The organism is Okeania sp. SIO2C9 (assembly GCF_010672455.1).
Classification (GTDB): domain Bacteria; phylum Cyanobacteriota; class Cyanobacteriia; order Cyanobacteriales; family Microcoleaceae; genus Okeania.
On the sequence record NZ_JAAHGO010000012.1, the window covers coordinates 694,421 to 752,091 of the forward strand.

Below are 57,671 nucleotides of genomic sequence, written 5' to 3' on the forward strand. Positions count from 1 at the left end.
AGTGGGTTTTTCAGATTTTACCGAACTGCCAATTTTTTCAGGAGATAAATTCAGAGTAAGTATAGGTGAGTCTGGAAATTTTTTGATGGTAGAAGGGTAAATTTCAGAAGTAGTAGATTTTTCATCAATGGGTTTCTCTGATTTTGCCAAACTGTCAATTTTTTCTGAAGCTAAATTCAGGGTAAGTATAGATGAGTCTAGAATTTTTTTGATGGTAGAAGGGTAAATTTCAGAAGTAGTAGATTTTCCATCAATGGATTTCTTAAATTTTGGTCGATTGACATTTTTTCAGGAGCTAAAGTCAGAGTAAGTCTGATTTTCTCTGAAGATTTCTTGATGCTCAAAGGAGAAATTTCAGGAGTAGTAAATTTTCCATCAGTGGATTTCTTAAATTTTGGTCGATTGACATTTTTTCAGGAGCTAAAGTCAGAGTAAGTCTAATTTTCTCTGAAGATTTCTTGATGATTAGAGGGGAAAATCTGAAAGTCGTAAATTTTCCATCATTGGATTTTTTAAATTTTGGTCGATTGACATTTTTTCAGGAGCTAAAGTCAGAGTAAGTCTGATTTTCTCTGAAGATTTCTTGATGGTTAGAGGGGAAAATCTGAAAGTCGTAAATTTTCCATCATTGGATTTTTTAAATTTTGGTCGATTGACATTTTTTCAGGAGCTAAAGTCAGAGTAAGTCTGATTTTCTCTGAAGATTTCTTGATGGTTAGAGGGGAAAATCTGAAAGTCGTAAATTTTCCATCAGTGTATTTTTTAAATTTTGGTCGATTGACATTTTTTCAGGAGCTAAAGTCAGAGTAAGTCTGATTTTCTCTGAAGATTTCTTGATGCTTAAAAAGGAAATTTCAGGAGTAGTAAATTTTCCATCAGTGTATTTTTTAAATTTTGGTCGATTGACATTTTTTCAGGAGCTAAAGTCAGAGTAAGTCTGATTTTCTCTGAAGATTTCTTGATGCTTAAAAAGGAAATTTCAGGAGTAGTAAATTTTCCATCAGTGTATTTTTTAAATTTTGGTCGATTGACATTTTTTCAGGAGCTAAAGTCAGGGTAAGTATGGTTTCTCTGAAAATTTATTGATGGTTAAAAAGGAAAATCTGGAAGTAGTAAATTTTCCATCAGTGTATTTTTTAAATTTTGGTCGATTGACATTTTTTCAGGAGCTAAAGTCAGGGTAAGTATGGTTTCTCTGAAAATTTATTGATGGTTAAAAAGGAAAATCTGGAAGTAGTAAATTTTCCATCAGTGTATTTTTTAAATTTTGGTCGATTGACATTTTTTCAGGAGCTAAAGTCAGGGTAAGTATGGTTTCTCTGAAAATTTATTGATGGTTAAAAAGGAAAATCTGGAAGTAGTAAATTTTCCATCAGTGGGTTTCTCAGATTTTGCCTTATGCAAATTTGTAGAGAAGAGAAAGCAAGAGTAATTATGAGTTCCTCTGAAAATTTTTTAATGCTCAGAGGCGAAAATCCGGAAATAGTAAATTCTCTATTGAAGTTTTTTTAAGAGGTAAAGCAAAAGTAAGTATGAGTTTGTACTTATAGTTTGCTTGATTGTAATATCTGTAAATTATTACTATCTAATCATCAATCAATCTCTAATATTTTTGTTCAAAGTTTTACAGGAGGATTTGTTATGAATCAATCTTCAGAAATTCAACAAGTCAAAAAATATAAACCACTACTTTACATTACCCCTAATGATAAATCTAGTTTACAACAATCTCTATCTTCAGCAATTACTACTGTAACTACTGAACAAGATGATGATCGGTCAAATAGTTTCAAATCAAGTTTATTGAATGCATTAGAAAATGAAGCTTATATAGATATAATTTTTTCAGTTTTTACTCCTTATTATTCTCTTTACAAGTCAATACTAAAAAAACTGATTGATAATCAAAAAAATACTGAAGGTAGCGAACAAGCAAAACTCGACGAAAATACAAAATTAGCTTTAAATGAATTTAATTTAGAAGGTTGGTCAGAATTTATTACAGAAACTCCCTACTCAGATATACCAGAAGATTTTGATTTTCCTCCTGGTCATCCATTACCAGGAAAATTATATAGAGCGCATCCCTTAAAATCTAAAATTAATAAATATATTCCTATAGAAGTATTTGACTCTTTGCTTTATGCAGAAAGAGAAGCGGAACTAATTCGCTTATTGGTCGATTTAGGAGCAACTCAAATTACAATTAAAGAAAAAAAAGTCGGTAAAACAGCAACAGAAATAGAAGCAAATGCTAAACTTACCGGAGCAGGTGGAGTAGAAGGAAAAATAGAAGGAGATATTAATAAATCAGATGAATCAATCAGAAATTTATCACTTGGAGGAAAACCCTGGAGTTCGGAAATAGTAGAAAAATTTGATGAAAAAAATTATAGTTGGCTTCCTTATGAACCAGCATGGACAGCAGTTGCTCATAGTCGTTTATACGGAAAATGTTTAACAGCTTCCATTGAATTAACTAATGATGATTCTTATTCTATTTCGGGAAAAATAGGACTAGCAGAAGGATTACTACAAAACTTAACTGACTTAAATTTAGGAGCATCATTTATCCGCAATCAAAACAAAATAAGTCTAATTTATGTTGAATTTGCTCCTCCAGAAAAAAATGGAAAATCTTAACGAAGTCAGAAGTTATTTTTGTAACGTGGATTTGAGCTTCGCTCCAAAAATATTTCGCCTTAAAAAGCGGGGTTGCGCGACCCAATTATTTTGATAATTTTTATCTAAGCTTCCTTGACGTAAATAGTAAATATAGATATGAAAAATAATGTATAAATTTTCTATGAAACATTCCTACAAAAATTCATCTAAAATCAAAATATTGTCTGAATAACTAATAATTTTTGTCTAATATAAATTCCTGTGATTTATGCTGTTTTTATTTGAAATTTAGCCGTTGCTGATTCTGGGTATGATTTGATAATTTTATATTTTGAATTTTGTATTTTGGATGGTTTGAACTACTTGTTAATATTAACTGTTCCCTATTCCCTATTCCCTACAAACCTACTTTCATACCTTAATTCAGCAATGCCGAAATTTATAGAGATATCAATTTTATCTATGGTCTTGATTTATGGTCTAATAGAATATATAGCAGTCGAAGGAAAAGGACTGGAAATATCAAAAGCTTAAAACTCAGACAACGTAAGATTTTTCCTTCCTCCTTCTTCCTTTTTCCTTCTTCCTTCTGCTATAAAATTATGAATTAAAATTTCTAGAACATAGGATAAATAAAATAATGACTGAATCTAAAACTGGACGAATGTTGCTTTCCCACAATTTTGAACTCTCAGAAAATACCCTGCCTGAATTAAATAGGGAAGAATTTGCTCAAGTTTTTATTGATGGTTTAAGCAAATATCCACAACTGAAATGTCGGCAATTAAATCATCCTCATTGGATGGTAGAAATTTTATTTGAACATCAAGTTTTTTCCCCACCTCAAGTTGGTGAAAAATGTGCTGAAGCTTTAATAGAAAAACGAATAATTCAAAAAAATGACAAAGATTTAATTGTTGATGTCTTGATTCTGGGAGGTTTGAAAAAAACACCTCCATTAAGTGATTCTCCTGATACTCTCCAAACAGGAGAATGGGGTATTGATGTTGTAGAAACTCACTCAGCAGAAACTTTTCTCAATATCCTTAACTGGGAGGAAAAAACTGCCGGAAAAACCATTGACAATATTTTTAAAATAGAAATGAAAAATATTCTGAGTTAATTTATTTACTGAATCCATTTCTGGTTGAAAAGTTGTGCGAGTTATGTTTCACTCTTTATTCAAAGTGGTAGATTCAAGATTGATAAAACTTACGCAAAAGACAAAAATATACGCCATTTGTAGGGGTTAACGGCTGTTAACCCCCCTACTATATTTGGTGGTTATGCATAAATCATGATTAAATAAAATAAATGATTTAACAATTTGTTGAGGAGAAAACAGAAAATATATTTGAGACTCAATTCAAAGAACGCAAATTATTTCCAAAAATATTTTTTAAGGCTGATATTTTTCCTTATTCAAATTGAAAATATATTGGGATTCTTGATAATTCTAAAACTACCAGAATAGAAACTAATATGAAACTGATTTTAGTTGCTCCAAATAAATTACTATATGATGCTTTTCAAGAACATTTCCATTATTTACCCAATCTAGAAATTATCAATAATTATTTCGAGACCGTACCAGAATATGACTGTTTAGTAAGTCCAGGAAATTCTTTTGGACTTATGGATGGTGGTATGGATGCAGCGATCGTCAAATATTTTGGTGATTTTTTAATGACTTCGGTTCAACAAAAAATATTAGATGAATATCTAGGTGCTGAATATAACAAAATCGTCTGAGATGTTTGTGAAGCTTATACTAGCAAAACCGTTAGCTGGACTGGTGAAATGCTGAATAATTTAGGTGGTAAAAAAGTTGTTACTGGTAACGATGGTTTTCGCCTCGATCGCGACTTAAAGGTCCCGCGTGGAATTTTGATCAAAAGCGTGGTAGAAAAATTTTCTACCGCATTGGGAGATACCCCCTCAGCAGGTTGATCTTGCTGTGCATTGTTAACAATTGTTAGCAAAATAGTATCGGAACAATCAGTTGGCACATCTACTATTGTCGAAACTGGTCATCCTCAACATCCTTTTCTTGCTCATACCCCCACTATGCGTGTACCTATGTCCATTGCTGGCACCGATATTCCTTATATCGCAATGTGGGCAATGTTACTAGCAGTGCGACACCACAACCGTCAGCAAAAGCAACAAATTAAAAATGTTGTCTGTCCAGGTTTAGGTACAGGAATAGGAAAAGTTTCTTACCAAGAAGCTGCTAGACAAATGGCTCTCGCTTATGACCATTTTGTGTACCCGCCGAAATCAATTAATAATTTTATTGCTGCTGAAAGGCAACTCCAAATTTGAGAAGAGGGAGACTTCAACAATTAATAATTAATAATGAATAATTAATAATTAAGAGTTGATAGTTAATAATTATTCATTCAACAATTCACGCCTTGAAGCCGACCCTTTTAAGGGGATAAAAGCGGTCGTTTTGCTACGCAACATATAAAGCGCAGCTTCCCGAAGGGTGGGATGGCGACGAAACCTCGCCATATCCAATCGACCAAGAGATCAAAAAAAGTCCTTTTAGTCAATCAATTCCGTTTTAAGAAGAGGTAATTATTAATTGTTAATTGTTAATTGCTAAATATTGGTAGATACAGCAGTCGAAGGAAAGGGCGCGGAAATATCAAAAGCTGAAAACTCAGACAATTCAATATTTTTCCTTCTTCTTTCTTCTTCCTTCTTACTTTTTCCTTCTGCGTTGATAAATACTATTGCTTTTAAAATTTTAATTAGAGATATTTTATACTCTTTGACTCTAGAGTAAATTACTACATTTATAGGACTACCTTAATATGACTAAAAAATTAAATCGACGTTAATTTCTTTCCTATGGTACAGCAACTTTAGTAACGAGCTTATTATTAAAAGCTTGTGCTGATTCTCCCTCTATAACTATTCTGACAGAAAATCCTAGTAATGATTCTATAGATAATTCTACAACTTTTAAAATAGCCATTGCTTTACCTGGAGTTATTACCGATGGAGGATGGAATCAATCTGGTTATGAAGGGGTAAAAAAAACAGCATAAATTCTCAATGGTGAGATGATTTATGTGGAAAATATTGCTCAACCAGACCAGGTAGAAACCCTTTCTGATTTTGCTAGGAAAGATTATGATTTAGTGGTAGGTCATGGCGGACAATTTGATGCTGCTATTCAACAAGTAGCTAGTCAATTTCCCAATACATTTTTTTTGGGAGTTAATGGTAATATTGCTGGTGAAAATTACGCTTCGGTGACAACAAATTATTTCCAAATGGGTGATCTTGCTGGTTTAATTGCTGGTTTGATGACTAAGACTAATAAAGTTGCTTATCTTACAGGTTTATCTTTTAAAGGAACTAACTTACAAGGTAAGGCATTTGAGTTAGGTGCTAAGTCAGTAAATGACAGTGTTGAAGTTGTAATTAGTTACACTGGAGATTTTAATGATATTGCTAAAGGAAAAGAAGCAGCTTTGGCTTTAATTTCTACTGGGGTTGATGTAATTTATCACTTATTAGATAATGCTGCTCCAGCAGTTTTGAAAACGGCACAAGAAAAAGGAATTTATGCGGTGGGTAATACAACTGACCAGCTTGATGTTGCGCCAAAAGCGGTGCTGACCAGTGCAGTGCAGGATGTTGGAGGAGCGATCGCTTATATTGCTAATCTTGTTAAAAATAATCAACTTAAGGGAGAAAAGTATATTTTAGGAATTGAAAATCCAGATATTACTAAGTTGGGTCGTTTTAATGATGTTTTGCCAGAGGAAGTTCAGCAAAAAGTTGAAGAAGTTCAGCAACAAATATTGGCTGGAAAACTGAAGTTTGAAGATTGTACAGAAGGTGGTCGAGATAAGGTTTGTGTTAAAAAATGAAGGATGAAGAAATAAGAAAGAAGTAGATAAGGAAGAAGATGTTTAGCGATCTAGGAGAGAGGGAAAAATCTGGTGTTGTCTGAGTTTTAAGCTGTTAATATGTTTGCGCCCTTTCTTTCGACTACTATAATTAAAGCTAGAAGGTAAAAGGGAAGAGATTTTTGAATAATAAATAATACGGATAATGTGGAGGGAAAAATATCTACTTCCTCTCTATTTATTGCGGATGCCACAATAGTCAAATCATTTTGTGAAGCGCATAACTTCAGAGTCTGTAGTAGGGAAATATCTACTTCCTCTATTTATTGCGGATGCCACAATAGTCAAATCATTTTGTGCTCCCCAGCTCCCCATCTCCCCATCTACCCATCTCCCCATCTCCCCATCTCCCCCTCTCCCCCTCTCCCCCACTCCCCATCTCCCCACCTCCCCCTCTCCCCATCTCCCCATCTCCCCATCTCCCCATCTCCCCATCTCCCCATCCCCCCATCCCCCCATCTCTCCATCCCCCTATCTCTCCATCCCCCTATCTTTAATATTGACGCGATTTAGCAATTTTCAAACTTAGCAAAATTACTGGTATAATCCCTACCAAAACAATTGCTAGAGCTGGACCTGCTGCCTCCGTTAACCGCTCATCAGAAGCCAAATTATAAACCCTCACTGCTAAGGTATCAAAATTAAACGGACGAATTACCATTGTTGCAGGCAACTCTTTCATCACATCCACAAAAGTTAACATTGCTCCAGTTAATAACCCTCCCCACATCATCGGTGCATGAACTTTCACCAGAGTTTTCGTAGGTCCATAACCTAAACTTCGGGAAGCATCATCTAAACTAGGTTTAATTTTGAGCAAACTTGACTCCACAGCACCAAATGCTACCGCCATAAACCTCACCAAATAAGCAAACACTAATGCTGTAATAGTTCCACTAAATAATAAACCAGTTGATATGCCAAATATTGAACGCATGAAACTATCAATAATATTGTCAACCGCACCTATAGGAATCAAAATTCCCACTGCAATAACTGAACCAGGTACAGCATAACCCATTGCAGCAATGCGAGTTGATAAACGCATTCCCAAATTCCGATTTAACCGCACTCCATAAGCCATAATTAAAGCGATCGCCACAGCAAAAATAGCAGTAACTCCTGCCAAAATCAAACTATGGGAAGCATAATTCCAAAACTGTCCCCGAAAACTTTCCCCACTTTCAGCAATAGTCATTTCCAATAATAATCCTGCTGGCAACAGAAAACCTAATAAAACTGGCAGCAAACAACTAAATAAACTGACAATTGCACGTATTCTACCTAAGCGAAACTGCTGCAACTTTTGATACTGACTGCTAGTTTGATAATATTTTGCTTGCCGACGCGACCATAATTCCAGCAAAATTAACCATAAAATAAATAACATCAATACTGCTGCTAACTGTGCTGCAGCAACTCTCTCTCCCATACCAAACCAAGTCCGATATATCCCAGTAGTAAATGTTTCTACTCCAAAATATTGCACTGTACCAAAATCATTGAGAGTCTCCATCAGTGCTAGTGCTAAACCTGCCATTATTGCTGGTCGAGCTAGGGGGAAAGCTATTTTATAAAAGCTATGCCAAGGGTTGCATCCCAGGGAACGACTGGCTTCCAAAGTACAGGTTGATTGTTCTAAAAAAGCGACTCGTGTTAGTAAGTAAACATAAGGATATAGGGTCAGGGTTAATAAGGCGATCGCTCCTCCAATGGAACGGATCTCCGGGAACCAATAATCATTGACACTTCCCCAACCAAATACCTCTCGCAACCACATTTGTACAGGTCCATAAAATTCTAATAATTCTGTATAAGTGTAGGCAAGAATATAAGCAGGAGTTGCCAACGGTAACAACATTGCCCATTCAAAGATGCGACTACCAGGAAAGCGACACATTGTGACTAACCATGCTGCCCCTACTCCGATGACCACAACTCCGCAACCTACCCCTACCATTAAGATAAAAGAGTTTAGGAGATAACGAGGTAAAACTGTAGAAGCTAAATGACTCCAAATTTCTCCTGTATCCGAGAAAATACTGCTGAGAATAAATACTACAGGAGCTGAGATTAAGGCTGCGATCGCTATGACAAATATTGTCCAAGCATTCCAGTTGAGGCAGTTAAATTTTTTCATATTAAACATTTTTATATTATAAATTACAAAAACTTATATTACTTTAAATGAGAACATTTCCTAAAAAGTAGGTTAAGATAATTCAAGCAATAATTAATGTTATGGACAACTTTAAGAACTATAGCGGTAAATGTACTAAAGACATTCTGAAATTCTTAAAGAAGGAGTCAGGATAAAGCAATTCTGGAGGCAGAATCAATAGGATAAAGATTTGACCCCAATTTTAGGCACAGCAAATAACAGTGGGGATTGAAACCCCATCAGGTTTCGGACTAGGAGCTAGTGCCACTACACGGAAGTCAAAAGTCATGCATCGAGTAGTGTAATTCTGAGGTTTCCTCAGAATGTAAGACACACATCTGACAGTCAAAAGTATTGATTATTCAACAATTAATAATTAATAATTACCTCTTCTTAAAAGAAGAGGATTGACTAAAAGGATTTTTTTTGATTATCTTGGTCGATTGGATATAGCGCAGGTTTCCTCGCCATCCCACCCTCCGGGAAGCTCCGCTAACGATCGCTTTTATCCCCTTAAAAGGCGAGGCTTCAAGGCGTGAATTGTTAAATTAATAACTATTAACTATCAACTCTTAATTATTAATTATTAATTATTAATTATTAATTATTAATTATTTTGATAACTTTTTACTTACTACTAGGGAGGTTAAGTAATAAATGGCCCAATCTGTAATTCTCCATCTGGAGAGTGTCAGCAAGCAATTTTCTGGCACTGTTACCCCTGCAGTGCAAAATGTAAATTTAACACTATATCAAGGGGATATACTGGGGTTATTAGGACCTTCAGGCTGTGGTAAAACAACTTTATTGAGAATGATTGCTGGATTTGAACAACCACAGTCAGGTATTATTACTATCAATGAGCGAGTAGTTGCTGGCCTACATAATTGGGTACCACCAGAAAAGCGAGATGTTGGCATGGTCTTTCAAGATTACGCTTTATTTCCCCATCTGACAGTAGCAAAAAATATTGCATTCGGACTACATAATTCTGGCAAAAAGTCAAGCACGCAAATTAATCATCAGGTGACTGATGCTCTAGAATTAGTTGGTTTATCTGGTCTGGAAAGTCGCTATCCCCACGAACTTTCTGGGGGTCAACAGCAACGAGTAGCTTTAGCGCGCGCTTTAGCACCCAGTCCTGCTTTAGTATTATTGGATGAACCTTTGAGTAATTTGGATGTACAAGTCCGCATCAGATTAAGACAAGAGTTACGAGATATTCTCAAGAGTGCTGGTGCCTCTGGAATTTTTGTCACCCACGATCAAGAGGAGGCAATGGCGATTTCTGACCAGGTGGCAGTGATGCGCTCCGGACGTGTGGAACAGTTTGGTACTCCAGAAGATATTTATACTGAACCTGCTTCTCATTTTGTGGCGGAATTTGTGACTCAGGCTAATTTTTTGCCTGCGCGTCGTCGCGGTCAGGTTTGGGAAACGGAGCTTGGTGGTTTTGAGTTAACGGATAATCATTTGTTTTGTGGAAAAGTTGATAGTTTAGATGAGTTCGACCGGATCGATCTGATGATCCGTCAGGAAGATTTGATGTTGAAACATGATGATGCGGGGTCTGTAGTGATTCGCGATCGTCAGTTTTTAGGACGTGAGTTTCGTTATTGTTTACAAACTGAGTCTGGAAAAGAATTAATTGCTCGCACTACTCCACAAGTGGCATTGCCAATTGGAATTAAGGTCAAAGTATCTGTTGCTAAAGATAATTTACGAGTTTTTCCAGCAATATCTGGAGAAAATCAGACAAAATCTTCTCAGTTAGTTACTATTAGATAAATTCATAATATCAACTCAAATCAAAAAAATATTGTAACCTATCGGTTGGTTTTTAAGTCTTATATCATGTCCGGTTGAATACTTAGGGTTTGCTGAATAAAGTATGAGTGGTAGAGGTAGGAGTCAGTCCTAACCCCTCCCAGGAGGGGGAGTCAGGAGAAATGGGAATTATAGAGGAGGTAGTCGGAAAAATTGTAAGAGTGATTTTTCTGCCATAATCGTCCCAAAATACTAGCTTTATGCAGCTCGTATCCACCGAAAAGCTGACACTTTTTTAGACAAAAAAATGCTACAACCAATATCAGTCAATGCTTTGATATTTAATCAGCAAGTCCTACTTATAAATAACGAGGGAGTCCTCAGGACTCAGGAGGACCGAGTCATATCATGTCCGGTTGAACAGTTATAAATAAACGACGAAGGAGTCAGGAGACAGGAGACAGGAGACAGGAGGGTAGAATGAAGTTGGAGAAAGTTTTTTTATCACTAATTATCCGGACATAATATCAGGAGTCAGGAGGGAAGAAGAAGGAAGAAGAGAAGAAAGCTTTTGTTTAGCTGACGCACAACTTTCCTTACGGAATGAAGAGCGCAAACGTTAACGCTTTCCTAGGTCATGCTGCGCAAACATGTCCCGCAGCGTTAACGCAGTTGTGCGCCAGCAAAACACAAACGCGACATGTAACGCGGAGTGCGGAACGGAGTTCTATCGCTAATTAAACGGACATGATATTACCGAAAAATTGTGGTTTAAAGCCTCCCCTTTTAAGGGGATAATAAATAAAAATTTTCATAATTAGTCAATCCTCTTCTTTTCAAGGAGAGGTAATTATTAATTATTCATTATTAATTATTCATTATTGAACTATCTTGATAGTTAGCTAAATAGGATGAGTTAATATTATATGTCGAACTAAAGGTTAGGACAGATCAAAAGCTTAAAATTCAGACAACATAAAATTTTTCCTTCTCTCCTAGATAACTAAAGCTTTCTTCCTTCTGCTATAAAACTCAAATATTTTACTTATTAATTGCAACAAACTCGATCATTTTAGCCACACTTATAATTGTTGATAATTCTATGCAAAGTTAATTTTGAAAATAAAAGTTATGAGAAAATGCTAACTAATTTTAGTAAAAATAGTCAGGATAATTTTATGTAAATAGGTGGGTATAAATGAAGGTTAAAACGAAAAATATGAAGATGAAGCCAGTGTTCAAAAATTTTTCACCGTTTTTAACCTCCATCACTATTTTACGGATAACTAAATCCACCTATTTAGTAATAAATAATTAAGTAGGAATAGTCGGATTATTAATGATGTATCAATCTCTCAATAGCTCTAGTATATAATCACTCAATTTTTGGGAAAATCATACTTTCAAAAAATGACCAATATTTTCCTATTAATAAAAACCCGGATTTCTAATTTAGGTTAATAAAAACCCGGTCTATCTACTAACAATTAGTTTTTACTTACCAGGTCAGTAAATTACAGCTAACGCTTCATCGACAGCATTATCATGCTCTACTCGGAAAACATTCGCACTTAGGTTCGCTACTATCTGTTTTCCTTGTTGAGTAAGGTTTAGATAAGCCACCGCATCCTTAACATAACTATAAACCACGTTCCAGTAAAATTTAGGATAGCCCTGACGTAAATCACCAGGGTTATTATACCCTAATATTTTGTTCTGGCCTGTTTCCTCAAATTCATAGAATAAGGCACTGATTTTTTGTAAATACCGGGGGTCACTTAACTGACCAATTAAATCTGCTGCCCTCACTAAACCAGGATAGTTTTCCTTATCCTGATGATCTTCATCTGCTGGTACAGGGAAACGAGTCAGCTCTATATTACGCTTAATCACTTCTGCATCAATTAACTTATGACCTCCAAAGCGTTCCTCAATAAACAGTTTACCTCGGTCAACATGATAAGGGGTTAGATTCGCATCCGTAGCGCCTCTAGGTAAAGATACACTCGTATCATCTATACCTGTAGCATACAATCTTAAATCTCCTCTATCTTGACGACATACACCTTTGACATACCCAATATCGTGACAAAGTAAGGAAATGTGGTAGTGTAGCCAATCTTCACAAGAAACTCCACCCTCACGGATATGCTTGCCGCGTAAAATTTCTTGTCCCACTAAAGTTACAAGAATAGTATGTTCTACATTGTGATACAGGGCATCACTATTAGCAATATTTTCTAATGCCATTCCGGCCGCCCAGGCAATAATATCAGCATAATCTGCTTTATATCCACCATAAGTATGACGATAGCCATTAGTCAGCCGTTTTATGAAGGCATCAATTAAAAGTTCTGTGGAGTTAAACATCTGCAGTCTCCTAATTTAAATTTTCTATTTCACTGAATTTCAGTTCAATGAACTGATACACTTTTTTATTTACCATCATAAACAAATTATCTCACTTCATTTTCTTTTTTTCATTCCTCTGTACTACTTATTATTATTTTTAGCCATAGTGAAAAAGTTAATTTCAGGTTTCAATGATATAGCAATTTTATTTTATTTGTGAGATATCCTAGGCTTTTAGAGAACAGGGAACAGGGAATGAGAAACACCTAAGCAATAAAATCCTCACGAATGATTTAGGATTGCTATATCTACATTGATTGAATACTTAGATGCTATCCAAAGTTTAAGGTGGAAGATTATCTATTAATCATTTTGTAATAGTTTTTCCATTTCATATCTCAAACTATATTGTCATCTTTTATTTTACAAAGAGTTCTGTGAAACCTGCAACTTCTCTCTCAAATATTTTATTCTATATTGATATTTTAAATATTGATTTTATACATTACTTTTTTTTTTATAATTGTAAAAATATTTTTCAGCTTATAATAAAATAAAAACTATCACAGCTTAATACTGTGAAAAATATGTATATATTGATTGTTTTTTGTAAGCTTTACACAAAATGCTCTATTGATTCTTGAAGTTATTTAGCAAAAAAAAATATATTTGCAATGGCAAAAAAAAATCTAGGCACTTAATTTTTTCCTACTTTTTCCTCAAAATAATATTTACAGCTAAAATGTAAATGCCACATATTTCGGTGTTATTTACTATTGACACATTAAGTTTACCATTCTATATTTGAGATAGCTTGATTTAACTGTAAAAGTACGAAAATAAAATTCTAGTCCCGTCCTGTGATTGAAGATTATAATTATGGTTAATATTCTTTTCAAATAATTATAATAACTATAATTAATAACTATAATTTAATTGACAATATACTTAAAAACTTGATAGTAAATTTTTTAATAACTATTATATGTAATTTAATCTCGATTTGTCAGTGATTAACATCTACTATTAGTTGTGATAGTAAAAAATAACTAACGTGATTTGAATCACAATAAGAAAAAAATATTATATTAACATCCGTAAAAATCAAAATAGTAATAATGAAAAATCGCAAAAATAAATATCAAAATATATTTTTTGAACCTAACTCTGAAGATAGTATTTTTAATAAACTACCTCAAGAAGTTAAACAATGGGCGGCTAGCTTGCCTTGGCATCAACGCCGTTATGTTTTATCTTTTTCTTATATTTTATGTGGCTCTTCTCCAGAAAAACAAGCAGAATTTTTAGATGATTATATAGCTGATGGTTTAGCAGTAAAAATGCTACAAGATATAGATACAATTAACAGGGTAAACAAATATCTAAGACGGTTTCGTACTCAAACAAAAATAAATGAAAATGTACTCAGAAATTATATTAGACAATATTATATTCATTCTGCTCAAGATGTACGCTGTCAAACTCAACAATATTTAGAATCGGCATTAAAACTAGTCATTAATACAGAAGAAAGAAATCAAATATTTAACTATATTTTGGGATTTGAATTGATTAAGATTATGTTCACAATGAGTTGGCTACAACATGAGAAACTAGCTCGTCTTCAAACAAATCAAGATAATTTTCTTAAAACATATATCAAACCAATTCAGCACGCTCATCAAATTAATGGCATAATTGTACCTAAAGATAAAGGAATATTTTTTGCAAAAAGAGATTATTATGTGCAAATACCTGAACTATCTCCAAAAAAGTTAGTGACTTTAGTAATAGCAACTTTTACGACTGATAAAGTTACTAAGTGTGGTTTTGCGATCGCTCGCCATATTAAAGCTTTAAAATTTGATTATGATTATATATTCCAACAGCAAGAGGAAGAAGAAATTTTTCCTCTAGAATTTGAGTCTCTAGTTAATTAGAAGAGAATCCTGCAAATATCTCTGTTAGAAATATATTAAATAATTAAATATTTAGCTGCTTTGATCTACAGTATTTTCAGACTAGTTAGGATATAGCAATCCTAAATAATTATTGATTACTTTATGTTTATTAAACCCTAAATATCTACAATATCTCACAGTTAAAATGTAAATGCTATACCTCAATAAAGTAATAATCTCCTGATAATCTAAGCTCTAGGACATAGACCAAAGATGTTAAATATACTGATACCATTAAAAATATAGATAAACCAAATTTAGGAGCCTGTTGTGCTGCTATCGAAAGGATTTGAAGTAGAAATGTACACTGGCACACCCCAAGGTAATACTGTTGGCCTGTCAGACCAAATTGTGGCCAAAGTAGAGGGGTTTGTTAGGGAGCCAGATAGTAGAAATGTAGAATACACAACTGCACCATTGTGTAGCTACGCTCAACTTTTATGTGCTCTAGTAAAGCCTAGACTGAAATTGAGAAGTTATTTAAACACTTTAGGGGATTACACAATAATTCCAGGAAGCACCTTATCTTTAGGAGGTAGTGATAGGTTTGAACGCTCTGACCCTAACAACCCATATCACACATATATACAACAAACTTACGGTGCAAAAGTTGTAACAACCAGTATTCATATAAATGTTGGTATTAGTGACCCAGAATTATTGATGCGTGCTATTAGACTGATCCGGATGGAAGCACCTTTATATTTGGCTATCAGTGCTTCTTCTCCTTTTCTAGATGGTCAAGCTACAGGGTTTCACTCTACTCGTTGGGCTACTTTTCCGAAAACTCCAGCTTATGTCCCTCTATTTGAAAGTCATAGTCATTTCATCAAATGGACTGAAGAGAAAGTTGCTACAGGTATTATGCAAAATGTCCGTCATCTGTGGTGTTCTGTGCGGCCTAACGGCGATCGCCGTCCCTATAATCTTAATCGTCTAGAATTAAGAATTTGTGACTTTGTCAGTAACCCAGTTATGCAGCTAGCCTTGGTAGCTTTATTAGAAGCTCGTTTATGGCAATTATTTGACGATCCTAGTCTAGACCCCTTAGAAAAAAGTAACTTATCTGCAACTAACCGTTTGGAAGATTTAGTAGCTTTAGCAGATAATAACGAAATAGCCGCAGCTCATCATAGCCTTGAAGCTCAACTTTCCCATTGGGAAGATGGTAGAACTATTTTAGCGAAAAATTGGATTGAGGAAATTTATCAACAGGTTTTACCTTATGCCAAAAAACTTGGCTTTAGTTGCTTTCTTTCTCCAATTAAAAAAATTATTCGGGAAGGGAATACAGCACAAAAATGGTTAGATCTATATAACAGTGGTCTTGACAGTCGAAGCGTAATTAAAGCAGCAATCTTGGAAATGGCACAACAAGAAGAAGAGCTAGAAGATCAATTATGTCAATCAATGGTAGCCTAACTTAATACCATTTCATTTAGTTCAGCTACATAGGTTGAAAGGAGTCAGGAATTAGGAGTTATACCAAATCTCAAAAGTTTTGCTACATATCCTTGTGATGGGGAGATGGGGTGATGGGGGGATGGGGAGATGGGGAGAGGGGGAGATTGGGAGATGGGGAGATGGGGAGATTGGGAGATGGGGAGATGGGGAGATGGGGAGATTGGGAGATGGGGAGATGGGGAGATGGGGAGATTGGGAGATGGGGAGATTGGGAGATGGGGAGAAATTAGAAAATATATTATATATCCTCATCATTACTATGCAAGACTACCGAACTAGGAAATCAAAATATAGTGTTTCTAGGATCAGAATGGTGAGACACGACACTAGTCTAGAAAGTAAAACTAACAAAACTAAGATCAGGCTAGGGGAAAAAACCTAATTGCTATATTAGGCATATAGTTAAGTTTTTATTATGCCTATATTGTATTGAATTATTGAATTTTCAGAGAAATCCTAAAACTTAAAGGTAGGATATTCTAGCTAACAACTTTAATGTTCTCAATATCAAAATCAATTGATTTAATGCCTCAGATTGTTCTAGTATATCCGCAAATTCCCCCAAATACAGGAAATGTTGCTCGTACTTGTGCTGCTACTAATACAGAATTACATCTAGTAAAACCTTTGGGTTTTGAAATTAGCGACCGCTATTTGAAACGGGCCGGTTTAGATTACTGGCCTTATGTTAAACTATATGACCACGATAACTTCAAAGAGTTTCAAACCTATCATCAGCAACGAGGTGGAAGACTGGTAGGTTTTAGTGCAAAAGGGGCTTCTAATTATACTAAATTTCAATACCAAACAAATGATTGGCTATTGTTTGGTTCAGAAACTAATGGACTACCACAAGATGTCCTAGAGTATTGTGTAGCAACTCTCTATATACCAATGACACAGCCAAAGGTTCGTAGTTTAAATCTTTCTGTTAGTGCTGCCTTGGGTTTATTTGAAGCCAGGCGTCAATTGGATTATCTGAGTTAAAATCATTATTCTGATAATATCTATAAATCTATAATATTTATTTACTATTTACAGATATGTATTAATACTGATGAAAAACATCATATATCCCTAATTAAAACTATAGTGCCACACTAAATATAGTTTTGATCGCTCAAAAATCTTTAAGTTCTGAAATATTCCAATTATAAGTATTTAATGGGTCATTTTGCTCTGTATAAGTATGACGCATGCAGTCTGTAATTCTATCTTAATATATAAGAAATTTCTATAGCTCTAATAATTGCCACGACTGCCAAGTTAGTGTATACCAAAATTTAGATTATATTTTCTCCTGAAATCCTTTTGTTAGTCTAGAGGGTATTTACTAAAGGACTAAATAATTCAGAGAAAAATACAATTGGATTATTTTCAAATAACATGGCAAAAACAAACTACTAGCAAGAATGTTGTAATATTTATAGTCTTAAAAGTTAGTTACTTTATTTTGGCTCTATTTTTGGCCATTAAATCAAAAAAAATCCAATTAAAATTATCCTTGCTTTTTTGATGAAAGCAAGATAACCTAGCCTAAGTTTGATGTTTGTCAGTGATCTTGATCTCTAAAATAGAGTGAATTAGGTCATTGACGAAGAAAAATTAAGGAGAGTTAAACCCTTGTCGATAGGAGGTCGTTCTTTGAAACGAACATTTCCAAGTAAAGGAAATTCTGCCGCTGCCTGTGAACTTCACACAGAAGCAACTATTGAGCAGTCAAAACAAATAAGTATAGTTGGTAGCAAAAAAACTTCTTCCGCTGCTGCCATGATTGGACTTGCTGCCATTTCAACCACTATGGGTGCATCAGGCATCCTGTTGTCTGGGAAAGGCGATATGGCAGTAGCAGCCGAACTTCCTGGAGTGGACAGTAACAAACATGAACTTTCAACTAGAGAGTTAAATGTTACTGGAGTTAATAGGCCAAAAGGTCTACTACTTCAGAAATTAACCCAAGGGTATGTAGAGGTAGAAGAAAATACTGATTCTGAAGTTGAAGCAACTCAACCTGAGACTGTCCTGCCCTCAGAACATACACTAGGAGAACAATCCTTTTTTCCTATAGAACTTCAACAGAAATATAGCCAGACTAAAGCCAGAAAATCTGAAGAAGAGACTTTAGTTTTTTCTGAACCGAAAATTAATAAATTAGAAACTAATGAGTTGCCTCCTCTGGGATCTCTAGCCAAAGTGCAGGGCAAGGAGCCAACAGGCAGTAATAGTAAGCTAATTGACCGATTAAAAGTAGGAACTAATCCTGTCCAAAAAGAAGAAAACCTCTCGGCAAAAAGTTCTCTGGAGTTGAGGTATGAGCAGTATATTTCTGAGTCCGTAGGAAAGTCATTTGATAAATCGAAGGAAAAATTCCTAGAAAATAGAGATGGCAAATCAGAAAATTTAGTTGTTGAAGAACCAGCTCTACAGATGGCCACATCCTCTGAATTAGACAATAGTTCCACAGCTAAACCAGTAGCTGATAGTCAAATAGATATTGCTCAAGAGTCAATCAAGGCTGAAGGGACTAAACTAGAAGGGGCAGTGGTTATTGATTCTGATATGACATCTACACCAGTTTCATTGGTATATAAGGTCCGTGTGGGAGACACGCTAAGTTTAATTGCCAAGGAAAACAATGTATCTGTCGAGGTATTAGCTAAAGCTAATAATATCAAAAATCTAGATGTAATTGAAGCAGCTAAATTACTTAAAATTCCTCAGCAACCATTTTCTGAATCATTAAAACTGGTAAGTTCTACAAGTAGCCATTCTACAAAAGAGGAATTTAGTCAACCTTCTTTGAAAACTACAGCTAACCAACTCAATATTCCTGAAGCCAAGTTTCCTAATATAAAATCTAATTATTTATCTGACAGCGTACCAGATGTGACTGGAGCTGAAGTTGAACCACACAGAAGTGTACAACTAGTTTCTTGGTCTGAAGGTCTAGACGATGAAGAACATCAAATACACAAGAAACCAAAAGAATCTTCAACTTCAACACAGTTGGTTGCTACAGATAGCCCGAAAAATCCCTTAGTTAATAAAGTATGGCCTGATAATCTAGGTACAAGGGAATCTAGACAGAATTCTTTTAGTAATAGTCAACCCATTCAACCACTACCAGTGGACATAAATACTGAGAGTGGTGAGTTACTACCAACAGCAAAATCCGAAGGTCAAAACAATCCTTATGCTAACCGTTTGAGGTCAGAAATAAGCAGGTTAAGAGAGGAATATAACAATCAAAAAGAACTTGAAGATTCTCAAAAAATTACCTCAGAAGCAATAAATATTCCAGTACCTGAACCGTGGTCTTCAGAACAGAATTTAACGAATAATTCTCAAGTTATTAACGAGAACAATAGTAGTAGATACTTACAACCAACTTATCAGGAAGAAGTAAGTCGCAGCCAAACTAGACAATGGTCTGAAGAAATGGGAACTAACAGACCTGAAATCAGAAATCCTGCTACAGTTGTTAAAGAACTACCCCTAGAAAGAGAGATTGTTCCATCTCAAGGGTCATCAGTCATGGCCACAGCACCAACAGGAGCTAATTTTAATGAGATTCTGAATAATCCTTCACTAGGAAAAATGGTTTCTCCAGACTTGCCACCTTTGGGTAAAGCTGATACCTATTTACCTGGTGGTTCAATGCAATTTACTGGGTATACATGGCCTAGTAAGGGTACTTTAACATCAGGTTATGGTTGGCGGTGGGGAAGAATGCACCGTGGTATTGATATAGCTGCACCGACAGGTACTCCTATTGTTGCTGCTGCTCCTGGTGTTGTCACCTATGCTAATTGGAATAGTGGAGGGTATGGTAATTTAGTGGAAATTAAACATCCCAATGGTAGTCTGACCGTCTATGCTCATAACAGTCAAATTCTAGTGAGAGAAGGTCAAAAAGTTGCTCAGGGTGAGCTAATTGCTAAAATGGGAAGCACTGGACGTAGTACCGGCCCACACTTACATTTTGAAATCCATCCAACAGGAAATGGAGCTGTTAATCCAATGGCTCTTTTACGTTCGGGAGTGGCATATAATTAGGTTAGGTATTGCATAATCATCGTAAAATTTCGGTAAGTGGGAAAAGTGCCAGTTTGAACGGCTCGATGCAAAGGATTCAATAAATTTTTATCCGTAGTCAAAAAAATTTGTTATAATTAACCAAAAACTTAACAAGTAGCCTCAATGGTATTTTGGCCGGAGAGAGTAGTGGCAATTGATGCCCCCTAGTTAATTACTGCTGTATACGTACTACGGTACAGTACTGGCAATGTAGTTAGAGCAATGTGAAAATCGTGGTTTTTACCCGATTTACAACTCCTAGTCACGAATCCACGCTGATTTATCCCGTGGAGTGTCAAAATTGGGATGATTTTATATGGTACAGTTATTTTTATTCCAATACATATAAATATGTAATGGGAAGAAATCAAAACCTCCTAGTACTCAGAACTTATTCTAACTCCCTAATCCCATCTGAAAATCTTCCTATTTTCAGTACAACGCCTCCAACTTGAAAAATGTTAATATCCCCATTCTTTTAAGTTAAAATGGGGACAGAGATATAAATAAATTTAGGGTGCAAATTCAATCTAGTTTGGTTTTTTTAAGAAAAAAATAGTAAAGGATTGAATAAATTACAATATTCTGTGCTATGATTATTAATGGTTAAAAATTTAGGCTCAGTAGCTCAGTGGTTAGAGCAGGGGACTCATAAGCCCAAGGTCGCAGGTTCAAATCCCGCCTGAGCCATATATATGAATAAGTAATTGTTTTTTTGATTTATTGCAATAGCTCACGATAGTCTAAGCTTAGTCAACAACTAGGGTTTAAGTTAAAGTATTTGGTTATTTATTGAATCGTTAGCCTCCAAAGGAGGAACCAGGTGGGTAGTCCTGTATAGTAATGGTGAATGGTGGCTGAAATGCTTGCTATACCGTTACCGAAAAAATTACAATGCACCACTACCCCAGGTGTATGATTGGGCAGTTAAACAATTATGAGTATAGTGGTTCGGCATTTAAACTCTATAGTCATTTCAGTTGAGATTGAGATAAGCATTTCTTGCATAGAATAGAGTTTCAGCCGAAAAAGTGTTTCATTCTTATCTAAAATGACTATATATCCCAATTGGATCTAAGAGACTTGTCGCTTTATAACTTAAAAAATCCCCAAAAACCTTGTTCTGTAAGAATTCTAGATATTAGAAATTAAAAATACTTAGAATTATTGCTCTGTCTAGGTTGGAGCGATTTTTTCCCTCTATTTAGGGACAACTCTAAGGAAACAATGGATATGGGAACAGCTGTGTACCCTGGGTCAGCGAAGCATGTTAGCTCCTCTTTCAACAATGAATAATGAATAATGAATAATGAATAATTACCTCTCCATGAATTGAAGAGGATTGACAAATTCATGAAAATTTTTCTTCACAGGAGTCGATGGTCGGACAGCTCCGAGACCTCGCCATCCCACCCAACGGGGAAGCTCCGAAGATCGACCGCTTATTATCCCCTATCCAAGGGGAGGCGCATACCCACAATTTTTCGGTAAGAGACTAGACAAGCTATCGAGGGATATCAAGGTTCTTTTGCCTACAGGACGCCTTGCACAGCGCAAAAACGCTATATCCAATCGACCCAGAAAGGGAATCAGCACTCGGTGTGAGGACACAGGAAATACAAAATCTCAATAGGCCTGAGTTGAGTTCCGGTTCAATTTTTACCATCAACTGGAGTTGGAAACAGTTAACTGATAACTGAAATAGTGGGGGTCAATTACGAACCGGTTAAAAATATTAACTGATGACTATAACAGATATGACTGATAATATCTTTTATACCCTTAGAACTAAACTTTAAAAACTAAAATAGTTGATTGATTCTTACTGGTCAATCCAATGATGACTGGACGGTACATTTGATTATTCTCTCAAAAATTGGATCGAGAATTACTTTTATACTGCTTTCTCTAACTTGTTTCTATTACTTGAGTATCCTTCTATTTATCAATTTTGAGGAATTTAAAGCCTGAAAGAACTCTTCGTATACTGTTGTGGATAATCCAATTTTACTTAATAGTTGTTAACCTGCACCAAATTTATTTTTTTAGTGTCGGGGTAAACCAAAAATGTTTGATCTTAGACTTCTATATAATGAGGGGTCTGCTAAAGCTAGACAGGTTTAGCTTTTCTGTGGTACCATCAATTGAACTAAGTATAAATCAAGGTTGAGTTCCGTGAGTCTTTTCTAGTCCAAATACTGAAAATCTTCTGTAGTTTAGTAGGAGGAAACATTCAAATAAAATGAACACCGAAACTAAATAAGGTGGATAAAAACAGATTTAATTAGCAACTGATTAACTGTCTAAAAAAACTTTGATTTGTAAGTCCACCTAGATATTTGAGAATCAGAATGGAATGAGAAACCAAGTCTGAAAATATTCGATCTGCTAAGTTGGTCTAGGGAAGTATCAAAGGAGATATTCTAGGGTTTTGTTTATACTTAAGGTCTAGTATGAAGAGGTAATATGGAAGAATAAAGAATCTCAAACCATAAGTTTTCTTTGAGTTTTGAGTGTCAACAAGTTATTTTAAGGAGAATTAAATCATGACAGACGAATGCCTGCGTGTGGGCCAGGAAGCCCCAGATTTCACTGCTACAGCTGTAGTGGATCAGGAATTCGAGACAATTAAACTGTCTGATTATCGTGGTAAGTATATAGTTTTATTCTTCTATCCCCTGGACTTTACTTTTGTTTGTCCAACAGAAATTACAGCATTTAGCGATCGCTACAAAGAGTTTGAGTCACTTAACACAGAAATTCTAGGAGTTTCAGTAGATAGTGAATTTTCGCATTTAGCTTGGATTCAAACAGATCGTAAGTCTGGTGGAGTTGGAGACCTTAACTATCCGCTATTATCTGACATTAAGAAAGAGATTAGTTCTGCTTATAACGTCTTAGACCCAGAAGCAGGTATTGCTCTGCGGGGTTTGTTCATTATTGATAGAGAAGGTACTATTCAACACGCCACGATTAATAATCTTGCTTTTGGTCGTAACGTGGATGAAACCTTGCGTACTCTACAAGCTATTCAGTATGTACAAACTAACCCAGATGAAGTTTGCCCTGCAGGTTGGAAACCAGGAGATAAAACTATGAATCCCGACCCAATTAAATCTAAGGAATTCTTTGCCGCTGTTAAATAAATTGATTTAAGCAGTCTATAGAACCTATTTGATATCGAGATGGGGAGATGGGGAGATGGGGAGATGGGGAGATGGGGAGATGGGGAGATGGGAAGTATTTTTCAACCTTTTTTCGCTTATACCTTACCTATACCTATTGACTCCTGACTTTTGAATCCTGACTCCTGGCAAAAAACTGAATCGCGGACAAAGATACGATCAGGGGTTCTATAAAGTACCTAATAATTAAAAACAATGTCAACTCCAACACTTTCGTAGATATTCTAGATATAAAAAGTGTTGGAGTTGTAAATTTAGAAGAGATTTCAACGCATTAATTTTTTTAGTTTTAGCTTTTAAATTATATCAAGATTATGCTAACTTCCTATGATTTTAGAGGTTTAATAAATCAACGTTTTTTTCAAAATTTATTACCTATTCCACCTATTAATAGTTTGGATAACGGAAAAAGAACACCAGATTTTGAATTACCAGATATCACGAATGGTAAATTAGTTCGTTTATCAGACTATTGGGGGGTAAAACCTGTCATACTTGCTTTGACTCGTATCTTTACTGAGAAACAGTATTGTCCATTTTGTTTTCCTCATATCTTAGCTTTAAATAATAATTATGAAAAATTTTTAGAGCGGGGAATAGAAATATTAATGATTACGAGTACAGATAGGGAACAAAGTAAGACTGTTGTGAGCGATCTAAGTTTAAAAATGCCTTTACTCAGTGATTCTAGTTGTCAGGTATTTAAAAATTATCAAGTCGGTCAAGCTTTGGGAGCACCTCTTCCAGGACAATTTGTATTAGATAAACAAGGTAGACTTAGCTATAAACATTTGTTTTCTTTTATAGATCATAATGCTAGTATTGAAGATTTACTAGAAGTTTTAGATAATTATATAGTTGAGTAAAATAACTATTAGTAGCTGAATTCTATCTTAGAGCTGATTTATAAAGTAAATATTAAGAGGCTGAATTCTTACCGAATAATTAATAATTAATAATTAATAATTAATAATTAAATAATTCGCGCCTTGAAGCCTCCCCTTTCAAGGGGAAAATAAAGAAATAATATTTCCTTACATTCAATTCCGTAACGGTTAAAACCCGAGGTAATTATCCATTATCCATTATCAATTATCAATTAATGAAAGGACAAAGGTTTTACCGATTGTAGGGCAGTAAAGTAGAAATTTATGAGACCTAGATAGCATAAGAGTTTTCCTGCGGAATGCTGCGCAAACAGCTCAGTTAATAAATCAGCTCTTAGTGCAAATAGCTCTTTTTTTATAGACTAATTTCGCAGGTAAATTTAGCCTGTGGTGTTGAGATTAAGTCTGATAGTCTGTTAGTTATATACTCAAATTTTAACTGCAAATATTGCCAATTTTAATTATGGTTAAGTATCTTAGTTTTTCTGAACATAAGATAACTCAAATCTAATTTTTTATCGCAATTCTAAATCATTCGTGATAATTTTCTTGCTTCGGTGTTTCCCATTCCCTGTTCCCTCACATCGAGTGCCCATTGTCTCACAACAGTCGGCGTTCTCATGGCGTTTTGCACTTCGCACTTCGCAGAGCTTCCGCTTTTTCCTTTCGGTGCAGAATGCTACGCAAACGGAATACTGCGTCATGTTATAGAACAAAATGCCGGGTTCCTACTGCTTGCGTCTTTAGCACCCCGCAGGGTCGCACCGCTGTTCCCAAATCTGGTGTTCCCTAAAAATCTATAATATCTCACAACTCATACCAATTTTATATGAGGTTGCATAGAATTACGAAATTCATTCGTTAATCTATATTTATCTATGCCTATCTACAGTCAATTGTGCTTTAAGTATTATTCTATGCAGCTTCATTTCAATTTGGTATCAAATAAGATTGCTATATATATTAAAATGACTTGAATTAATTTAATCATTTTTAGTTGTATAAGTATTTTTACGCGTAGTATATTTGATTTAAGAAAATATAATTTATAGTTGAGGATTACTATATATATGAAATTTAAAATATTTGTTTTATTAATGTAAGACTTTGCTAAATCCTAAACATATCAATATTTTATATGCAAAAATAATAGGTATTTTTGACAAAAAAATATATATTTAGTTATTGTTAACTGGGATAAATAAATCATAAAAAAGGATTATAAATTTAAGAGATGTTGATATTATGCAAACAAATTCTTTATCTGACTCAGAATTAATATCTGAAAAGAAATTTTCTAAAATTTTGGCCGAAATATCTCTCAAAATTCGCCAATCATTGGAGTTAGACTATATCCTCAATACTGCTGTAGCAGTAGTACGAGATTTACTCAATGTTGACCGTGTTTTTATATATAAATTTCAACCAGATGGTAGTGGTATTGTTGAGGTAGAATCAGTTAGCTATCAATCAAGAACAATAATTAATGAAGTTCTATACGATCCATGTTTTAAAGAAGATTTAATCAATCTTTATAAAAATGGTCGTGTGAGTTCAGCTACAGATATTACTAACAGTAATCTACCAACTTGTTATGTAGAATTATTACTCAGATTTCAAGTACGGTCTATATTAGTAGTACCTATTTTACAAGGAGACGATCTATGGGGATTATTAATTGCTCATCACTGTATTAATGCTAGGGAATGGCAAAATTCAGAAATTGAATTATTACAACAACTATCAGTGCAAATGGCAATTGCTATTCGACAAGCAGAACTTTATCAACAACTGCAACAAGAATTGAAGCAACGTCAGCAGGCACAAACGAAACTAAAACAAGTTAATAAACAATTACAAGCAAAACTTACAGAAAATAAAATATACGCAGATATCGTTAAAAATATGCAAGTTGGTTTGCATGTTTGGCAGATGGAAGACGTTAATGATGTTAGTAGTTTTAGATTAAAAGCTACTAATCCTGCTGTTACTCATTTGACTGGATATGAAGAAAAAGAAATAATGGGTAAGCGAATTAGTGAATGTTTTCCTCACTTATTAAAGACTGATTTACCAGAAATTTATGCTGAGGTTATTCATTCGGGAAAAAATAGAGACCTGGGTGAAATTGAATATTTTGAACAACGAATTCCCCATAGTATTTTTGCAGTAAAAGCCTTTCCTTTGCTTAATAATTGTGTGGGTATATTATTTGAAAATGTGACAGTTCGCCAAGAAACAGAAAATGAGCTGAAAAGACAAAAAAAAGTTATGCAAATGTTGACTACAATGAATCCTGATGGAATTTTCATTGTTGATACGGAAGGTGTAATTCAATTTGTTAATCCTGCGGGAGCATTGCTTTTTGGACGTACAGAAGATGAATTAATTGGAAAAGCTTTTGGGTTTCCTTTAGTGGTAGGAGAAAGAGTTGAAATAGATATAGTCAGACCATTAAATGAATTGCGCGTAGAAATAGGAATGGCTGAAATGAGACTTGGCAATATAATTTGGGAAGGAAAAGAAGCTTATCTTGCCTCTTTTAGAGATATTACTGAACGAAAACGTACAGAAAAAACGTTACGAGAAATGAATGAAGCGATCGCTCAAGAAATTCAGGAAAGAGAGCAAGCACAAAATCAATCCCAAGAAGCTAATAAAAAATTAACAAATTGGGTCAAAGCTTTAGAAAGTCGGAATCGAGAAATTACTTTACTAAATGACATGATTGACTTACTTCAAGCTTGCTTTACTGTTGAGGAAGCTTGTCAAGTTATTCTACCATTAATTCAAAATTTATTTCCCAATACTTATGGGTCGGTCTTTAAGATTAGTGATTCAAGAATGTTAGTTGAAGCAATTGCAAATTGGGGAGAAAAACTATCAGAAGAAACTCTTTTTGCTCCCCATGAATGTATTGCTTTACGTCGGGGAGAAGTTCATTTTGTAGAGGATACCCAAACAGCTTTAACTTGTCAACATTTGCCAGAACCATTACCCAAGACAACATTATGTATTCCAATTATGGCACAAGGCCAGGCAATTGGAGTTATTTCATTTTATTATCAAGAAAAAACAAAAATTACAAAAGAAGAACATCAATTAGCAATAACATTAGCTAAACAATTTGGACTAGCTTTGGCAAATCTAAAATTACAGGAAACTTTGAAAATTCAAAGCATTCGTGACCCTCTGACCGGATTATTTAATCGGCGTTACTTAGAAGAATTTCTGAATCGAGAAACTGATCGAGCGATTAGAACTGAAAAGCCTATTGGTATAATTATGATTGATGTAGATCATTTTAAAAAGTTTAATGATGAATTTGGTCATGCTGCTGGAGATCTGATTCTCAAAAATTTAGGAGCTTTTTTAAAACAGAAAGTTCGAGATTATGATATAGCTTGTCGTTACGGTGGGGAAGAATTGATTATGATATTATCAGGAAGTTCTTTAGAAAATACCGAGAGAAGAGCTGAACAAATACGGAAAGAAGTCCAACAATTATGTGTAGAATATGATGGTATACTGCTAAGTTCTATTACTATTTCTTTAGGAGTTGCTTGCTTTCCTAAACATGGCAAAACAGGGGAAAAGGTCATTCAAGCTGCTGATGCTGCTCTTTATCAGGCTAAGTATGAGGGACGTAACCGAGTTGTAGTAGCTTCAAATTATTAGACTTCGCAGCAGTTGTCAGGGAATAGGGAATTGTTGATTTCATATAAATATAAATTTTTTTTTCAAGTCTCAATAAACTATATAGCAGTCAAAAGAAAGGTTAGGATATATCAAAAGCTTAAAACTCAGACAACTAAAAATTGTTCGCTCCTTTCCTTCTTCCTTCTGCTATAAAATTGACTATTAGGTAGGTTTAAGACAAACTATATTATCATCGAAAATCATACAAAAATAAATTACAAATTTTCCCATAGATAACCTTACCTACTGCTTGATGCAAGAATCTACCATGTCGCAGTATCCTAGAAAAATTGATAAAAATTGAAACTAAAGTTCCTAGAAATTTTGTTGGAAATCATTCATACTCAGACAATTCATAAGAGGTTTGAGGAATTACATTTATATTACGATCAGAATAACGAGTAATGGCCAATAAAGGTAGTGCCAGAGTCAGTACAGCGATCGCACATCCCAAAATATTTGCAATCCTTTGAGGAGGTTCATCGTCTGAGTAACTGGCAGGTTGACTATCTGATTCCATATTGAGAAAGCTTCTAAAAAACTTAAAATTGTTAGTAGTAATGCTTAGTAGCAATACAAGCTGTATTATGATTTATTGGGGATAGCCCTAAACTTTTATTGTTAAGAACTATGATTTTTTTCAGTAACTTTGTCCTTAATCTCTTTAGCTGTTTGTGCCAGCACCAGAGATCTTTGACCCATACTTACAGGTAGTCTAGGTATATCTGCCAAAGAAGCACGAGATAAATCCAACAAAAGTTCACGGACTTTTCCTACCCATTCTAAGGAATCTGGAGGAATAACTTGGCCATCAGTGTTTTCTTGAATAATTTTTGCTTTTTGTGCTAGTGGTAGAGCTCTTTCTGCAAGTTCTTCTGGTAGTTTAGGCTGATCCGACAAGGAATTACGGACAATCTCAAGCAATAATTGATGAACCTGGTCTATCCACTCTGTATCTGAGTAGTGGGAATTTAAATTAGTCATAACTAGGGCTATTTTGTTTCAAAATGAGAACTAACATTCTATTCTTGTTTAGATAGAAATTGTTTACTTTTCAGTTAAATTCCAGACTCCATCCCAATCTTGTGGAGGAAGCTTGTCCTGAATATATAGCTGACAACGAGTAAGGTGCATCTTAGCTGCTTTGTTGTTTGGATCTATTTTTAAGACTTCTTTAAACTGAGCTTCAGCCATTTCAAAAGCTTCTCTTCTAGATTTGTCTGTTAAATTTTTTTCTTTAGATGGTCTTGAGTAATACTCTCGTCCTTGATGATAATGTTCCACGATATGGTGTTGTTCCTCAGTTAGCTCTTGCTTGAGTTCCCCTTCCTTAAACCCTAACAATTCATATATTCTAACAGGCTTACTTTTTCCCTTCACAGTAATAAGGTCTAGTTCCCGAACCCAAAGCATATCCTTGTAAGGCTGATAAGTATTATCACTGATGACCAGATCTGTACCATACTGCTTGCTTGTACCTTCAAGGCGAGAAGCGAGATTAACACCATCTCCAATAGAAGTTAGCTCCATACGCTTGCTAGAGCCAATATTACCACTAACTACTTCGTCTGAGTGAATGCCCATACCAATCTTAATGGCCATTTTGTTCTGCTCTACACGCTCTTTATTGAATTTTTCCAGGCGTTGACGCATTTCTACAGCACTTTGCATGGCACACAAAGGATGATGTTCTAGAGGAGCTGGAGAACCAAATACTGCCATAAGGGCATCTCCTATGTATTTGTCAAGAGTGCCTTTGTATTTAAATACAGCATCTACCATCTCTTCAAAGTATTCGTTCAGCATAGTGACAACCTCTTCAGCCTCCATACCTTCTGTCAAAGTTGTGTAGCTACGAATATCACTGAAAAGCACAGAAACCTGTTGACGCTTTCCTCCTAAATTAGTATCGCCACTTGCTAATAATTGTTCAGCAACTTCTGGTGTCATGTAGCGATACATCAAGTTTTTCACTTTTTTTTCTCCACTAATGTCCTCCATCACTACTAAAACGCCATTAACTTTCTGAGGGTCGCAAACATCAATCATAGAGTTAATTGACAAATTAATACTTTGAGGAGGCAAATTTCCCAGGGGTAACAAACTTCGATCTGGATAATACTGTTGGTACTCCTTGCTATAATTTGGAGAAAGGGCTAAATCTAGCCACTTAGAAAACTCACCTTCCTTGAGGCGTACTAATTCACTTACAGATTTTCCTTCTAGTATATCTGTTTCGCTGATGCCTAGTAAATGTCTAGCACTTTCATTTGTAGCAATAACTTTTCCTTTTTGATCTGTAGATATTACTCCGTTGGTGAGACTCCGTAGAATATCCCTTTGTCTTTGTTGCTCTTGTTTGACTGTATCAAATAATTTAGCATTTTGGAGGGCCACACCTGCTTGAATATTAAAGGCCTTCATAAATTCTAAATCGTTGCGGTTAAAACTGGCTTTCCACTGCTCTGGTGCTTCAGGCCAGTTTGCATGGTTATAGGGTAGATAATCTCCCTGTTTCTTTTTATTAATTAGCTGAGTTACACCAATTAATTCATTATCAGCATTAAAAACAGGCATACACAACAAACTACAGGTACGATAACCTGTTTTTTCATCTGTTTCCTTAGCTGTAACTGAGTGGGTATCTTTATAAACGTCAAAAGGAATGAGTAGTGGTTCGCCAGACGTGGCCACCATACCAGCAAAGCCTTTATCTTTAGCAATCCTGATTTCTGTTAGCTGTCCATTAATCGGAATTTTTGTCCATAGTTGATTTTTCTCGTTATCTATGAGCCATAAGGTACTGCGGTCTGCATTCATCAGTTCCTTGGCCTGCTCCATAACTTTTCCTAGAGTATCTTCTAAGTCTAGACTACTTTTGCTGAGGGAGTCTACAGCTTTCATTAAAGCTTCTGCTGCTCTCTGTCTTTGAGTTGCGGCATAAAATGACTTAGAAGATTCTAGAATTAGACTAATGGAAGGGGCAAATTCACGAAATACTCTTTCATCTTCTTCAGTAAATCCGTTGACATCTATTTTGTCTCCTAGTTGTTCATATTTTTCGTGGTCTGGTTTGAACTTGTTTAGGAGTTGGACAACTGCGATTAAATCCCCTGTTTCTTCTTGTAGTAATGGCATTACTACCATAGTGTAGGTACGATATCCATTCTGTTTGTCGAATTTTTGTGCTGAAGCTGAACGTGGATCGTTATAGAAATCGTAGGGTATATTGATTACTTTTTTCTCTTGAGCTGATTCTCCTGCTATTCCTACATTGGCTGAAATTCTTAACTCTAATAGTTTTCCATCAGCTCCTTTAGCTACTGTTGACCAAAGTTCACTTTTTTCTTCATCTAATAACCAAATTGTTGTCCGGTCTGCGTTCAATAATTCTCCTGTTTTGAGAGTAATTGAGCGCAACATTTCGTGTAGAATTGCATCAAACCCTTGAGCTTCTAACAAATTGTTGAGCATTCCCAGGGTTCGATTAACTGTCTTTAACTTTTCTTCAACATCTTTAACTGCTTCAACAAAGTTTTCTTTTGTAAGGGGAGCTAGATAGCTTGAAAAGCTAGACCCAGGATGAACTAATGCACTACTTTCGTTGATTTTTGAATAACTTTTGGGGTTATCTCTATTACTAGGATTAATTTCTGGATTATTATAAGTTTTTTGATCAGAGTAATTTTGAGGGTGAGACACCTCATGGCTGGCACCCTCTATAACTTCCACATCCTCTTTTGGGATTGTGTACTCTGTTGCTATTTGGTTTGGAGATGCAGATGTCATAACGCTTTAATTAAATATATTTGGATGCTCTTTACTGTTAAGGCTTTTCAGTAGTTCAAGATTCAGTTTGTTAATTAATATTAAGCACAGAACAATTTTTAAATATTTATAACTATAACTGTAGTGTAGTCTAACATAATGGATTTTTCACTGCTCTGTTTATAATTTATTCTTATATTTTTACAATTGAAAGAATGGCCTATTATTTGACCTTCAAACTAGGCACAAAAAGTAGATAGATGCTTAACTGATTGAGACTATCGAGGCAATAAAGCTCATGGCTGACATCTAAATGATTACACTATTTGTCAACGGTAAAAACATCCTTAAATATACTTTAGGTTAAAGATAAAATGTTACTCTCAAGCTTTTTCCAGCAATTTAGCTCTTTTCGTCCTTTGGCTCGTGAAATCGGTTATCTGAATTTTGCATACCGCTATTTGTTAAGAAGATTCTATAAGCTGATCCAAGTAAACCAAAAGATTGTGCTCTTTAATCATGTAAAAATGACGCTACCTTGGAAGAGTCAATTTGGTACAGAAGTTTTTCTCAAGGGAAGTAAACTAGATTGGGGAAGCGAGGTTTTATTAACTCAATTTTTAGATAAGGGGAAAAGCTTTATTGATGTCGGAGCAAACATTGGATATTATAGCTTGCTCGCCGCTCCCTTATCTGACAAAGTTTATACCTTTGAACCCGATCCAAGAATAATTAAAGATTTAGAAGAAAATCTTTCTCAGTTTCAAAACATTCATATTCTTAGAGAAGCTCTTTATTCTGAGTCTGGTAAAATGGAATTTAACCTAAGTTCTACGCCCGAGATCAATTCACTGGTAAGAAAAAGTCCCAAAGATGATAAGGTAGTAGTTAAGGTTAATACCCTGGATAACTTGATGTCAGAGTATCCATCACTAAATGTGTCATGTATTAAAACAGATGCTGAAGGAGCAGACTTTCAAATTCTATTAGGAGGGAAAAATCTTCTAATCCGAGACCAACCTTTAGTTCTATCAGAACTTTTTCCCAGTTTAAAGCTTCTGAAATTCATAAAATCCATTGGGTTTTCATGCTTTGCTTTTGTTAAACCTAAGGATAAAAGTAAATCTCATCTGCCACCAAAATTTATGAAAATTGAGGACAGACCTGTAAATTTTCGGCTCAAGATGATTTTTTTAGTCCCTGATCGACTCTTATCAGAATTTGAAAAATTAGTCGATGAATACTTGCCAGTAGTTTGATTGAGTTCTTTGTTAAATTGTATTGAGATACGGAACCATAAAAACTGCGAACTCTTCCATTTTCCATTGATTTATTGAAGTAGCACTCAGCACTCAGCGCTTCAGCGATTAGCTTCTCTGGAGTGTATAATTGGGGTTTTAATCCCCCATTAACACGCACCACGCACTTTTTCAAATATAGTGGGGGACTTAAACCCTTGAATTTGAGGGCTGACAGCTAAATGCTGTTTGCGGAGCATTCCGGAACGGAAAAGCTGATAGCTAGTTAAAGAATAACAAGTATAATTGCGAGATTGAAAAGGTCAGTGTCAATTCTAGATTATACTACTATTCTCCTCCAGAACTAGAAATAGGTATAGTCAAATTTTGACTACGTTTAGTAGCAGCTTCAGTTAAAAGAGATTCTGCAAAAGCTATAGCTTCTTGAGCTGGCCTACCACTAGCTAATTGTGCCAACTCCTCGCGCCGTTGATAATTATTGAGATTTTTAACTCTAACTATAGTCCGTACTTCAGAGTTATGATTAGGTATTTCCTCAACTACTTGTTTACTAACATTAAAGTGATTATCGGCCATTGCAGCTACTATCGGTTGATGGGTTACGCAGAGGACTTGATGTTTCCGACTCAGTTGATGTAGTTTTTCTGAAATGGCTGCTGCTACTCTTCCTGAGACTCCAACATCTATTTCATCAAATACTAGAGTACCAGAGCCTTCTATTTGAGAAAAACAAGCTTTTAATGCCAATAAAAATCGACTCATTTCTCCTCCAGAAGCTATTGAATTTAGAGGTTGTAGTGGTTCACCAGGGTTTGGACTGAAGCAGAATGTAATCTGGTCAGCTCCTGTAATTGTTGGGTTAGTGGGAGTAATCTCTACCTGAAATTTCACTTTTTCCATAGCGAGGGGTTTTAATTCCTCTACTAAATGTGTCTCTAATTTAGCAGCGGCACTATGACGTTTTAAGCTAAGTTCGCTACATTTATCTTGTAATTGTTTTTGAGTTTCTAAGTATACTTTTTCGAGTGCTTCAACAGACTCTCCACCATCTTGTAGTTCTTTAAGTTCTGCTTGTATTTTGTAATAATAATTAATAGCTTCTTCTAGAGTTGGACCATACTTGCGACAAATTTGTTTAAGCTGTTGAATTCTTTCTTCTACATCCTGTAATCTTTGGGGGTCGGCTTCTAATTCTTCGCCATAACTACTAATTTGTCGGCTAGCTTCAACAACTTGAGATAAAGCTTCATTAATCATTTCTAATACAGGTTGTAATGTGGAGTCGTAGTTTACCATATCGTTTAATATGGTTTCTGCTTCTCCCAGGAGGTCTGCTGCTGCTGAATTATCTCCTTCATTTTGATATAAAGCTTGATATATTTGATAGCTTTGATGTTGAAGTTCAACTGCATGACTAAGGCGTTGACTTTCTTGTGTTAGTTGTTCTAATTCTTGAGGTTCAGTAAGATTAGATTTATCTAATTCTTGTACTTGGTATTCTAATAAATCTATTCTTTGTAAACGTTTCTGCTCTGACTGACGACGATTTTCTAATGCTGCTTTGGCTTTTTGAGCTTTTTGGTAGGCAATACTTACTGCTTCTCGGCATTCTAGTAGGGGATGACTACCATATAGATCGAGCCATTCCCTTTGGAGATTGGGATTTCCTAATTGTAGAGTTTGGCCTTGGGCCGTAATTTCTAATAGGCGATCGCGCAGTTGGTCCATTATTTTGCGATTGACCAGAATACCATTGAGACGAGACCTAGTACGGAGAGAGGTTTGGGCACAAGTAATTTCACGACTACAGACTACTAATGTACCATCTACTGGATCTATTTCTTGATTTCCTAACCATTTGGCCAGGGATGAGTTGAGTTCAAAGGTTGCTTCTAAGATAGCTCGTTTAGTTCCTGTTCGGATTACGCGACGGTCTACTTTTCCGCCTAGAGTTGCATCAAGAGCATCTAGGATAATGGATTTACCAGCACCTGTTTCTCCTGTGAATACATTTAAACCTGGACTTAATTCTAGGTCTAGATGGTCTATAAGAGCAAAGTTGTTAATGCGAAGGGATATAAGCATTTATTCAAGGAAGAAGGAAGAAGAAAGAAGGAAGAAGGAAGAAGGAAGAAGTGAAGATTAAATGTTTGCACTTTACTTTTATCCTGCTTCGGTCAAAAATTATTTTTGAGTTTATGGCTTGAATCTCTGACTAAAATTATGCCAGCAAATCCTCTATTTTCTTGGAGATATTCAAGATAAAATTATAATATAGCAATCCTATTTCAATTGTAATATTTCTGTGGTAGTTAGGAGTCAGGAGTCAGGAGTCAGGAGTCAGAATTTTCAAGGTTTTTCGTCAATCTTAACTATTATAAAAATTCTCACAAATTATTTAGGATTGCTATATATAATTAGAAGAATACATTAAGGTTTAATTGGATTAGAGATGATTTTTTTTTGATTTTTTTGTTAGTAGAATATCAATTAATAACTCTAGTAATTGTTTATGAGTGAAGAATTATTTAGATTTTCTTAGCTTCTCAATCACGATTGATTTTAATTTGAGAAACAATTGACATTGGGTTTATTGTCGGAAATTTCACACTAACTAAGTGGAATTATCCTTTTCAATTATTTCTCTATACTGATAATTACTTCAAAATGGTACTATAAATTCAAAGTTTATGACTTACAGAAGTTTCCGAAGTTATGAGGTACACCCATCCCGGGCAAGATGCCCGCACTGGGAAAATTCAATTGTTAATTTCTGTACTTCTTATGCAAGGAATCTGCTGTAACTACTAACTCCTTCCCTAAAAAATTACAATTAAAATAGGATTGCAAGAGATATCAATTAGTATGTCTTTAGCAAGATGAGTTATGCAGAAACTAGAATCAAGTTAAGAAAATAAATCTCATCCATCATTTAGTATTTTTATTCAAATTTTTAAACTAGAATAGATTTTTTTACAAATAATTTCCGGTCTTAATATAGAACCTATTTGAGATATATTTAAACAGAGATGGAGACGTGGGGAGATAGGGAGTTGGGGCGTATTTTTAAACCTTTTTCTCTTGTGCTTTCTCTCCATCTCCTGACTCCTGATGGCTCTTCAAAAATTAATAATTAATAATTAATAATTAGGGCTTGCTGATTAAATATAACAGCATTGAAAGATAAATAAAATTTCCTTTTTGGGGTCGAAAAAAGTGCAAAATCTTCAGATATTCATGCTCAAAAAGGAGCGTATTTTAGGCTCATAGTTGGGCAGAAAAATCATTCTTACAATTGTTACTCCTACCTGCTCTAAATTCCCATTTCTCCTGTCTCCTGTCTCCTGTCTCCTGTCTCCTACCCCTACTAAAAGACTTTTTCAGCAAACCCTAATTAGTATAGCGTTTTGATAGCTCACTACTAATAACTGATAGCTAAATGCTTACTCCTAGATATATTATTTTTTGTCTATAATTTTAATAGATAAGTAAATTAGGTCAGAGGTAATGTTATGACTCCAAATCCTGCAATAATGACAGCCGTGGAGAATTTGGACTACCGTGTTACTGTGGGAGATGTGGCGGCTAAGGCTGGATTAGATTTGAAAGTGGCAGAACAAGGATTATTAGCTTTAGCTACAGATGCTGGTGGTCATTTACAAGTATCAGAAGCGGGAGAAATTGCTTATTTATTTCCTAAGAATTTTAGGGGTATTTTAAGGAATAAATTCTGGCGGTTAAGATGGCGAGAATGGTGGGAGAAAGTTTGGCGAGTATTGTTTTATTTAATCCGAATTTCTTTTGGTATTTTGTTGATACTTTCTCTTGTAATTATACTGGTGGCTATTGCGATTATTGTGATTTCTCTTAACTCTAGTGGTGATAGAAATGATTCAGGTGGTAGGAGTAATAATTCCGGTGGCGGAATGATGTTTTTCCCTGGGTTTTGGTTTAATCCTAATTGGTTTTTGTTGTTTGATTGGGGTTATTATGACCGACCCTACAGATATCAACGTCAAAGACAAGAATATGATTCCCAAGGTGAAAAAAATGGGATGAATTTTTTTGAAGCTGTGTTTTCTTTTTTGTTTGGAGATGGCAACCCAAATTACAATTTAGATGAACGACGTTGGCAGGCGATCGCTACTGTGATTAAGAATAATCAAGGGGCGGTAGTTGCTGAACAAATTGCTCCTTATTTAGATGATTTGGGTAAAGGTTATGCTTTGGAATATGAAGAGTATGTTTTACCGGTATTAATTCGTTTTAATGGTCGTCCGGAGGTTAGTCCTGAAGGTCAAATTGTTTATCATTTTCCTGAGTTACAAGCAACGGCAAAAGGGTGGAATTCTCAACCTATTTCTGCATTTTTAAAGGAAAAACTTTGGCGGTTTAGCGAGGCAACTTCTGGTCAAATAATGTTAGCAACTGGGTTGGGTGCTGTAAATTTTGTTGGTGCTTTAGTTTTGGGTTCTTTGCTAAAAGATGGTACGGTAGCAGCTCAGATAGGAGGATTTATTTCTTTTGTTGAAGTTATTTATCCTCTTCTACTGATTTATGGTGTTGGTTTTTTAGTTTTACCTTTAATTCGTTATTTTTGGGTACAATGGCGTAATGGTAAAGTTGAGACACGGAATCAACAAAGACAAAAAAGAGTTATTACTTTGAATCAAGCAGATAGTCAGTTAAAACAGAAGATTGAATATGCTAAAAAATTTGCTAGTGAAACTATTATTGGTCGTGAAAGTTTAGCATATACAACGGAAAAGAGTATCCTAGAACAGGAAGCTGAACAAACAGATAAAATTGATGCTGAATGGCAAAAAAGATTGAATCAATCAGATACTTAAAATATTAGCTGAAGTTCTTAAAATGGTGTTAGGCGATAGGCGGTAGGTTTTAGGTTTTAGCCCACATTCCGCACGTCAAGAGCGTAACATTAAAAGTAGTATATGAACCCGTAGCTTGGTAAGTATTTATACTATAGCGCTGTGCGCAGCTCATCTGGCAACAGGCAACAGCGGTCAGACCCCGCGACGACGCCAGCTCGCTTGCGGAATGCTAACTCCTGTGAGGCAACAGGCAACAGAGGGAATAAATTGCCGATAGTATAAGAATTTTAGCTATTTGGCCTCTCCTGAAATTTGTAAATATACCACGCTCATTGCTATATGCAAATCATCTGAATTACTTTTTTCGTTCATCAAATTCCGAGTAAAAAATTTACGCATAAATACTTGCTCGATCATGTACTTGATCGCGACAGCTATGATTTTCTTCTAAAATTCTGTCTCCTGTCTCCTGTCTCCTGTCTCCTGACTCCTTTTTCTATGCTACATTTTGTATTGCGTAATGTAGGTTTTAAGTTTTATACCAATTTTATCTGAGGCGACACAGGATTATCAAATTTATTAACTTGTCTATCTCGATATACAGTTAACCCCGATCGAGATATTATTCTATGCAACAAAGTCTTACAGCAGTTTTCTAGTTGATGAGGTACAAAGTTTTATTGCTCTAGGCAACAGGCAACAGGCAACAGGCAACAGGGAATATAGGAATAAATAGTCTTATAGCTGTACCTCACTATCCTCAAAAGTGCTGTAATTTGGTGTAATTTTAGGGCGTTTGAATATGAAGTAATTATTATCATTTTTTGAGTCATGGCGAATAGCTACTAATTCCCATCCTTCATTACCCAAATGATTAACTAACTCGTGTAATTCTCTGTCTTTCCAGTCTCGCCATTCTTGACCATTGATATATATGCTAATCAATTTATCTCCAAAAGGATAAGGACTAGCATCTACTAATATATATTCCCATTTTTGCATTTGTTATCTAAAAATATAAAATTATAGAACCATTTTTTTCTGCGAGAACTGTCTAGAGGTTTGAGGGCAGAATTAACATTATAAATCAGGTTTACTGATGTTTCTTATGAAAAGAAGGTACAGGGAAATAGGTGAAAATCATCATCTCTTTTTTTCTATAAAACTTAGTATTATTTTAGATATTCCTAAAGATGTCAGGATGTTAGCCACTATAGCAATCCTATTTTATTTGTGTATAAAAATCTTACCGAAAAATTGTGGTTTAAAACCTCCCCTTTTAAGGGGATAATAAGCGGTCGTTTGCGGAGCAGTCCGTTAGGATGAGATGGCGAGGAGACCTCGCCATATCCAATCGACCAAGAGAAGAAAAATTTTCTTTTGAGTCAATCCTCTTCTTTTCAAGGAGAGGTAATTATTAATTATTAATTATTAATTATTAATTATTCATTATTAATTATTAATTATTCATTATTCATTATTCATTATTGAACGCTTTTAGGGAACAGGCAACAGCTCATCTGGCAACAGGTTGGAGTTTCAGTTTTTTTATCTACTTTTTGATTACCCGCAACTTATTTAGGATTGCTGTATATCCCTTTAATTGTCAAGAACTCGAAAAATAGAATAAGGTAAAAAAGTTTAAATTTACCCTCATATTCACCATCTACCCATCTCTCTTAATTTACAGCGAATTCAACCAGGTTTGGGGTACAAAGATGCCCGCACTGGGAACGTCTAATTATTAATATCTGTACTTTATATATCACTGAATTTGCTGTAAGTACATAAATAGAAATCTCCAATCATCAAAAATAAAATCAATTTTTGTACTCTTATTCATCAATTCTTTCCACCTATTCTGTATGGACGTACAACGTCCCTACCGCTTACTCCCTCTTTTGGAGGATATGCTTATATAGCTCCAAAATATATTCTATATAGAGAGAGTAAAGAAACTTTGGTTTAAAGGAAGAAGTTATATACTTCATTAAACTAAAAATCCCTGTGACTATAGAATTATCATAAGAATTATCATCTAAACCTAATCTGAAAAAAAGTTGTTTTAAAATGAGCTAATCAATAAAATTCTAGTTCTACCTAAATCAGGAGTATTTTTGTATTTCAACAGCTTTAATTAAACCAATCTAACTCTTTTATTTTTAGTAAAATCTGACTTTTTGAAATTTATTTAGTTAACAGTAGGATTTATTTACTTAGATTTAGAAAGAATACCTAAATTTTAGTTTTAGCGTACATCTATTCTAGCTAAATTTGCACCTTGGTAATAGTACAACAAAATCTGCTGGTAATTATATCCGTTCCGAGCTAAATTATAAGCTCCCCATTGACTCATTCCTACAGCGTGACCAAAACCTTTTCCAGTAATTTTGAAACTGCTGGGAATTTGTTGGCCTCCATCTTTATTAGGAGTAACTATAAACCTGGTACTTTTTAATCCCAGAGCTGCTGTAATATCCGTACCTTGAAGAGTTTTAACGCCTGCATCCCCTAAAACTTTTATCGTAATCACACTGTTGTGAGGAGTAGTAGTCTGAGGTGTCATAGATATGATATTTCCTACACCTGATATTCGCTGTTTCAATTCTGCTTGAGTAAATGATTCTGTCCATTCATAAACTGGAGCATCTTGATCGAAGTCCGGAACCGCACGGAGGTAAGGAAGTGGGTTTGACCAAACATCCTCTACATTTTCCGTGTGGCCTCCAGAAGATGAATGAAATAGAGCTAAAATAATTTGACCATTGTACGTAAGCACTTGACCTTTTGTAGCATCAACAGCAGCATAAGTACCTGGAGACTCTGTTTTAATTCCTTGGTATACTTGCCATAATTGGTCATTGCCTAAGTCGTAGAAATTATTACTATTTTCTTGACGCTTATTCAGAGCATAGGAGCGGGCAGCCACTGCTTGGGCCTTCAAAGCTGCTTGAGGCCAGTTGCCATTCATTTCTGCTCCAATAACACTATATAGATATTGTTCTATATCAACGTAATTGATAGCTGTAATTCCTGATTTGCTAGGAATAATGTGAGTACGTCCACGATACCAGCGATCGCCTATCCATACATAACCTTCCCCTTTGGGTTCGATCCACATTTGACCAGATACCCAGTTGGACAAAGCAACTTTTCCCGATTTTAATTCGGCGGTAAAGCCTTTCGTCGGCTGTAGTTCGCCAATAGCTCTACCAGCACCATCTCTAATTACGGCGCTTGTGGAACTACCAACTTTAACTTCTTTTGCTCCTTCTTGAATGGCAATTCGCAAGACTAGAGAAGCTTGAGCAGGGGCGATCGCTAGTAACCAGAATAGAATGGATGTCCAAAAATAGTGTTTTAGTGGTTTAATGGAACGATTAATAACAGAAATAAATAGCAATCCAGAACTCATCAGATTTTAGATTTTATATTTAACTTTAAGGTTAACTAAATGTAGGCAAAAGCCTTAACGAAGTCAGAAGTCACAAGTTAGAAGTCAGAAGTTATTTTTGTAACGGGGATTTGAGCAAACCTCCAAAAATATTGCGCCTTAAAAGGCGGGGTTTTCGACCCACATTATTTTGATAATAAATTTCACAGGGTAAAATTAAAGAATAATTATCACTTGTGGATATAATTATCATATTTTTTGAGTTTACTGAGGAATTTTGAAGTTTTGCAGGTAACTTTTCTAGGAACTAGCTCTGGTGTCCCGACGCGATCGCGTAATGTTTCGAGTGTTGCTTTACGCTTACCTCAACGGGGAGAATTATGGTTATTCGACTGTGGGGAAGGAACTCAACATCAGTTTCTCCGCAGTGAACTTAAGGTTAGTCAACTGACTCGTATTTTTATTACTCATATGCACGGCGACCATATTTTCGGTCTGATGGGGTTATTAGCTAGTTGTGGTTTGGGGGGGAATGTTAAAAGTATCGATATATATGGCCCCCCGGAGCTGGAGAATTACTTGCAAGGTTGTATTAAATATTCTCAAACTCGTTTGGCTTATCCTATGAAGGTTTACCAGTCTAGACCTGGTGTAATTTATGAGGATGATGAATATGTTGTTAGCTGTGGTTATTTAAAACATCGGGTTCCTGCTGTTGGTTATCGGGTAACGGAAAAAGACCGACCGGGACATTTTGATGTGGAAAAGGCTAAGGCTTTGGGTATTCCTCCTGGTCCTATATATGGCAAGTTAAAACGGGGTGAGTGGATTACTTTGTCTGATGGACGCAGAATTAGTGGGGCAGATTTATGTGGGGCACCTCAGATTGGCCGGAAGTTTGTTTATTGTACTGATACTGTTTTTTGTGATGGGGCGGTGGAATTGGCACAGGATGCTGATTTACTTGTTCACGAGGCTACTTTTTCTCATCGCGATGCTGATATGGCTTTTCAAAGATTACATTCTACTTCGACTATGGCTGCACAGGTGGCTTTGGCCGCAGGTGCTAAACGTTTGATGATGACTCATTTTAGTCCTAGATATGCTCCTGGGAATCCGATTTTGTTGGATGATTTGCTACAGGAGGCGCGTGCTATTTTCCCTAATACTGATATGGCTTATGATTTTCTGAGTTATGAAATTCCTAGTGCCACTACGCGGAAGTCAAAAGTCAGTAGGGGCGAATGATATTCGCCCGTATAAAATTCAAAAGTATTTATTTGTAATGGTTTGAGGATTTTGTAACCAGTTATTTCTGCCATCCTGTACTAGATGTGATGATGCTCCTCGGTTAGAGGTGAATAGTAAATCTTAGGGAATATTCATTTTGTGAAGCACCCCAGGGGAATAAACTTAGAAGTGGCATTTGATTTATTTGGTTTTAGGTTTGAAAATTTTTTTCGGATGGCCAAATTTGATTGATGTTTGCGGATGGGGGTGGTGGGACTTGAACCCACACGACTGTTAAGGTCAACGGATTTTAAGTCCGTAGCGTCTACCATTCCGCCACACCCCCGTTTTTATGTCGAGTGTTGAACTCACTGCATTTGCATAAAAAGCTCATTCCTTTATTAAATCACAATGTTCAATTTTTTGGCAAGTATTTTGGAAAAAAAATTTCAAATTTCTTGTTCACGTTGGGAATAGGAGTTGGTCATTTCAGTTATCAGTTATCAGTATCGACTGCTGAAGCCAGAGACACCAAAATACTGAAGTTTATTTTTTTTCATTCCTTTGTAGAGCTGTCGCTCTACAGCTCGCTGCGCAGCCAAGGAGAGACTTGAGACCTTTTTTGTCAAAGAGGGAGGATAACAGCAGGAATTACCTAAATAACACAGGAGCATGAAAGCCATCGTCTTTTAAGCGATGGATGAAAGGCCAGGAGTCGGATTTTAATCCGATGTATTTTATTTTACCGAAAAGAATAGCTCAATTATGTCAAGAGTATGGAATAATATTTATAGAAACAACGCCAGTTATACAAATGTCGCTTCATTTTTAGATGGTAACAATCTACCTATTTATTTATGGTGAAAAACCCAATGATTGGAAACCGTCACCGAAAAGAATAAAGCGATGCAGCGCCGCCAAAGGGGGTTTCCCCCATGAGCGACTGCATCAAGACAGCGTGGTTTGTATAGAAGTGGTAATAATTGGTTAATTAATGCAGACTATAAGGTCGCTGCAAATATAATCACAAAAGTAAGCCGCAAAGCTAAGGTTAAACTTAAGCCGACTGTGTAGGGGCACTTTGACTTGTCCCCAAAGAGTATATCTTTGGTCAGCTAAGAAGAAACGGAGCAACACCGATAAATCCGTGTTGCGCAGTATCTGCTTAGAATCCCCTCGGCTTTAGCCAGGGGAGTAGTAAACAAAATATGCAATGATTTGGAGGGTTGAGGGAAAAATAGCTATTAAACTAATAATATATTAAACAGAATACGATTAACTATTGCAATTTCTAAATAAATATTGTTTATGAACTTAGAACTAGACGGGAACCTGATAATCCTAATTATTTATGCAGTCCTAGCAGGAACTTACCTTTTGGTAATGCCAGCTATAGTCTATGCTTACTTGAATATGCGTTGGTATGTTGTTAGTTCCTTTGAACGGGGCTTTATGTATTTCTTGATGTTCTTCTTCTTCCCTGGTATGTTAGTTTTGTCCCCATTTTTGAACTTTCGCCCCAGACGGCGACAAATTGAAGGTTAATGCGACGAATTGAGGCCATTGGAATAAGTGTCGGTATTTTTGCTGCTGGTGGTATCCTTTACTTTATATTTCAGGTAGTAGGAGTAGATGGAATAGACGCTGGTATCTGGACACAAGCAGTTTTGGTCGGTGGCTTGGTTGTCTGGCTACTGACTTATTTGTTTCGGGTTACTAATAGTAATATGACCTATAACCAACAGTTAAAGGATTATGAGGAAGCAGTGATCCAAAAGCGTCTGGAAGAAATGACTCCAGAGGAGTTAGCTCAGTTGCAGGCAGAAGTTGAACAAGAAAGGGCAGCTCAGAATAAGCAGGAATAATCAGGGCTGTTTCATTCTCGATAGACACGGGGACGCGGAGACACGGGGACGCACCAGACAGGGAGACACGGGGATAGAGGCTTTTAATCATAAATTAAAAGTGGACTTTTTCGTGTCTTATAACCCCAAGCAATTTTAAGTACCCCTATTGACGGTGGGGTATTAAACCCGTAACAGAATAAATTATTTATCCAATATTGAAAATTAAAAATGATTTCAGTTTCTCATCGCTTTGAATCTCTACGCAATTCAGAAAATGGTCGCCAGTGTGCTTTTATTCCTTTTATTACGGCAGGCGATCCAGATTTGGAAACTACGGCCAAAGCTTTGGAGGTATTGGATAATAGTGGGGCCGATTTGATTGAGTTGGGCGTGCCTTATTCTGATCCTTTGGCTGATGGTCCAGTAATTCAGGCTGCTGCTACTCGCTCTTTGGGGCGGGGGACTACTTTGGAGTCGGTGTTGGAGGTGGTGCAGACGACGAGTAAGAAGTTGCGATCGCCTATTATTTTGTTTACTTACTATAATCCGATTTTGTCTCGAGGGGTGGAGAGCTTCCTGAAAAAAATTTATGATGCTGGTGCTAGGGGTTTGGTTGTGCCGGACTTGCCTTTGGAAGAGGCGGATATTTTGTTAAAACCTGCTGGGGATATTGGGGTTGAGTTGACTTTGTTGGTGGCTCCTACTAGCCCAAAAGAGAGAATAGAGGCGATCGCTCGTCAGTCTCAAGGATTTATTTATCTGGTGAGTGTGACTGGGGTGACGGGAATGCGTAATCAAGTACAGAGGCGGGTTGAAGATTTGTTGGTAGAAATGCGAGGGGTGACAGATAAACCTATTGGTGTTGGTTTTGGCATTTCTCAACCGGAACACGCTGTGCAAGTAAAAAATTGGGGGTCTGATGCGGTTATTGTGGGTAGTGCGGTGGTGAAGCGTTTGGCAGAGGGAACGCCGGATGAGGGTTTGGAGGCGATCGGGCAGTTTTGTCGAAGTTTGAAGGGTGCTATTAGTTGAGTGGGCGATCGCTGAAGTTAGATCTTAGGCGTGAAACCTCACGCTGTATACAATAGCATCAGCAATGGTATAGCAGTCAAATGAGAGGGCATGGACATATCGAGAGCTGAAAACTCAGACAGCACAAGATTTTTCCTTCTTCCTTCTCTCAAAAATCTTGCTCCAGTTTCAAATAAATCGTAAAATTAAGAAATAATTATAAATTTCCGGTTGTGTTATTTGACATCCTCCCTGGCCTAAAGGCGGGGGGATTCCTATCGAGCCGTAGCTCTTCAGCGAGTTGACGTCTCACAGGCTGCTGCTACCTTGGCGCTAGTCTTACGCTTGCCTCCACGTCCATTTATAGTCTCGGAATGCCCTCCCGCGACTTATCAAAAATTTTTATGGGTGTTTATTTGTGCTTTCAAGTTTGAACTGCTCATTGACCTGAAAGCTTCCCTTGTTCTGCTCTCAACTGAAGGAGTTTCGACCTAATCTTCTTTTCTACAGTATTTATGAGACAAGGCGGGTTTTTCAACCAATTTTACTATAACATAAAAAGTCATAATATGAAAAGTCGCGGTAGAAGGGCGAGGCTTTAAACCCAATTTTATGGTAAGCCGTTGTCCGGTAGTAGGGAGAAATGAAATTATGAATTATCGTCCAATCATTCTAGGAATTGTAGGTGATAGCGCTGCGGGTAAAACTACTTTGACTAGAGGAATTGCTCAAGTCTTAGGGCCAGAAAATGTGACTGTGATTTGTACAGATGACTACCATCGCTATGACCGCAAACAAAGGGCGGAAATAGGTATTACAGCCCTACACCCAGATTGTAACCATCTTGATATAATGCAGCAACATTTGACTCTGCTGCGTACTGGACAAGCAATTCTGAAGCCTATTTATAATCACTCAACGGGAAAATTTGACCCACCAGAATATATTAAGCCTAGCAAGTTTGTGATTGTTGAGGGACTACTGGGTTATTCGACTAGGGGGGCGAGAGATTGTTACGATGTGAAGGTGTACCTTGCACCACCAGAGGATTTAAGGGCGAAGTGGAAAGTAAAACGGGATACGATGAAGAGGGGATATAGTGAAGAACAGGTTCTCAAGGAGATGGAAAAACGGGAACCAGATTCGGAGGAGTTTATTCGCCCCCAGAGAAAATGGGCAGATGTGGTAGTTACTTTCTATCCTCCTTCAAATGATGAAAATAGCTCTCAACTTCATGTACGATTGGTGCTTAGGCCAACTATTCCTCACCCAGATTTTCTAGAGATTATTGGCCAAGGTAGCCCTAGTTTTCAGCCAGCAGTGCGTTTGGGGTTAGACCGGGATATGGGCAAACCAGTTGATGTTTTGGAAATTGATAGTCATGCAACGAAAGAACAGGTAAATGAATTAGAGATGATTTTATGTGAGGATACACCTTACTTAAAGGATTTTTGTTCGCCGAAAGGAGACCCAGATCTTGGTAAGTTAGTTGGTACGACTGGGGAGTTGCTTCAGAGTTATCCTTTAGCTTTGACTCAGTTACTTGTTGCTTATCATATGATTAAGGCTACTAATATTTTTCAATAAACTTCTTGCAGAAGTCAGGGAATAGGGAATAGAGAATAGGGAGATTAAATTATTTATTTCAGGTCTTGAATTGATTTAATTAAAAGTTTGGCAAGAGGTCTAATACTTATTTTTCAACTATTTTATTCTTGTCTTATTTTTTCTGACAATAAAGTTGGGTTGGAGGGATAGACTTAAGTATCAGTAAATCTTGAAATAGAAACTATGGCAAACAAAATTTCCGCTGAAGAATTTTATGATAATTATGCCATCAAATATGATCATGTTGTGTTTAAGGGTAAGTGTAATGCACAGCATTTGAATGAGGCGGTAAAAATATTCCATCGACACAATTATCATCAAGGTAAGATTTTAGATATAGGTTGTGGTACAGGGTTTCTAAGTGGATTATTGCAGGGAGATTTTGAATATACAGGAATTGATATTTCAGCTAATATGCTAGATTATGCAGCTCAAAGAGGTTATAAAACTATCCATAAACCCATAGAAACTGCTTTGGCTGAAATTGATTCCCAGTCGTATCATTTTGTTTTTTGTTTAGGTTCATTGTATTTTCTTGAAGATGCTAAAACTGCGATTGAACATATTTATCGGATTTCCCGCAAAGCTATTATCATCAGTCTTGATGAGATGACAGAGGAATATATTAAAAACTGTGTTGTTCCGGTTTATGACCATTCAAAAGTTGCGATTAAAAGTGCCATTGAAGATTATTTTATTATAGGCTGGACTTCTTCAAGCTAAGGTATTGATATCAGAACTCGGATGATTTACATTGAACAAAAAAAACTAAGTTCAAGAATTGAGAATTTAGAATTTAAAATTACCTCTTCTTATAAATTAAGAGGATTGGATCAAAAGATTTTTTTTATCCATGAATGGAGAGGCTTTATACCTGAATTTTTCGGTAATACTTTCATCAGATTTAACATTGAATTTTACCTATTAATCATGCTGTGAGAGATGGTAAATATAAGTCAAATTTGAACTATAAATTATGACAAACAAAATTTCTACCGAAGAGTTTTATGATAATTTTGCTCTCAAGTATGATGACATAGCAAAAGCTAGGAGTAATCTAAAGTTTCATAATGAGGCAGTTAAAATTTTTCATCAATACAATCATCATCAAGGCACCATTTTAGATATTGGTTGTGGCACAGGGTTTATTAGTGAGTTATTAGAGGGAAATTTTGAATATACAGGTATTGATATTTCAGCTAAGATGCTGGACTATGCAGCTAAAAGAGGCTATAAAACCATTCATAAACAAATAGAAAAGGCTTTGCCTGAGATTGATTCCCAGTCCTACGATTTTGTTTTATCTTTAAGTTCATTACTGTTCCTTGAAGATGCTAAAACAGCTATGGAGCATATTTATAGAATTGCTTGTCAAGCTATTTTAATAACCCTTGATGAAATGACAGAGGAATATATTAAAAGTTCTATTATACAAAGTTACGACCATTCAAAAATAGTAATTGAAAATGCAATTGAAGATTATTTTATTGTAGGTTGGACTTCTTCAAACCAAGGTGTTGATATCCGAACTCGCGTGGCGTACATTCAGCAAAAAAACTAAGGTCATTTCAGTTATCAGTTATCAGTTATCAGTTAACAGTTATCAGTACCTCTGCAATAAGGAGGCTACGAAAATACGGAATTCTCTTTTCTCTTGGTCGATTGGATATGGCGCAGGTTTCGGAGCCATCCCTCGACCGCTTTTTATCCCCTTAAAAGGGGAGGTTTTAGACCACAGTTTCTCGGTAAATTTAAGTCAATTTTGAAGTATAAATTATGGTAAATAAAATTTCTGCTGAAGAATTTTATGATGATTTGGCTGCCAATTATGATGATCTGCTAAAAGATCCTAAGTGTAATGTACAACACCTCAATAAGGCAGCTAAAATATTCCATAAATATAATTACCATCAAGGTAGTATTTTAGATATTGGTTGTGGCACAGGTTTTCTAAGTGAATTATTACAGGGAAATTTTGAATACACAGGAATTGATGTTTCTAGTAAAATCCTAGATTATGCAGCTAAAAGAGGTTATAAAACTATCCACAAATCAATTGAAACAGCTTTGCCGGAAATTGATAGAAATTCCTACGATTTGGTTTTTTGTCTGGGTTCATTGTTATTTGTCGAAGATACTCAAACAGCAATTGAACATATTTATCGAATAGCTCGTCAGGCTATTTTAATTAGTCTTGATGAGACAAATGAGGAGTATATTAAAAATTGTGTTGTGCCAGTTTACGACCATTCAAAAATTACAATTGAAAATGCAACTGAAGATTATTTTATAGCAGGTTGGACTTCTCCAACTACAGGTATTCCTATCAGCACTCGCATGATTTTTATTAAAAAAAATAATTAGGGTTTGCTGAATAAAGTATGAGTGGTAGGGGGACGAGACAGGAGACAGGAGACAACCTACCCCTCGCCCCTCCCCCTCCGGTGGAGGGGAAGACAGGAGAAATGGAAATTATAGACGAGGTAGTCGTAAAAATTGTCCCAAGATTGTTCTGCGATAATTATCCCAAAATACTAGCTTTATGCAGCTGTTTAGACCGAAAAGCTTGCACTTTTTCCGACGAAAAAAGGCAGCAAACCAATATCAGTAAATGTTTTGACATTTAATCAGCAAGCCCTAATTAAATTTAATTATAGATTAAGTAGTGATTTTTTAGTTTACTTCCTGACAATTAAAAGGATTTACTGAACTAATATCACTACTTCTACTAGACTACCTTTTTTTTAACTTCCCTGGCGGGAAGTCCCGCGCTCTCCCGAAGGGGAGCGTCGTATGGTCAAGCCTGGGCCAATAGTCGGATACCTCCACAAATAAAACCTTCCTATACCCTTGACAAGCTAGGAGGTATGCATGTTATCATCAAGGTCAATACAGGGGGAGGACATCACCTCACACGAAACAGCGGTCATTTTTTTCATAATGTAAGAATCCCACGTTGTCGCGCTATGCGCAACGTCGGGAGTATGTCAAAAGACAAAAGGCAATATTGAAGTGGGGGCAGGTATCATTTCACTACCTCTAAAATCTAGTAGTTGTACTATAATTAAATAGGCGATCGCCAAAGCTATAGATATCGCTCCAGTAATAATAGCCACAATTTTTCCACGATCCATAATTTTCTACTCCTGATATGAAGTTACATTAATTAACCATAATATAAAGTCTTCTTCAGGGGGTAAGCAATAAAATTTCAGAACTGGTAGTAGGAAAGAAATATTTCCTCAACTGCCTCCTGGGTAGAAGCTGTATTTTCAGATTTTTCTCCTAATATCATGTTTGGATAATCAACGATAGAACTCTGTTCCGCTGACGCGACCAAAAAACCTTTTCCCTTCTAACCTTTTCTTTCCTAACAGGAGTGCGCATTCCCTCTCTATGGTCAGCATTCCCTCTCTTGGTCAGCGTTCCGCAAGCGAGCTGGCGTCGTCGCGGGGTCTGACCGCTTGCGCCTGACGGCGACGCGGGGTCGCACCGCTTCCGCCTCCAGCTCCCTCTCTCTGCCTTCTGCCTTACCTCCTCCAAAGTGTAAGTATTGAACGGGACATGATATAACTTCTGACTTCTAACTTCTAACTTTTGACTTTTGACTTGTGACTTTTGACTTCTAATCCAGAACGTCTACGCAAAACCTCAACCAAGGTGAGAAAATCTTCTGGCAAAGGAGCGATCGCTGAAATTAATTCTCCAGAAACCGGATGTTGTAACTCTAGTCGCCAAGCATGAAGTGCTTGACCAGTTAAATTCACTCCTACTGAACGACCTTTCCCATAAATAGTATCCCCCACGATAGGATACCCTATTTTAGCACTGTGAACCCGAATTTGATGAGTCCTGCCAGTCTCTAACCGAAATAACATCATGGAAAAATTCCCCAAACGTTCCTTAACCTCCCAATGAGTAACAGCGACTTTTCCGCCTTTCTCCACTGGTGTCACTGCCATTTTTTTGCGGTCTACCCGATGACGACCGATAGGTAAATCTATTTTGCCACTATCTGTTTTCGGAGTACCATAAACCACTCCTAAATATTCCCGCCTCGCCGTTTTCGCCTGTAACTGTGCTTGCAAATGTTGATACGCTTGGTCTGTTTTCGCGACCATTATTGCACCGGTCGTATCCTTATCTAAGCGATGCACAATACCTGGTCGTTGCACTCCACCAATGCCTGCCAAAGAATCACAATGAGCTAAAAGTGCATTCACCAAAGTACCATCAGAATGTCCGGGAGCTGGATGTACGACTAAACCTGCTGGTTTGTTGATAATTAATAAAGCATCATCTTCGTAGAGAATATCCAGAGGAATATCATTAGCTTCTATTTCTAAAGGTACTGGTGGGGGAATAGTTAAAATAATCTGATCGCCATGCTGTACTACTACTTTTTTAGAAGTGCAGAGTTGGTCATTTACTTTCACATTACCTTGGGATATTAACTTTTGAATATGCGATCGCGAGATATCGGTCATTTGTTCAGATATCCAGACATCCAAACGCTGACTTATTTGCTTGACAAATTCACCCTTACTCTTTACTTCTAAAATTATTGAACCTTCATCAGCCATAACTTGTAAAAATTGTTAGTGGGATAAAAACCCGATTAAACCTAAACTTAAGTATAAAATAACAAAATATCAAATATAGCACTACGCAAATAGGGAGCGGACATTTATAAATGCTCAAAGTTAGTCAGGGATTACTTGTGACTTCTGTAGGGGCGAATGGCCATTCGCCCCTACTAACTTCTGTACGTCGCCAATCCGATGGCTCTCCTATGCGCGTAGCGCTATCGGTTGGCCAAGATAGCTACTGATTTAGAGAATGAAACATACTCTTTCTGTTTTAGTTGAAGACGAAGCGGGAGTTTTGACCCGTATTGCTGGTTTGTTTGCCCGTCGTGGTTTTAATATTGAAAGTCTGGCGGTTGGCCCAGCAGAACAATCTGGTGTTTCTCGAATTACAATGGTGGTGCCTGGGGACGACCATGTGATCGAACAGTTGACCAAACAACTATATAAGTTGATTAATGTTTTGAAAGTACAAGATATTACTGCTATTCCTTGTGTGGAACGAGAGTTAATGTTACTCAAGATTAATGCTACTACAAATATGCGCTCAGAAGTGGTTGAGATTGCAAATATTTTTCGGGCGCGGGTAGTAGATTTAGGTGAGGACTCATTAACTATTGAAGTAGTAGGAGACCCAGGCAAAATGGTTGCCATTGTCCAAATGCTTGCTAAATATGGTATCCGTGAAATTGCTAGGACAGGTAAAATTGCTTTAACTCGTGAGTCTGGAGTTAATACTGAGTTCCTAAAATTGAGGGCTTTGGAAGTAAAAATGTAAGTATTTTCTAGGATGTTAATTAGGAAAGGGTTAATCCTATAGGAGAGGGAATGGTGATTTAAGCTTTTATCTAAGTTTTAATAATACTACTTGTCTCTTTCAAGACCTAATTTTCCTTGATATTTTACTGATTTCATTTTTATCCTAATCCTAGTTATTTTCAATTAAATATTCTATCTTAAGTAATTACCCCTTTTTTGAGTGCAAACTCATTATAAAGTAATTACTTTTTTTTATTAATAATTATTTTTTTTGTTCATTAAATAGATCGACTAACAATTTCTTTAAGGATATCCCAGGGTAAGACCGATTAAAATACGATTTTTAGCTTAAAAAAAATCAATATAAGTGTTTTTATTTAAGACAAATATACTAACTTTTTGATATTGCAAAATTACTCCCGGAACTCTACAAAGTTCCATGTAGAGCTAGGTAGTAAATTAAATCATTGCTTGTTCTTAAAACACAAAGCAAGTAGTTAAATTATTTCAATTAATTCTGAATTTTAACTACATGATTTGGCTGATTTTTCGGACAATATTTAATTACGAAAAACCTGAATTCACAAGGGAAATCATCCCTATTTTTCAACTACTGTCCTTTAAATTTACAATACAACAAACTATGGCTACTACACTTCCTTCCGCCCAAGACCAATATATGCTCGAATTGATCAATAGAGGTCGCCAAGACCCTGCTGCAGAAGCAGATCACTATAATATTGATCTAAATGAAGGACTCGCACAAGATACAATCTCCACTGATGCCAAACAACCTCTAGCATTTAATCTCAACCTCAATACTGCTGCTAACGAACACAGTCAATGGATGCTAGATAACAACGAATTTAGCCACACAGGAGAAAATGGTACACAATTCTGGGAACGTATGACGAATGCGGGGTACCAATGGTTTGGTGCTGGGGAAAATATCAGTTTTGATTCACCACTAGCTTCCGGTATTTCCGACTTCACCGGTCTTGTGGAGGAAAACCACAAAGATCTATTCATAAGTCCAGGTCATCGTGAAAATCTTATGAATGCAAGCTTTGAGGCAATCGGAGTTTCTTCATTACAAGCAACGACGTATATTTGGAACGGGACAACTTACACTGATGTAGTGATGACTACCCAAAAGTTTGGCCGTAATAACGATGGTCCATTTATTACAGGTGTTGCTTACACTGATGCAGTTAATAATGACGACTTCTACACAGTTGGTGAAGGAATAGGCGGAATAACAGTTACAGCAGTTGATACAGCAAATGGTGCTAATACTTTTACGACAACAACTTGGGATTCAGGTGGTTATAGTTTAGATGTAAGTCCAAATGCGACTTACGATGTTACCTTCTCTGGGGATCTTGATGGGGATGGTCAGGCAGATGATACAGCAACTTATCAAGTTACTGTTGGTTCCGAAAACGTTAAACAAGATGTAGTTAGCGACAATTTACCTCCATCTACTCCCACCAATAGTGCTCCCACCGCAGTAGAAATAGATAACAATTCTATTGCTGAAAATAGTGTTAATAATACAGTGGTAGGTAATTTAACTACTGATGACCCTGATGCTGGGGATACTCACAGTTATCAATTGGTAGATGATGCTGATGGTCGTTTTGGTTTAGATGGAGACCAAATAGTCGTTACTGATGGTTCTGGGTTGGATTTTGAAAGTATTGCGAATCATAATATTACTGTGCGAACTACTGATGCTGGGGGTGAAAGTTTCGAGCAACAGTTGACGATTAATGTAACTGATGTGGATGATACTCCCACTGAACCAGATAACTTCAATACTATCTATGGAAGTGACAACAACGATAATCTAAGTGGCACAGTAGATAATGATGCGATCTACGGTGAAGGTGGCAATGATTTAATTATTGGACGGAAAGGTGACGATCTGCTCAATGGCGACAGTGGAAATGACGAAATTAATGGTGGTTCTGGTAACGATCTCCTCAATGGTGGTTCTGGTAACGATCTCCTCAATGGTGGAAGAGGTATGGATACTCTTACAGGAGTAGACATAACTTCTGCTCAACCTGGTTATAATGAGATAGATATTTTGCGGGGCAATGCTGATGCCGATCTATTTATCTTAGGCGATAGTAGTCAAGTTTACTACACTGGAAATGGTATAAACGATTATGCTCGGATTGATACTTTCAATAGCGGTCAAGGCGATCGAATTCAACTATCTGGAAGTAGTGGTGACTATACATTAGAAGAAAATGTTCCTGGATTGCCAAAAGGAACTGCTATTTACAATAATGATGATTTGGTTGGTATTGTCAATAATGTTAGAAATATGGATTTGAATAGCAGTGATTTTTCTTTTGTATAAACCTCTAGTGCAGGATAGCAGAAATAACTAACCAGTTACAAAATCCTAAAAGCCTTACCAATCAATAATTTTGACTGTCTTGAGTGTGTATTACATTCTGAGGAGACCTCAGAATTACACACTCGATACATGACTTTTGACTTTTGACTTCCGCGTAGCGGCACTAGTTTGGTCTGAATTGATTTTATGGTAGTGGTGCATTGTATGATTTGGGTAAAGGTATGGTGAGCATTTTAGCCACCATCCACCACTACTATAGAACCCGTTATATCAAATCCGGTTGAATACTTATCATATATTTGGGGGTGGAGAGTGTGGGAAGCATGGGGAGAAGGGGGAGGTTGAGAGATTGAAGGCGAGAAAGTGTGGATAGAATTATAAACATATACTGTATAACCGGATTCTATATTAGACATCTCCAAAAATACTCAAACGCCTATCCTAACTACCTTTTTCCAGAGCTATCGCCATAGAGAAAAGTAGCCAATTTTTACGGTGTCATCAGCTCTTAGAGTTATTTGTTGTTACTAATCAACTTTTTGATTACACTTTTTTCCTCATTTTTTTTGTGTTCAATCCGAATTTATACTTATATTAATTTTCCAATTCTTAACCTAACTAAACCACATATTGTTAGAATTACTTTTTCGTAATTTTTCTCTTTTAATCTCAATCTTTCTCGCGCCACACGCGCATATTTTTATCAACCTTATTACCTGTTCTACAAATATTCTTTTTTGGGCTTTCCGTTTATTCTCTTCTTTAGTTTCTGGTGACATTTTTGGGTTTTTAGTTTTTTTTGTGTAGAAACTCTTGCTCCACCTTGATCACCTTTATCTCCTTGGAATTTTTGTTCATCATCAAAATTTTTTTGTTGTTTCTTCAGTAAATTAATCTCACTTTCTGGCCTTCTTTCTCCCACTATTACATCTACTATTTCTTGTCCTGTCTTGAGTGCTTCTTACATTCGCCGTGGGACGGCGAATTAAGCACTCGCTTTTTCTGTGGTAATTATTTGATTTTTCAAAGTATGTTTTTTTTGTTTCCCTGAGTAATATTTTTTTTGTTTGTGGTCCTCACCAGGTCTTTCTCTACAATGTTGCTGTACTATCTACAATCAATTCTAGTTCTGTTAATATTTCTTTAATCCATAAATATTCTGATTGTTTTTTCCTAAGCTTGTTCTCATAAACTTGCTGGTAATAATTCCCGAAAAATATCTATCCAATAATGAAATATATTATTTGCTGTTGATTCACTTACTCCAAAAATTATCCCTAGTAATTTCAAGGTAGGCATATGATGCAAATAATACAAGGTCAAAATTATTTCTTCCCTATGATTTAAAGATTTTTTCCTTCCTCCTCCTTGTTTGATTAATCTTTTTTCGTAGGCTGGCGTTCGCGCTAGCGTTGCGGAGCATCATCCCTTGTCTTTTCTTTTATTCAATTTTTTGAGCATTTTCTATTAATTTTATTAGTTGTTTGTCTGTAATGCCAATAATTCTCTTTGTTTATGAGTGGATGGTTATAAATATATTCTAATACTTGGTTCATTGGCCACAGCGTATATATAATTGGCTACTACAATTTTACATTAAATTTTATTTTGGAGATGTCTATTAAACATCTCCAGAAAAAAGGGAGTAGGGAGTAGGGGGAAAGAATTGAGAATTTATGTGGGATAATTGATTTTATTTTTTATTATTGGAGATGTCTATTTAGGATCTGGGGATGTTTTATATCAAATCCGTTTAATTCGGTATAAAAAAATGTTCCATCTTCAACCATTACCAAATATTTCTTGATCTCCCCATCTCCCCAAACTTTCCACCCTTCCCACACTCCCTACCCTCTTGATCTAATGACCGAAAAGTTGTGGGTATGCGCCTCCCCTTTTAAGGGGATAATAAAAAAAATTTTCATCTCTTTGTCAATCCTCTTCTTTTCAAGGAGAGGTAATTATTCATTATTCATTATTCATTATTCATTATTCATTATTCATTATTCATTATTCATTATTCATTATTCATTATTCATTATTCATTATTCATTATTCATTATTCATTATTCATTATTCATTATTCATTGTTGAAACCGATGCTACCGGATTTGATATTACCGAATTATTAATTATTAATTATTAATCATTAAATGATTCTGGTTTAAAGCTTCCCCTTTTAAGGGGAAAATAAAGAAATAATATCTCCTTATATTCAATCAAGAGCGGTTTTAACCAGAGGTAATTATCAATTATCAATTATCCATTATCAATTATCAATTAATGAACCCTCCTAAAATTAAGCTACAAGCTCGCGCGGGGATTTGAACCCAAGCTTTTCGGTCCGGAGTGCTCTACAAACAGAATTATATGTATGCGCAAATTTTTAGGCTGAAGCGCTGATAGCTGAAGCGCTGATAGCTAGTTACAGCGGTTTTCATTTGGGTAGACCACAGTAGGGACGTTCCATGGAACGTCCCTACAAGGTTTTGTTTGTGAAGATGTGGTTCATCAACTTGAAAAGCGCTGTAATGCTTTGAAAGTACAATATATTACTGCCATTCCCTGTGTGGAACGAGAGTTAATGTTACTCAAGATTAATGCTACTACAAATATGCGATCGGAAGTGGTTGAGATTGCAAATATTTTTCGGGCGCGGGTAGTAGACTTAGGTGAGGACTCATTAACTATTGAAGTAGTAAGAGACCCAGAAAAAATTTGCCATTGTCCAAATGCTTGCTAAATATGCTATCCGTGAAATTGCTAGGACAGGTAAAATTGCTTTAACTCGTGAGTCTGGAGTTAATACTGAGTTCCTAAAACTGAGAGCTTTGGAAGTAAAAATGTAAGTATTTTCTAGGATGTTAATTAGGAAAGGGTTAATCCTATAGGATCAGGA

The 57,671-nt window shown here is 36.0% G+C and carries 46 protein-coding genes, 2 tRNA genes and 1 pseudogene; 31 read left to right on the forward strand and 18 right to left on the reverse strand.

The window, feature by feature from the left end:
- Positions 1–1,641 precede the first annotated feature (1,641 nt).
- The 5 genes from F6K23_RS13275 to F6K23_RS13295 all read left to right on the forward strand — a co-directional run bounded on the left by F6K23_RS13275 (position 1,642) and on the right by F6K23_RS13295 (position 4,950).
- Entirely contained in the window at positions 1,642–2,643 is a 1,002-nt protein-coding gene (locus F6K23_RS13275) for a hypothetical protein (protein ID WP_293155810.1), read from the forward strand.
- A gap of 622 nt (positions 2,644–3,265) precedes the next feature.
- Positions 3,266–3,748, forward strand: a complete 483-nt coding sequence (locus F6K23_RS13280; RefSeq protein WP_293155813.1) for a DUF2656 domain-containing protein — start codon at positions 3,266–3,268, stop codon at positions 3,746–3,748.
- 359 nt (positions 3,749–4,107) lie between these two features.
- On the forward strand, positions 4,108–4,377 hold the full coding sequence (locus tag F6K23_RS13285; protein WP_293155816.1) for a hypothetical protein: 270 nt from the start codon (positions 4,108–4,110) through the stop codon (positions 4,375–4,377).
- 48 nt (positions 4,378–4,425) lie between these two features.
- Positions 4,426–4,575: a hypothetical protein gene (locus F6K23_RS13290; RefSeq protein ID WP_293155818.1), complete on the forward strand. Its 150-nt coding sequence runs from the start codon at positions 4,426–4,428 to the stop codon at positions 4,573–4,575.
- A gap of 12 nt (positions 4,576–4,587) precedes the next feature.
- Entirely contained in the window at positions 4,588–4,950 is a 363-nt protein-coding gene (locus F6K23_RS13295) for a macro domain-containing protein (RefSeq protein WP_293155820.1), read from the forward strand.
- Between the two features lie 532 nt (positions 4,951–5,482).
- Here the strand turns inward: F6K23_RS13295 and F6K23_RS13300 are convergent.
- Positions 5,483–5,611 carry a hypothetical protein gene (locus F6K23_RS13300; RefSeq protein ID WP_293155823.1) on the reverse strand — a complete coding sequence of 43 codons (129 nt, stop codon included), beginning with the start codon at positions 5,609–5,611 and terminating at the stop codon, positions 5,483–5,485.
- 88 nt (positions 5,612–5,699) lie between these two features.
- Here F6K23_RS13300 and F6K23_RS13305 point away from each other — a divergent pair, with 88 nt between their 5' ends.
- On the forward strand, positions 5,700–6,515 hold the full coding sequence (locus F6K23_RS13305) for a BMP family protein (RefSeq protein WP_293155826.1): 816 nt from the start codon (positions 5,700–5,702) through the stop codon (positions 6,513–6,515).
- A 243-nt stretch (positions 6,516–6,758) separates the two neighbouring features.
- On the opposite strand, the gene F6K23_RS13310 is transcribed toward F6K23_RS13305, so the two are convergent.
- Both F6K23_RS13310 and F6K23_RS13315 read right to left on the reverse strand, forming a co-directional pair.
- The gene (locus F6K23_RS13310; RefSeq protein WP_293155829.1) at positions 6,759–7,013 is read right to left on the reverse strand and encodes a hypothetical protein; all 255 of its coding nucleotides are present in this window, start codon (positions 7,011–7,013) and stop codon (positions 6,759–6,761) included.
- Between the two features lie 34 nt (positions 7,014–7,047).
- On the reverse strand, positions 7,048–8,694 hold the full coding sequence (locus tag F6K23_RS13315; RefSeq protein WP_293155832.1) for an iron ABC transporter permease: 1,647 nt from the start codon (positions 8,692–8,694) through the stop codon (positions 7,048–7,050).
- A 678-nt stretch (positions 8,695–9,372) separates the two neighbouring features.
- Here F6K23_RS13315 and F6K23_RS13320 point away from each other — a divergent pair.
- Positions 9,373–10,503 (forward strand): ABC transporter ATP-binding protein, encoded by a 1,131-nt coding sequence (locus F6K23_RS13320; RefSeq protein ID WP_293155835.1) that lies wholly within the window; start codon positions 9,373–9,375, stop codon positions 10,501–10,503.
- 1,485 nt (positions 10,504–11,988) lie between these two features.
- Here F6K23_RS13320 and F6K23_RS13325 read toward each other — a convergent pair.
- A complete protein-coding gene (locus tag F6K23_RS13325; protein ID WP_293155838.1) occupies positions 11,989–12,852 on the reverse strand; it encodes an Npun_R2479 family HD domain-containing metalloprotein in 864 nt (287 codons plus the stop codon).
- 1,100 nt (positions 12,853–13,952) lie between these two features.
- Between F6K23_RS13325 and F6K23_RS13330 the strand changes: the two genes are divergently transcribed.
- The 9 genes from F6K23_RS13330 to F6K23_RS13370 all read left to right on the forward strand — a co-directional run bounded on the left by F6K23_RS13330 (position 13,953) and on the right by F6K23_RS13370 (position 28,086).
- The gene (locus tag F6K23_RS13330; protein ID WP_293155841.1) at positions 13,953–14,774 is read left to right on the forward strand and encodes a cobyrinic acid a,c-diamide synthase; all 822 of its coding nucleotides are present in this window, start codon (positions 13,953–13,955) and stop codon (positions 14,772–14,774) included.
- Between the two features lie 291 nt (positions 14,775–15,065).
- Entirely contained in the window at positions 15,066–16,217 is a 1,152-nt protein-coding gene (gshA, locus tag F6K23_RS13335; RefSeq protein WP_293155844.1) for a glutamate--cysteine ligase, read from the forward strand.
- A gap of 153 nt (positions 16,218–16,370) precedes the next feature.
- The gene (locus F6K23_RS13340) at positions 16,371–16,538 is read left to right on the forward strand and encodes a hypothetical protein (RefSeq protein ID WP_375340758.1); all 168 of its coding nucleotides are present in this window, start codon (positions 16,371–16,373) and stop codon (positions 16,536–16,538) included.
- A 246-nt stretch (positions 16,539–16,784) separates the two neighbouring features.
- On the forward strand, positions 16,785–17,246 hold the full coding sequence (locus F6K23_RS13345; protein WP_124147594.1) for a tRNA (cytidine(34)-2'-O)-methyltransferase: 462 nt from the start codon (positions 16,785–16,787) through the stop codon (positions 17,244–17,246).
- A gap of 657 nt (positions 17,247–17,903) precedes the next feature.
- Positions 17,904–20,315 carry a peptidoglycan DD-metalloendopeptidase family protein gene (locus tag F6K23_RS13350; protein ID WP_293155849.1) on the forward strand — a complete coding sequence of 804 codons (2,412 nt, stop codon included), beginning with the start codon at positions 17,904–17,906 and terminating at the stop codon, positions 20,313–20,315.
- 638 nt (positions 20,316–20,953) lie between these two features.
- Positions 20,954–21,026: transfer RNA gene (locus F6K23_RS13355), tRNA-Met, on the forward strand.
- Positions 21,027–22,882: 1,856 nt separating this feature from the next.
- Positions 22,883–23,482: a peroxiredoxin gene (locus F6K23_RS13360; RefSeq protein WP_293155852.1), complete on the forward strand. Its 600-nt coding sequence runs from the start codon at positions 22,883–22,885 to the stop codon at positions 23,480–23,482.
- A 353-nt stretch (positions 23,483–23,835) separates the two neighbouring features.
- Positions 23,836–24,387 (forward strand): peroxiredoxin, encoded by a 552-nt coding sequence (locus tag F6K23_RS13365; protein WP_293155855.1) that lies wholly within the window; start codon positions 23,836–23,838, stop codon positions 24,385–24,387.
- A 1,266-nt stretch (positions 24,388–25,653) separates the two neighbouring features.
- On the forward strand, positions 25,654–28,086 hold the full coding sequence (locus tag F6K23_RS13370) for a diguanylate cyclase (protein WP_293155858.1): 2,433 nt from the start codon (positions 25,654–25,656) through the stop codon (positions 28,084–28,086).
- A 355-nt stretch (positions 28,087–28,441) separates the two neighbouring features.
- On the opposite strand, the gene F6K23_RS13375 is transcribed toward F6K23_RS13370, so the two are convergent.
- From F6K23_RS13375 to F6K23_RS13385, 3 genes are all read right to left on the reverse strand, one after another.
- The gene (locus tag F6K23_RS13375) at positions 28,442–28,627 is read right to left on the reverse strand and encodes a hypothetical protein (protein WP_293155861.1); all 186 of its coding nucleotides are present in this window, start codon (positions 28,625–28,627) and stop codon (positions 28,442–28,444) included.
- Between the two features lie 101 nt (positions 28,628–28,728).
- Positions 28,729–29,091: a hypothetical protein gene (locus F6K23_RS13380; RefSeq protein WP_293155864.1), complete on the reverse strand. Its 363-nt coding sequence runs from the start codon at positions 29,089–29,091 to the stop codon at positions 28,729–28,731.
- 63 nt (positions 29,092–29,154) lie between these two features.
- Positions 29,155–31,896, reverse strand: a complete 2,742-nt coding sequence (locus F6K23_RS13385; protein ID WP_293155867.1) for an adenylate/guanylate cyclase domain-containing protein — start codon at positions 31,894–31,896, stop codon at positions 29,155–29,157.
- A 506-nt stretch (positions 31,897–32,402) separates the two neighbouring features.
- Here F6K23_RS13385 and F6K23_RS13390 point away from each other — a divergent pair.
- The gene (locus tag F6K23_RS13390) at positions 32,403–33,134 is read left to right on the forward strand and encodes an FkbM family methyltransferase (RefSeq protein WP_293155870.1); all 732 of its coding nucleotides are present in this window, start codon (positions 32,403–32,405) and stop codon (positions 33,132–33,134) included.
- A 327-nt stretch (positions 33,135–33,461) separates the two neighbouring features.
- Here F6K23_RS13390 and recN read toward each other — a convergent pair whose 3' ends face one another.
- Positions 33,462–35,219 (reverse strand): DNA repair protein RecN, encoded by a 1,758-nt coding sequence (gene recN, locus F6K23_RS13395; RefSeq protein WP_293155873.1) that lies wholly within the window; start codon positions 35,217–35,219, stop codon positions 33,462–33,464.
- Positions 35,220–36,646: 1,427 nt separating this feature from the next.
- On the opposite strand from recN, the gene F6K23_RS13400 reads away from it, so the two are divergent.
- Positions 36,647–37,984: a hypothetical protein gene (locus tag F6K23_RS13400; protein WP_293155876.1), complete on the forward strand. Its 1,338-nt coding sequence runs from the start codon at positions 36,647–36,649 to the stop codon at positions 37,982–37,984.
- A 720-nt stretch (positions 37,985–38,704) separates the two neighbouring features.
- Here F6K23_RS13400 and F6K23_RS13405 read toward each other — a convergent pair.
- On the reverse strand, positions 38,705–38,968 hold the full coding sequence (locus F6K23_RS13405) for a hypothetical protein (RefSeq protein WP_293155878.1): 264 nt from the start codon (positions 38,966–38,968) through the stop codon (positions 38,705–38,707).
- Positions 38,969–40,214: 1,246 nt separating this feature from the next.
- On the reverse strand, positions 40,215–41,381 hold the full coding sequence (locus F6K23_RS13410; RefSeq protein WP_293155881.1) for a SpoIID/LytB domain-containing protein: 1,167 nt from the start codon (positions 41,379–41,381) through the stop codon (positions 40,215–40,217).
- A 264-nt stretch (positions 41,382–41,645) separates the two neighbouring features.
- On the opposite strand from F6K23_RS13410, the gene F6K23_RS13415 reads away from it, so the two are divergent.
- Positions 41,646–42,608, forward strand: a complete 963-nt coding sequence (locus tag F6K23_RS13415; RefSeq protein ID WP_293156153.1) for a ribonuclease Z — start codon at positions 41,646–41,648, stop codon at positions 42,606–42,608.
- A gap of 244 nt (positions 42,609–42,852) precedes the next feature.
- Here F6K23_RS13415 and F6K23_RS13420 read toward each other — a convergent pair.
- Positions 42,853–42,936 (reverse strand) — tRNA-Leu (locus tag F6K23_RS13420).
- A 486-nt stretch (positions 42,937–43,422) separates the two neighbouring features.
- Here F6K23_RS13420 and F6K23_RS13425 point away from each other — a divergent pair.
- From F6K23_RS13425 to F6K23_RS13460, 8 genes are all read left to right on the forward strand, one after another.
- On the forward strand, positions 43,423–43,581 hold the full coding sequence (locus F6K23_RS13425; RefSeq protein ID WP_293155884.1) for a hypothetical protein: 159 nt from the start codon (positions 43,423–43,425) through the stop codon (positions 43,579–43,581).
- A 317-nt stretch (positions 43,582–43,898) separates the two neighbouring features.
- On the forward strand, positions 43,899–44,135 hold the full coding sequence (gene ndhL / locus F6K23_RS13430; RefSeq protein ID WP_124155385.1) for an NAD(P)H-quinone oxidoreductase subunit L: 237 nt from the start codon (positions 43,899–43,901) through the stop codon (positions 44,133–44,135).
- Entirely contained in the window at positions 44,135–44,455 is a 321-nt protein-coding gene (locus F6K23_RS13435; RefSeq protein ID WP_293155889.1) for a DUF3007 family protein, read from the forward strand. The genes ndhL and F6K23_RS13435 overlap by 1 nt, the downstream gene beginning before the upstream one ends.
- Before the next feature lie 210 nt (positions 44,456–44,665).
- A complete protein-coding gene (gene trpA, locus F6K23_RS13440; protein WP_293155892.1) occupies positions 44,666–45,469 on the forward strand; it encodes a tryptophan synthase subunit alpha in 804 nt (267 codons plus the stop codon).
- Between the two features lie 630 nt (positions 45,470–46,099).
- Complete coding sequence (locus tag F6K23_RS13445; protein WP_293155895.1) at positions 46,100–47,035, forward strand: phosphoribulokinase; 936 nt, start codon at positions 46,100–46,102, stop codon at positions 47,033–47,035.
- 204 nt (positions 47,036–47,239) lie between these two features.
- Positions 47,240–47,779, forward strand: coding sequence for a class I SAM-dependent methyltransferase (locus tag F6K23_RS13450; protein ID WP_293155897.1), 540 nt, complete (start codon positions 47,240–47,242; stop codon positions 47,777–47,779).
- 253 nt (positions 47,780–48,032) lie between these two features.
- Positions 48,033–48,617: a class I SAM-dependent methyltransferase gene (locus F6K23_RS13455; protein ID WP_293155900.1), complete on the forward strand. Its 585-nt coding sequence runs from the start codon at positions 48,033–48,035 to the stop codon at positions 48,615–48,617.
- 215 nt (positions 48,618–48,832) lie between these two features.
- The gene (locus F6K23_RS13460) at positions 48,833–49,420 is read left to right on the forward strand and encodes a class I SAM-dependent methyltransferase (RefSeq protein ID WP_293155903.1); all 588 of its coding nucleotides are present in this window, start codon (positions 48,833–48,835) and stop codon (positions 49,418–49,420) included.
- Between the two features lie 623 nt (positions 49,421–50,043).
- Here the strand turns inward: F6K23_RS13460 and F6K23_RS13465 are convergent.
- Complete coding sequence (locus F6K23_RS13465) at positions 50,044–50,190, reverse strand: hypothetical protein (protein ID WP_287273213.1); 147 nt, start codon at positions 50,188–50,190, stop codon at positions 50,044–50,046.
- A gap of 456 nt (positions 50,191–50,646) precedes the next feature.
- On the reverse strand, positions 50,647–51,639 hold the full coding sequence (locus tag F6K23_RS13470) for an RluA family pseudouridine synthase (protein WP_293155906.1): 993 nt from the start codon (positions 51,637–51,639) through the stop codon (positions 50,647–50,649).
- 110 nt (positions 51,640–51,749) lie between these two features.
- Here F6K23_RS13470 and F6K23_RS13475 point away from each other — a divergent pair, with 110 nt between their 5' ends.
- The 3 genes from F6K23_RS13475 to F6K23_RS13485 all read left to right on the forward strand — a co-directional run bounded on the left by F6K23_RS13475 (position 51,750) and on the right by F6K23_RS13485 (position 54,772).
- A complete protein-coding gene (locus F6K23_RS13475; protein ID WP_293155909.1) occupies positions 51,750–51,887 on the forward strand; it encodes a hypothetical protein in 138 nt (45 codons plus the stop codon).
- A gap of 8 nt (positions 51,888–51,895) precedes the next feature.
- On the forward strand, positions 51,896–52,420 hold the full coding sequence (gene ilvN, locus F6K23_RS13480; protein WP_293065806.1) for an acetolactate synthase small subunit: 525 nt from the start codon (positions 51,896–51,898) through the stop codon (positions 52,418–52,420).
- A gap of 624 nt (positions 52,421–53,044) precedes the next feature.
- On the forward strand, positions 53,045–54,772 hold the full coding sequence (locus tag F6K23_RS13485) for a CAP domain-containing protein (RefSeq protein ID WP_293155912.1): 1,728 nt from the start codon (positions 53,045–53,047) through the stop codon (positions 54,770–54,772).
- 233 nt (positions 54,773–55,005) lie between these two features.
- Here F6K23_RS13485 and F6K23_RS13490 read toward each other — a convergent pair whose 3' ends face one another.
- The 5 genes from F6K23_RS13490 to F6K23_RS13510 all read right to left on the reverse strand — a co-directional run bounded on the left by F6K23_RS13490 (position 55,006) and on the right by F6K23_RS13510 (position 56,616).
- Positions 55,006–55,188 carry a hypothetical protein gene (locus tag F6K23_RS13490; RefSeq protein WP_293155915.1) on the reverse strand — a complete coding sequence of 61 codons (183 nt, stop codon included), beginning with the start codon at positions 55,186–55,188 and terminating at the stop codon, positions 55,006–55,008.
- A 198-nt stretch (positions 55,189–55,386) separates the two neighbouring features.
- A complete protein-coding gene (locus F6K23_RS13495) occupies positions 55,387–55,551 on the reverse strand; it encodes a hypothetical protein (RefSeq protein WP_293155918.1) in 165 nt (54 codons plus the stop codon).
- The gene (locus tag F6K23_RS13500) at positions 55,494–55,694 is read right to left on the reverse strand and encodes a hypothetical protein (protein ID WP_293156160.1); all 201 of its coding nucleotides are present in this window, start codon (positions 55,692–55,694) and stop codon (positions 55,494–55,496) included. The genes F6K23_RS13495 and F6K23_RS13500 overlap by 58 nt, the downstream gene beginning before the upstream one ends.
- Before the next feature lie 263 nt (positions 55,695–55,957).
- Complete coding sequence (locus tag F6K23_RS13505; protein ID WP_293156155.1) at positions 55,958–56,071, reverse strand: transposase family protein; 114 nt, start codon at positions 56,069–56,071, stop codon at positions 55,958–55,960.
- A gap of 404 nt (positions 56,072–56,475) precedes the next feature.
- Complete coding sequence (locus F6K23_RS13510; protein WP_293155921.1) at positions 56,476–56,616, reverse strand: hypothetical protein; 141 nt, start codon at positions 56,614–56,616, stop codon at positions 56,476–56,478.
- Positions 56,617–57,284: 668 nt separating this feature from the next.
- Here F6K23_RS13510 and ilvN (F6K23_RS13515) point away from each other — a divergent pair.
- Positions 57,285–57,621: pseudogene (gene ilvN / locus F6K23_RS13515) on the forward strand (acetolactate synthase small subunit); the annotation flags it as partial.
- Positions 57,622–57,671 lie beyond the last annotated feature (50 nt).

What these genes read in the sequence shown, in the direction of transcription:
- F6K23_RS13275 (WP_293155810.1), top strand. Translation starts at nt 1,642, where the DNA reads ATGAATCAATCTTCAGAAATTCAACAAGTCAAAAAATATAAACCACTA.
- F6K23_RS13280 (WP_293155813.1), top strand. Translation starts at nt 3,266, where the DNA reads ATGACTGAATCTAAAACTGGACGAATGTTGCTTTCCCACAATTTTGAA.
- F6K23_RS13285 (WP_293155816.1), top strand. Translation starts at nt 4,108, where the DNA reads ATGAAACTGATTTTAGTTGCTCCAAATAAATTACTATATGATGCTTTT.
- F6K23_RS13290 (WP_293155818.1), top strand. Translation starts at nt 4,426, where the DNA reads ATGCTGAATAATTTAGGTGGTAAAAAAGTTGTTACTGGTAACGATGGT.
- F6K23_RS13300 (WP_293155823.1), bottom strand. Translation starts at nt 5,611, where the DNA reads ATGGCTATTTTAAAAGTTGTAGAATTATCTATAGAATCATTACTAGGA.
- F6K23_RS13305 (WP_293155826.1), top strand. Translation starts at nt 5,700, where the DNA reads ATGATTTATGTGGAAAATATTGCTCAACCAGACCAGGTAGAAACCCTT.
- F6K23_RS13310 (WP_293155829.1), bottom strand. Translation starts at nt 7,013, where the DNA reads ATGGGGGGATGGGGGGATGGGGAGATGGGGAGATGGGGAGATGGGGAG.
- F6K23_RS13315 (WP_293155832.1), bottom strand. Translation starts at nt 8,694, where the DNA reads ATGAAAAAATTTAACTGCCTCAACTGGAATGCTTGGACAATATTTGTC.
- F6K23_RS13320 (WP_293155835.1), top strand. Translation starts at nt 9,373, where the DNA reads ATGGCCCAATCTGTAATTCTCCATCTGGAGAGTGTCAGCAAGCAATTT.
- F6K23_RS13325 (WP_293155838.1), bottom strand. Translation starts at nt 12,852, where the DNA reads ATGTTTAACTCCACAGAACTTTTAATTGATGCCTTCATAAAACGGCTG.
- F6K23_RS13330 (WP_293155841.1), top strand. Translation starts at nt 13,953, where the DNA reads ATGAAAAATCGCAAAAATAAATATCAAAATATATTTTTTGAACCTAAC.
- F6K23_RS13340 (WP_375340758.1), top strand. Translation starts at nt 16,371, where the DNA reads ATGGGGAGATGGGGAGATTGGGAGATGGGGAGATGGGGAGATGGGGAG.
- F6K23_RS13345 (WP_124147594.1), top strand. Translation starts at nt 16,785, where the DNA reads ATGCCTCAGATTGTTCTAGTATATCCGCAAATTCCCCCAAATACAGGA.
- F6K23_RS13360 (WP_293155852.1), top strand. Translation starts at nt 22,883, where the DNA reads ATGACAGACGAATGCCTGCGTGTGGGCCAGGAAGCCCCAGATTTCACT.
- F6K23_RS13365 (WP_293155855.1), top strand. Translation starts at nt 23,836, where the DNA reads ATGCTAACTTCCTATGATTTTAGAGGTTTAATAAATCAACGTTTTTTT.
- F6K23_RS13370 (WP_293155858.1), top strand. Translation starts at nt 25,654, where the DNA reads ATGCAAACAAATTCTTTATCTGACTCAGAATTAATATCTGAAAAGAAA.
- F6K23_RS13375 (WP_293155861.1), bottom strand. Translation starts at nt 28,627, where the DNA reads ATGGAATCAGATAGTCAACCTGCCAGTTACTCAGACGATGAACCTCCT.
- F6K23_RS13380 (WP_293155864.1), bottom strand. Translation starts at nt 29,091, where the DNA reads ATGACTAATTTAAATTCCCACTACTCAGATACAGAGTGGATAGACCAG.
- F6K23_RS13385 (WP_293155867.1), bottom strand. Translation starts at nt 31,896, where the DNA reads ATGACATCTGCATCTCCAAACCAAATAGCAACAGAGTACACAATCCCA.
- F6K23_RS13390 (WP_293155870.1), top strand. Translation starts at nt 32,403, where the DNA reads ATGACGCTACCTTGGAAGAGTCAATTTGGTACAGAAGTTTTTCTCAAG.
- recN (WP_293155873.1), bottom strand. Translation starts at nt 35,219, where the DNA reads ATGCTTATATCCCTTCGCATTAACAACTTTGCTCTTATAGACCATCTA.
- F6K23_RS13400 (WP_293155876.1), top strand. Translation starts at nt 36,647, where the DNA reads ATGACTCCAAATCCTGCAATAATGACAGCCGTGGAGAATTTGGACTAC.
- F6K23_RS13405 (WP_293155878.1), bottom strand. Translation starts at nt 38,968, where the DNA reads ATGCAAAAATGGGAATATATATTAGTAGATGCTAGTCCTTATCCTTTT.
- F6K23_RS13410 (WP_293155881.1), bottom strand. Translation starts at nt 41,381, where the DNA reads ATGAGTTCTGGATTGCTATTTATTTCTGTTATTAATCGTTCCATTAAA.
- F6K23_RS13425 (WP_293155884.1), top strand. Translation starts at nt 43,423, where the DNA reads ATGGTAACAATCTACCTATTTATTTATGGTGAAAAACCCAATGATTGG.
- ndhL (WP_124155385.1), top strand. Translation starts at nt 43,899, where the DNA reads ATGAACTTAGAACTAGACGGGAACCTGATAATCCTAATTATTTATGCA.
- F6K23_RS13435 (WP_293155889.1), top strand. Translation starts at nt 44,135, where the DNA reads ATGCGACGAATTGAGGCCATTGGAATAAGTGTCGGTATTTTTGCTGCT.
- trpA (WP_293155892.1), top strand. Translation starts at nt 44,666, where the DNA reads ATGATTTCAGTTTCTCATCGCTTTGAATCTCTACGCAATTCAGAAAAT.
- F6K23_RS13445 (WP_293155895.1), top strand. Translation starts at nt 46,100, where the DNA reads ATGAATTATCGTCCAATCATTCTAGGAATTGTAGGTGATAGCGCTGCG.
- F6K23_RS13450 (WP_293155897.1), top strand. Translation starts at nt 47,240, where the DNA reads ATGGCAAACAAAATTTCCGCTGAAGAATTTTATGATAATTATGCCATC.
- F6K23_RS13455 (WP_293155900.1), top strand. Translation starts at nt 48,033, where the DNA reads ATGACAAACAAAATTTCTACCGAAGAGTTTTATGATAATTTTGCTCTC.
- F6K23_RS13460 (WP_293155903.1), top strand. Translation starts at nt 48,833, where the DNA reads ATGGTAAATAAAATTTCTGCTGAAGAATTTTATGATGATTTGGCTGCC.
- F6K23_RS13465 (WP_287273213.1), bottom strand. Translation starts at nt 50,190, where the DNA reads ATGGATCGTGGAAAAATTGTGGCTATTATTACTGGAGCGATATCTATA.
- F6K23_RS13470 (WP_293155906.1), bottom strand. Translation starts at nt 51,639, where the DNA reads ATGGCTGATGAAGGTTCAATAATTTTAGAAGTAAAGAGTAAGGGTGAA.
- F6K23_RS13475 (WP_293155909.1), top strand. Translation starts at nt 51,750, where the DNA reads ATGCTCAAAGTTAGTCAGGGATTACTTGTGACTTCTGTAGGGGCGAAT.
- ilvN (WP_293065806.1), top strand. Translation starts at nt 51,896, where the DNA reads ATGAAACATACTCTTTCTGTTTTAGTTGAAGACGAAGCGGGAGTTTTG.
- F6K23_RS13485 (WP_293155912.1), top strand. Translation starts at nt 53,045, where the DNA reads ATGGCTACTACACTTCCTTCCGCCCAAGACCAATATATGCTCGAATTG.
- F6K23_RS13490 (WP_293155915.1), bottom strand. Translation starts at nt 55,188, where the DNA reads ATGTCTAATATAGAATCCGGTTATACAGTATATGTTTATAATTCTATC.
- F6K23_RS13495 (WP_293155918.1), bottom strand. Translation starts at nt 55,551, where the DNA reads ATGTCACCAGAAACTAAAGAAGAGAATAAACGGAAAGCCCAAAAAAGA.
- F6K23_RS13505 (WP_293156155.1), bottom strand. Translation starts at nt 56,071, where the DNA reads ATGCCTACCTTGAAATTACTAGGGATAATTTTTGGAGTAAGTGAATCA.